The following is a 57671-nucleotide window of genomic DNA, read 5'->3' as shown; positions in this document are numbered from 1 at the left end:
AAAATGCAATCTAAGATTTGCCCATTTGTTTTCAGTGGAGATTTTTGAAATTTCCAAAGCGCACAGATTGCTGCTCCGCAGAAATAGATAAATTGCCAAGCAAAAAAATCAAAAAAACCGGGATAGGCCCAATGAGGAACGAACTGCAAAAATGTGCTGCGAAGCGGACCTTGTGCAAAAATCCAAATCAAAAAAGAAATGGCCCAGACCTGTTTTAAACGCCCTCTAGCAATTTGCGGAAGGGCAAAAAAGCCGATGGCCAGCAGAATAACGTAGAGCGGAAGAACGTCCAGCCATTCAGGCGTATAAATGAGAGTAGCCGCTAGCGTGGATCCGCCCAAAGGATGCTCGTACAGCCCGCTAAAAAAATGCCGAATTTTCGGGAAAAAGAAAAATGCCGCGAGTGCCAGTGCCAATACAGAAAGAATATGGTATATCCAAATGCGGGAAGCGCGTCGCAACATCCAACAGGAATTTTCTCCACGGGAAGTTTTGCTGATAACGGCCAGCATTCCGACAAAGCCGGAAAGAAAAAAGAATCCCTCTGCCGCCGAGAAAAATCCAAAACATTGATAAAGATAATGGGAAATGGGTCCGGAAAAATGATCCAGAACCATCTGCAATAAAAGAATCCCCCGAATAGAGTCGAGGGATTGGATGCGTTTGGAATGGGCCACGGTTAAAATTCGACGTGGCCGCTCATGCCCATCGAAATATGATTTGCTCCTGTGCCACAGATGTTATAGCCAGCCCAGAAGATGATTTCCGCTTCTACAGTCGGGTAGAGATAAAAAGACGGTCCCAAAAAATGGCGACTGTCTCCGTCGATTTCTTTGCTGGGGTCATGAAATTCATAAGCGAATCCCATGGAAAATTTTTTATGCAAATCCAAGGACGGTTCTATGTAGAACATCCGTTCGTCTTCGGAAAAAGTCTGATCTACCACAGAGGAATCCTTGTCGGCGAGAAGCGCTTGGTAATAGCTTGCCGCCAAATTGAAAAATCTGTAGCTAAAAGACGGTTCTACAAGAAATGTGTGGACGCCGTGTCCCTTGTAAGGGTGGGTTCCCCAAGTGGCGGTGATGCCGTAGTTGAAAACATTTGTGCTTTTGGCGTATTGCACTTCGGTTCCCAACGCATAAGTGTAAGAGCGGCTGATTTCTTTGCCGAAAACCCAGTCGAAGCTCGGGGTAATCGTCAAGCGTTCTTCGGTTTTGGATATCAGGTCGAAGCTGTAAGTGAGGAATGTGGCCAAAGAATGGGAATTGTTTTCGGTTGCGCCGATATACGCCTTGCCGTTTTCCACTTCAAATCCCACACCGCGGATATTCTGGTCGCGAAGAATAACGGCGTAGTCTTCGGTATTTCGCCAAAAGTAATAGGAGAATGCTCCTGCATTGTAAGTGAGGTCTCCAAAGACGACTCTGGCGAGCGGAGTCAATTGCCAAGCGAGCTGAATGCCGTCAAAATTGAATGCTGTCCAGCGATTCTCATCGTCGCCCATTGTCGTTGCCCGATTTTCATGCCGCACCATCGACGTTTCCGTTTCTCCGTCTGCACCGATATAATTACTGTGCGATCTGCCAAAAATGCTGACGGAAACATTTTCATCCAAAAAGATTTTGCCTTCCAGTTTAATGTCCTGGTTGGCGGCGTTGGTCGGGCTGAAGTCCTTGTCAAAATAAGAGGCGAAATCGGCGTCGATATCGCCGTGAACTTCTACATCGACAGCGAAGGCGGCAACTGCGGCGGCAAGAACAAAAAGGCTAAAATGCTTGATCATAGATTCCTTTGCGTAAAAACACATTTGGGCTTCAAAATAGAAATATACGGGAAAAGAGTCCATTTCAAGAATGGGCTTTTTTGTAAATTAAGCCGTATTATGGGACTTTTTCAAAAATTTTTTTCTGTTCTTTGCGTCGTTTTGTCTGTGAATGCTTTTGCCGGCCCCGCAGATTCCGTGATGGCTCTTTCCAAAAAATGGTTTGATTCTGGAAAAGCGTGGTCTCTCAATTTTCGAGCGAGAGTGAATTATGCCGGTTCTCCGGAATCTGGATTTCAGAGCGGTGATTTGCTGGTCACGTCCGGAGATATGTTCCGCTTGCGCATGGCGGGCATGGCGATTTATTCGGATGGCAAAAATTTTTGGCAGTGGAATAAAGAGCAAAAGCAAGTCCTGTTGAAATTGCTGGAAGATATGGAAAGCAACGTGCATCCTTCCGAATTATTGTTTAAGTATTTGCAATGCAAACCGCTTTCTATGAAACAGCAGGAATGGAATGGGCAGAAGACAAATGTGATTGTGTTGGACGCATCTCAATACGATAAGGAGTTTCAAGGGATGGAGGTCTGGCTTTCGGCAAAGGACGCGTCCCCTGTGCGTTTAGTGACAGAAGATCGGTTGGGCAATGTTTCGACTTATGAAATTTTGAATTTAAAGCGGCAGAACAAAGTAAACAAAGATGACTTTGTACTCAAACCGGAAAAAGGTATTGACGTTATTGATATGCGTTAGGAGGTGAAATGAATTCTTTTGAAAAATCTGTTTTATGGTTGGCTTTTTTGGTTTCACTCCTCTTTTCAAAAGACGAAAGCTTCGTCAGCAATTTTACTTATGCGGCGGGTCCTGCGTCATCGACGGGAAGCGTATGGGTTGTGAGCCGGGGAACTGCGGGTAGCGGAATCACTCTGGTCAATTTGACGGCTTCAGCTTCGTCCATTTCGCATTCCATCGTCTTTACGGAAATTTTGCCCGATTCCCTGACTCCGGTGCAGGACGGTTTATTTACCGACGTTACGGCGGAACATCGGCGGACGCCGTTTACCTTAGCTGGGAAACTGGGTTTTGTCGTTCCTTTGATTGCGGAAAGCGATTCGGGCTTTTGGGATCCGCAGGGATATTTTAGCGCTCGCGCCGCGAATGCGGTTTCCATTCGGGACTTGCCTAATCCAAAAGGTCAATTCCCAGAGTTGCCGACCATGTCTCATGCGATTTCCTCGTTTTTATACGACTCGATTTCGAGTGTACTATGGACGGCTCGTGGCATTTACGGAATTTCAAAAGAGGATATTAGCACGGGAATCCATTCTTCCAAGCGGACGCATTTCGTTTTGAATAAAAAGGAGCAGCGGTTGGATTCGCTTAAGGCGGCGACCGTTGTCGATTCGGTGAAATATCCTGCGGTTTATGGAATTGCCAAAACGAAGGAGGGAATGTTTTATTTGGCAACGGGTGGCGGACTTTTTATATGGGACGAAGCGAAAAACAAATTGTCTGCTTCTGGGGTTCGTGCGTTGGACACGGCTCGGGTAACGGGCGTTTGGATTGGCGGCACTCCGGAGCAAATTATTGTAGAAACCAGCAAACGTTATAAATCCAGTACAGAAGATAAACTGTGGCGTTCGTATGGCGGCAAGGCATTTGCGGAAGTCGTCTTTCGGGATACGGCGGGAAAGGTGCAGAAAAATATCTATGACAAAAATGATTTCACCACAAGTCATGTTGCATTTATTGGTGACAAGGCATTTTTGTCTGTGCAAGCGGTAGAAGGCAGTTCCAGTGGACTTTTAAAATTGGATAGCATCGGGGCGATTCCTTTTGACGATGATGATCAATGGTTGTATGGATTGAATGCCGGCGTTGTGGATCGCAGCGTGGAAATTACTTCGGTTGCAGCGTTCCCGCTCACGTCCAAAATAATGGGGCTTGTCGCTTGCACAAATGGCGCAGGCATTTCGGTTTCCGCCGATACGGGAAAAAGTTGGACGCACATCATGAATCAGGCCGCGGTTAAAAATGATTTGGGATCGATTCGTATGATTCCGTCGGTTATAGGCGCAGATAATCAGTCGCTGGTTTCGTATAAAGTAAGCAAACCGTCGAAAATTACCATTGAAGTGTTCAGCTATGATATGCGTAAAGTTCGCACTATCGTGAAAAATGCAGAAAGGCCTGCAAGTACCACACGAAGCTCGCTTGCCACAGAAGATTTTTGGAATGGCCGCGATGATGCCGGACGCGCCGTTGCGATGGGAATCTATTACATTCGGGTAAAGGACAATCACGGCCATGTCGGTTGGGGAAAGGCGATTACTCTGGGAGGAAAGTAAAATGAAACGAGTGATAATTCTTTTGCTTTCGTTATTTTGTGCGTATTCTTTTGGCGAAAAAAAAGCCAATTTGGGTGGTATGGATGGATTTGTGGAACGTATGGGAACTGGCGGTCGTGAACTCGGACGAGGAAACATCGGAGCCGCTGATACTTCGTCTATGCCGGCGGCATATTTCAACCCGGCTTTGCTTGGATTTCGGAACGGCGTTGGTTATTCTCTTGCAGCAGAAAAAAGGGATTTGGATCGCGCAGGCGGAGCGCTGGGCATAGAAACTAAAGTCGGAAATCGCATGGGAATTGGTGCTGCAGCACTTTATCGAACTGACTTGGACTTTGATGTCATCAACAGCGATGATGAAACCGTTGGCAATGCGCAGCCCTATTTTATTACGGCGTATCTCGGTGTCGGCTATCGCTTGACCAGAAAAGATGGCATCGGTTTTTCTTTAGCTTTGAGCTATGATAATCTGGACATTGCCGGAGATTATGAAGAAGCTGATCTTGTCGATTCTTACCAAAGCCCTGTTGTGCTGAATCTCGGCTGGCTGCGGGAATGGAACGAACACTGGTCCACTGCGGTGGTGATCCGGAATCTCAGCTTCAGCAAAAATTTGTCGGCCAAATGGACTCGCAATGCATCAAACGATAATTCTGTGGAGCAAAGCGAAGGTGTGCGCCCCAAAGTTTTACAAATTGCCGTCGGCTATCACACCAAATTGTTGAATCGGCCCATTTCTGTATGGATGGAAGCACTCGATTATCAAGTTGCCGACACTCTTCTTGTCTTTGACCCGGACTATCATATTTGGACGGGACGTTTTGGCATGGAATGGGAAGCGTTGGAGGGGGCTTTAGTACGGCTGGGATTTGATGATAGAAATTACACTTTCGGCTTGGGTTACAATTTCAGTTTGCGCTTCGGCAAACGTCGTTATCAGTTCCAAATCGATTATGCTCTGGTCTATGAATCCGAAGCGGAATTATGGAACCCGCTCAGCTTTGGATTCCGCGGCTGGATATAGTGCAATAAAAAACTATATTGTTTCATTATGGTAGAATCTATGGAAAATCCTGAAATCAAAGGCCCGCGTTGGCAAAGAAAAAAAGACGACCGCCCTCAAGAAATTTTAGATGCAGCCATTGAGCTTTTTGTTGCTCAAGGTTTTTCTGCTACCAAAGTGAGCCAAATAGCCCGTAAAGCCGGTGTAACTCCGGGAACTCTGTACGTTTATTACAAAAATAAGGAAGCGATTCTTCAGGAAGTGGTGATGAAAACTTTAAATCCCATTTTCTCGGCTAGCGACGCTATTCTAGAAACGTATGAAGGCAGTGCGGAAGGGTTGATGAATATTTTAATCGACAAGTGGTGGGAAGCTGTCGGAGGGAGCAGCAAAATTTCTGGTATTCCGAAACTCGCCGTTGCCGAAGTGTCTAACTTTCCGGAATTGGCGGACTTTTATGTTAAGAACATCTTGAATCCCGGGTATTCCTACATTTGTCAGGTTTTGGAATATGGCGTTAAAAAAGGGGATTTTCAAATCAAGGACGTTAATTCGACGGCGTATCTGATTTTTTCCATTTTTCATGGAGCAGTAATCGATGCGCATTCCTTTAAAATCGCCAGCAGGAAAGATGTTCCGCTGGATCATTTAAAACAACGCATTCAGGATCTGGTTCTTCACGGCATTTTAAAAACGCGATAGTATTTTATGATACGTTCGCTTTTCCTTTCGTCTTTGCGAAATTTACACGAAGGCCGTTGGGAATTCGGCGATGGAATTACTGTTATCGCTGGGAAAAATGGAACGGGGAAAACGACGCTTTTGGAAGCCATTCATTTGCTGTGTGAAGGATTTTCTTTTCGGACACATTCCCTTTCGGATCTGCTTTCTTGGAATGAACCGGAAATGATTTTACGGGGGGAATTGGCGGAGTCGAAAGAATCGGATCGCGTGTTCGCACGAGCTTTGCTTTTGAATCGAAATACGGGAACTGTCGTTAAAAAGGATGGAATCCTTTGTAAAAGTCCGGCTTCTTTTTTTGGAGAAATACCGGCTGTAATTATGCAGCCTGCGGATTTGGAAATAGTGCGTGGCGCGCCGGAAAATCGACGGCGATATTTGGATGAACTTCTCTGTTTTAAAAATGTGCGCAATGCGGATCTTTTGCGACGCTATCGTCGAATTCTTGCGGAACGCAACCAGTGGCTAAAACTGAATAAAATCGGCAAAGCCGTTGGCGGAGAAGAACTGCATTCTGTGCTGACTCAGCAACTGATGGATTTGGGCGTAAAAATTTGGATGGAGCGAATGGCGCTTGTTCAGGAAATCTCGCCGCTCATCGTTCGGTATTATGAAATGCTCGCCGGTATTGGCGATGAAGTGGCGGTCTCTTACAAAAGTGCCGTATTTGATTTTTTAAGGGAAAAGGAGCTATCGGAAGAAATTTTGCGCGATGCTTTTGCGCATAAACTAGAAGTGCTGGACTTTTCGGAACGTATGCAGGGATTGACGCTTTCAGGTCCGCATAAAGATGATTTGCTGCTGTCTTTGCACGGACATGAAATGCGAAGTTCCGGTTCTCAGGGACAATGCCGCAGTGCTGCAATCGCTTTGCGCTTGTCGGCTTCGGATTTGGCGAGTCGGCATTTAATAAAACCGGTTTTATTATTGGATGATATTTTTGCGGAATTGGACAAAAATCGTCGCGCTGCCGTCGCCGGAGTCATTCGTGAAAAAAAATGCCAAGTTTTTGTCGCTACCCCGCGTATTGAGGATTTGCCGTTTAGTGCTGATGAAAAAATTGAAATGGGCGATTAGCAAATCCGTATAACATCTTGCGGGCGCGAAGCCTTCAGCCTTTTGTAAAAAGGATAAAGAAAGCTGTTGTCGGCAATTTGTCCAAAGACAATTGCTTGGGAGTGCGCGACGGCAAAATCGTTTGCACAATGTGCGGTCGCTTTTTTGAAGCGCTCTCGTTTGACAAGAGAAAAAATCAACAGGCGATTTTCGTCCAGAGCTTTGCTCTCGTCTCTGCTTAAAAATTCGGGAATGGACTTGCCAAGAATCCAAATGGCGGATTTGCCCGCTCTTAAAATATGGCGAAACACGGCTTGTTCTGCTGGAGAATGAAAGGAACCGATAAAGCAGACGTCTTTAGGAATTTCTTGAATCCAAAGAATCGCTTTTTTAGTGAATTTAAAATTGGCTTTGCGAGATGCAAAAAAAGCAATCTTCGGTTGTTTCCAAAGTTCTTGGTTGCCCAAATAAATCATGTTTCCTCCAAAAAAAAGAACGCCACTGGGATTTAGTGACGTTCAAAGTTTCTTGTAATATAATAATTTTTGTCGAAGTCCGTCAAGGAGTTTAATTTTTCCGAATCAATTAGGGAAAAATTCTTCATTCAACAAAAAAGAACGACTCTAGTAATACTAGGCCGCTCTTAATGTTTTCACAACGGAATAATCCTTATTGTGAATTGCTTTCAGATTTTCTAGTTTTACTTTAGCGTTTACAACTTATGCTTACAGCAAAGGTACGGTGGATGGCGATAGCCTTGTGGGACTTGTCATCGGTTACAACTACAATACAACTATGGCGGATTTCTATTATTTGGAACAAAGAAATTTGGAACCTTTCGGACTTAACAATAGTGGCGGAAATGCGACTTCTCGATTTGCTGAAGAAATGCAAACCGCTGATTTTGCCGAATTGCTGGGCGAAGATTTTGTTTATGATTACAAGCAAAACGACTCCTTTCCCATTCTTGCTTGGGAATAATTGGAACATTTCAGAATTATATTTATTTCTATGAAACGATTCTTTTTATTTCTTCTTTTGTTGTCGGCGATTGTCGGGGCGTCCACTTGGACAGAGGATCCTTTTTTGGGAGCACCCTTCAGAATTTTTTCTTATCGTGCTGGAAATCAGAATTCATTTCAGGCAACTTTAGTGCGCTATGCGGATTCGTCTGTTTGTCGGGAAATTCAAAAGCCGAGGGCGGCGATTCTCTATGTCCATGGATTTAACGATTATTTTTTTCAGCGGGAATTGGCGCAAAAAATGAATGCGGCGGGCTATGCTTTTTATGCGGTGGATTTGCACCATTACGGTCGCTCTTATCGTGAAGGCGAAGTGATGGGGGAATTGCGAGATATTTCAGAATATTATGCAGAACTGGATTCGGCGTTATCGATAATTCGCCGTGAAGAAGGGACTTCTATTCCGTTGGTGCTTTTGGGGCATAGTACGGGAGGGCTCATTTCTAGTCTTTACGCTTCCGATCGCAATAACGGAGCGGATTTTGCGGCCATTGTGTTGAATAGTCCTTTTTTAGCAATGAATTTTTCGTGGGCTGCTCGACGGATAGCTTTGCCGATTCTTTCGGCGTTAGGAGGAGTTTTTCCGAATTTGGGAGTCCCTCAAAGCGAAAGCGATTGCTATGATCGATCTATCCATCAGCTCAAAGGAGGTGAATGGAATTATGATACGACTTATAAAAAACTTGGTGAATTGCCGGTAGATTTAGGTTGGGTTAGAGCCATTCATCAGGGGCATGTGCGATTGCAGCAAGGACTTCGTTTGGAACCTCCAGTTCTTGTGATGCACAGCGGATGCAGTTATGACAAAGCCGAATGGAGTGAAGAGTGCAATCATTGCGATGCGGTGTTGAATGTGACTCATATCCGTAAATATGGCGCGAATCTTGGGCATAGCGTGGAACTTGAGGAAATTGAAGGTGGCTTGCACGATTTGTATCTTTCACCTGCACCCGTCCGGCAAAAAGCTTATGACGTTACGATTGAATTTCTCAATAGCAAAATCAAGTCGTCTGTAGAATAGCGATTTGGCGTTTTTAAATAGTCGTCCCTTAAAATCCCGCCCAGCTCGCATAACTGTTGGGAAAAATTGATTTCTACCCTGTGAAAATATTGCAAGGTTTTCTAAAATATGACTGAAAACCTTGCATTTTTTTTCATGTACAGACCGCCAAAATCCCACGCACAGACAAGCCTTTTCTGTTCCCTTGAGGAACAGTTGAACCACAAGCATTCCCTCTACGTTCTTGCGAACAAGATTGACTGGAACAAGTTCGAGACCGAGCAATGCAAAGCTTGCAGTAGCGACGTTCAACTTCAAGAGGGCCATGAGGCGTTTTTTTGTTCTGTTGGAATGGCTATACTGTTTTTGCCTTCTGTGGAACGGAATGAATAGAAAATGCGAACGTCCTTATCTTGCGTTCGCAAAGTGACCTTTTTAAGGGACGACTATGTAGCAGAAGAAGATCGTCCGATTCCATTTAAAAGGATGATTTATTTTGGTGATGGAGAAACGGATATTCCCTGCATGAAAATGGTTAAGCAAAATGGCGGATATTCAATAGCGGTTTATAATCCGAGTAAAAAAGGGAAAAAGGATATTGCAAAAAAATTGATTTCAGAAGACCGCGTGAATTTCGTTTGTTCTGCTGATTATAAGAAGTCATCTGATATATATGAAGTAGTAACTACAATTTTGCAAAAAATAAAAAGAGACTATGATTTTGATACATTATTGCAAAAACACAAAAATTTGGCGAAATAAAAAATCAAAAAAAGATTGATTCTAGAAAAAGAATGTTTATCCATGTGTGTAATTGCACAAACTGGCACTGCTGGTCTTGCCTACAAAATGTGATTTGAGTATATTTATATAACCATCAAGGAGTTTCCATGCCAGATATTAAAGAATGTGGATGGGGTAAAGCCGTAATTCGAAGCGTCGCGAATAAAGTTCGCGAGGTGTCTGGTTTTAATCCTAAAGAAACTGTTGATTTCAAAGGCATTGTTGAAATTTTTGGTGGAAAAGTCTCTGAAGATAAAGATGTCTTTTTTGGTGATACAATTGATGTTCGTGGAAAACTTGATTTTACCATCAAATTGCACCCATTAGCAACGACCGAACGACAGAGATTTACCCTTGCTCATGAATTAGGTCATTATTTTTTGCATTCTCGACAGGGCGACAAGCCTTTGCAGGCATTTCGTTTAGGAACTAGTATGGCTGAACAGGAAGCAAATTATTTTGCTGCTGAACTTTTGATGCCAGAAAGTATGTTTAGAGAAGATTTTAATTCGTTGTCTAATGATCTCGATCAAGATGGCAAAATATCTAGAATGGCGCAGATGTATCATGTGTCATTTACTGCGGCCAGTGTGCGTCTTTCTTCTTTGGGATTGCTCTAATTTATGCCTGAATATAATCCTAAAGAGCCACAGGTGTATATTTTCTTCAGTGCGGACCTTATTGGCAGTACCCAAAAGAAACAGTTTGCGCAAAGACAAGATGGCAGAAACGGCTTGTGTATAAGTTCGTGGGTTTCAAATGTTGTAGAATTTTACTCATCTTTCGAAGAAGCCTTTGCAAAAGATGGTGTAGAACTATGGAAATATAATGGAGATGAAATCCTTTTCTATGCAAGAATTTCTAATTGGGATGAAGCCTTAAATCATGTAAAAAGATTTAGGGATGCAATAGAAAAGAATAATTCCCCTGAAAATAAGTATCCTGTAAAGGGAGCTGTGTGGACTGCGGGATTTCCAATAAGAAATTTTATCTTGCGTAAGCCTGCTATAAACAATGACTGTATAGATTTTATTGGTCCAGATATAGATTTGGGTTTTCGAGTCGCTGCACTTGCTAATCGCGATCGAATCGCAGTTTCTCCAGAGCTGGCTCTAGGTTTGATAGGAGCTTCTAGAGAAAGTCGTGAAATGAAATGGCATTTCTACGGCCGAAAAAATTTAAAAGGGATTGTTGAAGAAGGCGGTGTTCCTGTAGTGTTTCTTTCATCTACCAAAGATAAGATAAGCCTCCAGGATAAAGAAGAAGAAGTTCTTGGCGAACGGATGACACCTGCTGTACTTGAAGAGTTTTTGGAATTATATTTTGAGCAATCGCCCAAATGGCGGATAAGAGAGTTTTTCTCTAGTTCAGAAGAAATGAAACGCAATTCCTACTATGCCGATGCTTACGAAGAAGCATGTTCGGTAATTGATAAAATTTGCCAGGATGACGCAATTGAGGAATCCTCAACTGCAGATACCGCAAATTTGGCAACTATTTTGAATGAAATCGAAATAAAAAAAGACTCGAAAGACTAAAAAGCATCAAAGAAGTCTACACCCTTCCAACGCAAACGGTTTCGGTCTACATATTCATTTTCGAAAAATTATAGTTTTTTCAATATAAAATCTGGCCAAAATTATAGATATTTCAACATGCGGCGCGATTTTTGCCGAAAAATGGCGAAATTTTGCTAAAATCGCCATTTTCCCTCCCAAAACTTAAATATCTTGATAAAAATGTATTTAAATTACACTTTTATCAAGATATTTTTGTTGTTTGACGCTTTTTTTGTATATATTTACTGTAAAACGGCAAAAAAGAGGCATTATGGAAAGATTTGCGATGCAACAGCTGGCTCAGTGGAAAGTGCGTAAGGACCGCAAGCCGCTGATAGTCCGTGGAGCTCGACAGACTGGAAAGACCTGGCTTTTGAAGGAGTTCGGCAAGACCTCCTTTGCCGAAACCGTTTATATCAATTTTGAAAACGAGCGCCGCCTCCGTGACTTGTTCTCTGAAAATTTTGACATCAAGAGGATTGTTTCCACGATTGAGCTCAATTACGGGAAAAAGATAGACCCCGAAAACACCCTGATTATCTTCGATGAAATCCAGGCGGCAGAGGGCGGCCTGACCTCGCTCAAGTATTTTTGCGAAGACTCGCCTCAATACGCCGTAGTCGCAGCTGGCTCGCTGCTTGGCATTGCGCTGCACTCCGGCCTTTCGTTCCCGGTGGGTAAGGTCTCTTTCTTGGACCTTGGTCCGCTCTCGTTTTTTGAATTCCTGTACGCCGCAAAAAAAGAAATGCTTTGCGAAGCCATCCGTAACGGGCAATGGAATGCATTGGAACCATTTCACGACGAACTGCTCGGTTTGTTGAGGAGTTACTTGTTTGTGGGTGGAATGCCCGAAGTAGTGCAGAAATGGATTGATACCGGCGACTACTTCGAGGCCCGCGAAATCCAGCGCGAAATACTCCGCTCGTATGCGGCGGATTTTTCGAAGCATGCACCTGGCGAGCAGATTCCGCGCCTGAACATGGTGTGGGACAGCCTCCCCGCACAGCTCAGCAAAGAAAACAAGAAATTCGTGTACGGGATTATCCGCGAGGGCGCACGCGCCAAGGATTTTGAAATTGCCATAGAATGGCTCCGCGATTGCGGGCTGGTGCTGGAATCCCACCGGGTCAAGGAACCCCGTATGCCGCTAAAGGCCTACCAGGATACCCATGTGTTCAAGCTTTTTATGTTGGATGTGGGCCTGCTTGGTGCATCCGCTGGTTTGGACGCAAAAACGTTAATCGACGGAAACAAAATTTTCACGGAGTTCAAGGGCGCCATGGCCGAACAGTTCGTGATGCAGGAGCTCTCTTCTCTGGAACCCGACTACCTCGGATATTGGACAAACGAACGCAGCACCTCTGAAGTGGACTTCATTCTGCAAAAGGATGGATTGATTATCCCTATCGAGGTAAAGTCCGGCGAGAACCTGCGCTCACGCAGTTTTACGTTGTTCTGTGACCAGTTTGCACCCGATTTGGCGGTAAAAACATCGATGCTCCCCTTCCGAGACAACGAAAAGATGCTGAATGTGCCGTTGTACGGAATCGCTACGATAAAAAATTTGAAAACAGCAAAGGTATCCCATGGAAAAGATGAAGTTTGAAACTCCCGATATGGCGCAGATGAACGTCGAGAAGATTGCCGCGTTGTTCCCGAATTGCGTGACCGAAAGCAAGGCTAAGGATGGCAAGCTCAAGAAGGCGGTGAATTTCGATGCGCTCAAGCAGATGCTCGGCGAGAGCGTCGCGGAAGGCGACGAGTCTTACGAATTTACCTGGGTCGGCAAGCGCGACGCCATGGTAGAAGCCGCGAAACCCATCCGCAAGACGCTGCGCCCCTGCGTGGAAGAATCCAAGAACTTCGACACCACCGAGAACCTCTACATCGAAGGCGACAACCTCGAAGCCCTGAAACTCTTGCAAGAAGGCTATCTGGGCAAGGTCAAGATGATATACATCGACCCGCCCTACAACACCGGAAACGACTTTATCTACAAGGACGACTTCCGCATGGATAGCGCCAAGTACGCCGAAGAAAGCGGCGCGGTAGATGACGAAGGAAATCGCATGGTGCAGAATTCCGACAGCAACGGCCGTTTCCATTCCGACTGGTGTTCCATGATTTACAGCCGCCTGCTGCTCGCCCGCAACCTGCTCACCGACGATGGCGTGATATTTATCAGCATCGACGATAACGAACAAGCTAATTTGAAAAAGATTTGCGATGAGGTGTTTGGTGGAAGTAATTTTTACGCACAAATTGTTTGGCAAAAAAGAACTTCTCCAGATGCTAGATTTAATTTAGGGGCAGCTCATGATTACATAACAGTAATAGCAAAGAATTTTAATGTGCTTAAAGAAACATTGAAGAAGTTACCCTTATCAGAAGAACGCTGCTCTCAATATAAGAATCCAGACAACGATCCAAGAGGTCCTTGGGCATCGGTGGATATTACTGGTCAAACAGGTCATGCAACGGGAAGTCAATTCTATAAAATCGTAACTCCAGGTGGTACAGAAATGTATCCACCCGCAGGAAGGTGCTGGGCTTTAGCGCAATCTACATTTGAGTCTCTTTGTAAAGACAATAGAATTTGGTTTGGTGATGATGGAAATTCAAGACCAAGGCAAAAGAAGTTTTTGTCAGAAGGTGATGGTGGAAATGTATGGACTTGGTGGACTAATAATGAAATAGGGCATAATCAAGAGGGTGCTAAAGATGTGAAATCTTTATTGGGTACGGGAGATTTGTTTAGTAATCCAAAACCAATAAGGCTGATTCATAGAATTTTGCAGTTGGCATCAAATGATAATTCTTTGATTTTAGACTTCTTCTCTGGTTCCGCGACAACGGCTCATGCCGTTATGCAATTGAATGCCGAAGACAGCGGCCATCGCAAATTCATTTTGGTTCAGCTTCCAGAAAAATGCGATGAAAATTCTGAAGCAGCAAAGGCTGGCTACAAAAACATCTGCGAAATCGGCAAGGAACGCATCCGCCGCGCAGGCGAACAGATCTTAGAGCTTAGTTTACAGAACTTAGAAAAAGAAGGAATTGTCGAAAAGTATGCAAGAGAATTACCAGAAATTAGAAGTTTGGAAGAAGTCTATGGATCTAGTGGAATTGGTCTATGCCTTGGTGAAGAAGTTGCCGAAGGAGGAAACATACGCTCTGTCGGATCAAATTCGCAGGGCTGTGGTGTCGATTCCGTCGAACATAGCGGAGGGGCAATCTCGGGGGAGCAAGGAGTTTGTCCAGTTTTTGAAAATAGCAAGGGGATCACGAGCGGAACTGGAAACACAATTGTTGATTTGCGAACGCTTAAAATACTTAACGAAAACGGATATCGAATCAAGCTTGAAGCTCTTGGAAGAAATCAGCAAAATGATCTCTTCGCTGATAAAGCATTTGACATCAAAGGTCTAAGTTCTAAGCTCTCAGTTCTAAACTCTGACCGCGGTTTCCGCGTCCTGAAAATTGACGACTCCAACATGAAGGACGTCTATTACTCCGCCGGCGAAATCTCCCAGCAAGACCTCGTCGAGCAAATCAGCAACATCAAGGACGGCCGCACCGACATGGATCTCCTCTTCGGCTGCCTCGTCGATTGGGGCGTGCCGCTTTCGCTCCCCATCAAAACCGAAACCATCGAAAATCTCCAAGTCTATAACGTCAACGACGGCGACCTAGTCGCCTGCTTCGCAAACGACATCCCCGAAGCCGCCATCCGCCAAATCGCAGCCGCCAAGCCTCTCCGCGCCGTCTTCCGCGACTCCAGCTTCAAAAGCGACTCCGCCAAAATCAACGTCACCGAAATCTTCAAAACAATCAGCCCAAATACTACGGTAAAGGTGGTGTAAGTTATGTATCAAAATTTAAATGATATCCATAAAGCAATATTTGGAGTAAATCAATCTAGAGAAGGCGAGGCTTTAGAAAAAATTTCGAATTTGGTTTTTTCCATTTTAAAAAAAGAGCATTCTAAATGGGATGTTAGTGTTCCTGGAGAGTATTCTGAACAATCCTATCAGGTTGATGGTGTTTTGGAAAAAAGCGGAGAATCAATTGAATGTAAAGATTATTCTAAACGAGGTGATAAAGTTGGAAGACCCGATGTCCAATCTTATGAAGGGGCGTTGATCGATCAACCATTCAAAAAAGGAAATTTTGTTTCAAGTACGGGATATTCTAATCGTGTTCCAAAATATGAACAGGGTTTAATAAAAAATCCTAGAGCAATTCCAATTGAATGTTATGAAATACGAAATGCGATTGAAAAAGATTTAGAGGGAAGAATTCAAAAAATTATTGTCAATATTTGTGCGGAATATCCTAATTTTGAGGAATGGAGTGCGCTCCCTATATTTACAAATGCGGGTGAAAAAAAATTAATTGCAGAATTACAGGATGGGTCGTGTGTTTCGAGAATAGATAAAATTTGTGATGAACAAGGAAATACTATATCAACTATATTGAAAATAACTGAGGAATGCAATAAATACGTATATCCCGAACTAGATGAGATCTACTTTACTTACAAACCATTAACAAAAGGTTATGTAGAAATAAAAAATATTTGGATTGAACTAAAAGGAATTGAAGTTAAGATTCCAATATTGCGTATTACTGATGTTATAGAAATAGAAACGGCTGATGAAGCAGCTCTTTATGTAAAGAATTCATCAGGCTCGGTAGATAAGATTTACTCCATTGAAACATTAAAAGAACAATATGCTCAAATGGGTGGACTTATATCGCTGCGTGCAAAAGGGAAAAAAGATGAGTGAAAGAAACGTAATAAACTATCAAGAATTAAATAAAGATATAGAAAATTTTGCAAAAGAATACGTTTCACTAGATGCTAATCTTTGCGAAAGCGATTCCTTTGGTTGCCGCAATGGAATCTCATATTCTCTTGTCAATAATGGTAAAAAAAAATTATTAGAGATTTCAAGAAAACATTCCATAAGAACTGTTTTGCAAGAACAGATGGAAGAATTCATTCTTGATGCCGCCATTTCTATAAAAAATAGCAATATCTCTACAGAAGAAGTGCTAAAATCTCTAAACGAGACCATAAAGGAGTCTGTAAAAAATAATACAGTTATTTTGCCGATTTCTGGAATTGAATTGGCAAAGCCTTTTAAAATAGGGACTTTTGATATTTATCCAAAGAATTTGATTTTTGCGATTACCAAGTTTCCGAATGATAGAGCAAAAATGATATTTGAAAAAAATTTTGAAAATGTATCATCGCTAGCTGTAGGAACTTTTGAGTGTCATCCAAAATCAGCAAAAAAAATTGCTCGAAGTCAACTCGTATTCGAATTGTCGAGGTTAAAAGCATTTATTCCTCTGTTTGCTAATTCTGTTAAATACTGGATATTTCCTCTAAAAACGGACATGCCGTTATCTGATTGTTCATACGTTTATAACGATCAAAATTGTATTTCTGATAATTCTATTGTATCAAATATAATGCCATTAGAATTAGACAATAAAAGATATGGACGGGAGTCTGTCAGAGATTTTTTGGAAAATAAAGTAAGATTCAATCAAATTATTTCTGGAAATTCTGACCTTTGGAACCGAGTTCATATAGCATTTGAATGGTTAGGCAAACAATACGATGAAGAAAATGATGAAAATAAGATGATTTATTCAATATTTGCTTTAGAATGTTTGCTAAATTCAAATACAGAAAATTTTTCTTCTATTACTGCAGCTGTAGCAGAAAAGTGTGCTTACTTGTTAGGCGCCAACAAGGAAGAACGGGTCGCTATATTTAACGATGCGAAAAGTTTGTATAAAATTAGGTCTGCTTTAGTGCACTCTTCTAATAAAGATGGCGTAAATGGAGAATTAGTTAATAAATCTTATACAATGGCGATAGGTGTTTTATTTAAGGTTGTAGACTTAATTTTAAATGAACGTATTGATTCTTTGAAGAAATTAGATGATTTTATAATAAATATAAAATTCAAGGATTGAACAAGTGTTTAATTATATTCAAAAGAATCTATTTTATATAAAACAAGAAACGATAAAACTTGTTGGCTCAACATATACTTTTTATGGGTTTATCTTTTTTTTGCAACCTGCAGAAAATATTTTGCCTCCAGAATTAAGTGTTTTACATAGAATAGGGTTGGGTGTATTATATCTTCTAATAACTATAATTGTATCTTTTGCAATCAAGGTTATTTCTTTATATAGAAGCAATTGCTATCTCTATCTCAAAATAAAAGACACTCATTATATTTATGTCCATTATGGAGATGTTTTTGATGCCAATATAATAAAAAATTCGATTACTAAGAATTCTGACGCAGAAAATGGAAGAAATATAATTATTCCTACCAACTGTTGTTTTGATACTAAAGTTGATGATGTACAAATTGCTAAAGGATCTTTGCAAGGAATAGCAATAAACAAAATGATAGTGTCCCGCCCAAGTTGAACTTGGAAAATTTTAACAAAGCTAATAAGGGATTCCGTCAGGTCGGTTGGTTAGCCCAATAGTCCTCACGTTCTCTTGTCGCATTATACAATTTTGTTCTTCGTTCTGCAAGTCGTTCCTCCATCTTTCCTGCGAAAACCTCGTCAGGAGTCAGGAATCCGATTGCGGAATGTAGCCGTTCCGAGTTGTAGTAATTGATCCAGTCCGACATTTTCCTCTTTGCATCGGAATAGTCCTGGTAAGCGTCACGACGGACTTCCTCCGCCTTGAGGGTCTTGTGAAAACGTTCCACTTTCCCGTTGCTTTGCGGATGGAAGGGAGATGTAGAGGTCTCCCTGAGTTCAAGTTTCGAAACCAGATCGAGGAAATCCTTCGAGGCGAACTGCTTCCCGTTATCGTGGATTATGCGGGCATGCGCATCGGGATGGAGTTCCTTCGCCCTGGTCACGAGAATTTCAACGTTCAAGCCTTCCATCGTGGAGAAAAGGTCCCAGACGAGAACCTTGCGGCTGAACCCGTCCAGGACGCAGGCGAAGTAGAAGAACACTCCGCAAACTCTGACGTAGGAATAATCCGTATGCCACTGTTCATTCGGACGTGTCGGCTGGTCGAACCCCTTTTTCCGCGCTTCCGCAGGAAAAGCCCATTTGCCGAAAAGGTTGTTCCTCTTCAGTATGTTGTAAACCGTCGATGGACGGGCGTATGCGATATCCCTGTCTACCATAAGCCAGGCCAGGTAGCGGTATCCATGCAGATGGTCCTTGTACTGTTTGCAGAAGTCGACGATGGCGCGAGTCTCTTCCGGGGTCATCCAGTTGGACTTCGGCGTATCGTGGTTATGCCGCGTTTCCGCCTTCCTCCGCGAAACCCAGTTGTTCCATGTACTTTGCGGGATTCCCAAAAAGGATACCAGCCTGGACGGGGCGATTCCCGTCCTTGCGTAAATGGCGTCGATTTCCGCAATGATGGCGGTCCGTTCGGAGAGGCTCATTTTCTTCTTTCCTAGGGACGGCCAGTTAATTTTTTTTTGAGGGCCAGGTTCTCCTGAGCGATGTCGGCGATGACGGCATCCTTGTCGGCCAGGGTTTTCTCGAGAGCGTCTATTTTACGCTGTTGCGCCTTTTCGGTTATGTCGGGGCGTTTCTGCTCGAAAATCCCCGTAGCGGATTCGAAAAGTACCTTCCTCCATTCGAGAATTTTGTTCGGATGTATCTTGTACTCGTCCGCAAGTTCAGATAAGCCCCTGCCCTTGAGGAGAATTTCGCTCAGGATTTTGACTTTGTCCTCCGCACTCAGGCGGCGACGTTTCTGTTTTTCAGGTTTATTTTCTTCTGCCATAAGGTGGCTCCTTGGTTGGAAATATACACCTTATTAGCTTCCTCAATTTTTTCCAAGTTGCGGTTAAGCGCTACAATAGCGCATGGGATATCGGAGACTGAAATATCACAAAGAATAAAGCAAAATTTGACTTCACAAAAAATAGATTATGAAACTTTGGATAAAAAAGAAAAGCCTAAGGGAAATTTGAATAGATATCCTGTAGGGACCATTGCTACCATAAATGGTTTTGACAATATTCGGTTTATGTTTTTGGCTCTTGTTAAATTTGATAAGGATTTGCATTCTATACGTCCATCGCCAGGAAATTTTCATCTTGCATTAGGCCGCATGATAAAAAATATGTCAAGAAATTCAGAGCAATATCCGATTATTTTGCCTATTATTGGTTCAGGTTTATCCAATAGTCGCCATTCTGAGCAAAATCTTTTAGAATATATTCTTAAATTACTGAAGTTGCACCAAAACGAATTTAATTGTGACATCCATGTTGTTGTTTATAAAGACAAGAAAAAGGACATATCTATAACATCTGCCATATAAGGAAAAATAATATGATTAATAGAACCGGAAATTATGTGGCATTTTATGTAGATGAGCCTTTTTATGAAGGAAATCTGGGCGCATATGCAGCTTACGATTTCTGCTATTATCAGATGATTAAAACATGGAAAGCAACTGATTCTGATTTTCATTTCGTAAACTCCCATGATAAAACTTATAATGTCAGAGATGGAAGCTCATGGGAATATACTTTAAAGCCAAGATTGCATGACCGTTTGTTGCGGTCAAAAAATATTATTTTGATTTTAAGCAGCCATACTAAATATAGCCGAGCTCTACGAGAAGAAATAGATTATGGCGTAAATACATGTGGCCTGCCTGTAATTGTGATATATCCAGATTTTTCTAAAAATACTGACATTGTTGATTCAAGAGGAGATTTCTTGCCACAAATTACAAATTTGTGGAATAAACTCCCTATATTTAGGGATAGCATGGATGAGGTCGCGACAGTTCATATTCCATTTCAGAAGCAATTGCTGAAAAAGGTTTTAAGTGATCCAAAATTTACCGTTCAGCATATGGGTGATGGACAATATATCTTTTCTGTATGAAATTTTTATTAATTATCTTTGAACAAAAATATTACGTATTAAAAGCAGTGAGGACCCTACAATGAACTAGAAGAAACTTTTAAATGAAAGTTTTGCAAAGTTAGGCAAAATGCTCCCGCCAAATATGAAACAGGAGAAGGAAAAAAAGGAGGAGAAAAAACAAAAGGAAAATGAAAATCTGAAACGAACCAGCATCCAAAAGGATAAAAATGAAAAAAGATAACTGGAAAATAAAGCTTCTTGAAATATCACGTCAAGATGGTGCTTTGCAATCTAGTGAATCTAAAGTTGAAGATGGAAAGTATGATGAAAAGGATCTTGCATTTTATACGCAAGCACTTTCAGCATGGTACCAAACAAATTTAGAATGTGATAAATCTAAATTAGCTATATCCTCGGCAACAATAGCTTTCTTGATTGCTATTTTTTGCGCATTTTGCTCGGAAAGTGTAACATGGTCCTCGTTTTTATGTTTGATGACAGCCTTAGTGTGTCACTTAGTGGCCATAGTCATATCTATAGTAATTTTTCAAAAAAATGCTAGGTTAATTGAAGAAACTGTCAATAATAAGGACGCTCATTCGATTGGATCTTTTGACGTTATTTCATGGGTGTTTTTGAGCCTAGGTCTATTTTTCTCAATAGCCTTTGTTGCGATTGTTGGGTGGACTAAATTACCTTCAATTTGTGGATAATTTATGAAAGATGAACTTGAATTAAAGAATAAAATATTGTTCAAGGAAATTGATCAATTGGAAAACGCTACTACAGAATTTTCCAATTCAACAAGATGGATGAAAAAAGCCTGTTTCTCGATAATTACGGTAGTTCTGCCTCTTTTGATAAAGGGAAATATATCTTTATCAGGCCTTGAAATTTCATCTATTATTTTCTCAATTACTTTTATATTTTGGATAGTAGATTCATATTGCTATTATTATCAAGTTAAATTAAGATGGATGATGGGAATGAAATTCCGAGAACTAGATTCCAATTGGCCTTATAGTAACTGTAAAACACCTCGGAAACCATCACGGTTACAAGCCTTATTCAACAATTCGCATGTGTTATACTATATTCTTTTGATACCTTTATTTATTCCTACAATTTTGGAGATAGTTAACATTGCCTGCGCCAGTTGTAAAACGAAATAAGCTTTTCTTCAGTTATACATTGCGTGATGGGGTGGTGAGTAATTCTTTGCTGTCGGAGATTTACACCATTCTGGTAAAAACATATGACATTTTTATTGATTTACTTCATAATGACTCCATAGATAAACAAGCTAGAGTTCTAAATGAATTAAAATCATCACAATATGTATTTGTGCTTAAAACACCTATGCTTGAGGAATCTAGTTGGGTTGATATTGAGATTGCTGAAACAAGAAAAATGGGTATTCCTCTTTTTTTTATTGATTTAAAAGAGGGGTGTAGCAATGATGAGAAAATAAAAAAAATTACATCTTTTGTACAATCTACAATTAAGGAGAAAAAATGACAGAGAAAAGGATTTCACATCAAGACAGCTTTGATAAATTGTCCCAAATGCAACCTAATCAGGAACGGGGGAGTAACAAAGCAAGTTTTGAAGGTTTGGGGAACATGAAGCCTTCAAATTCTAGTACAAATAATAAGAAATAACTCTAATCTAAGATTCCCCCAATGCTCACTCCCAAACTGAAAAAAGCTGCCGAGAATAACGCCGAACTGATTGCAATGCGGCCTCTCCCGAAGGAAACGCTCAAGTCCTTGCGGGCGTTTTATCGCGTTGGGCTGACATATTCAAGCAATGCGATTGAAGGCAACAGCCTTACCGAGACAGAGACGAAGGTGGTCATTGAAGATGGACTCACCGTTGGAGGAAAGCCGCTCCGTGATGTCTATGAGGCGTTGGGACATGCCAAGGCGTACGACAAGATTCACTCCCTCGCCAAGCACAAGGCTCTGGAAGAACCTGATATCCAGAATTTGCATAAGCTGTTCTATCAGTTGATTGACAAGGGAAATGCCGGTAAATACAGGACGGTTCCGGTTTTTATAAGCGGTAGCCATTATGCATTGACCCCTCCGCAAAAGATACCGGCAGAAATGAAAAAATTCGTTGAGTGGTTCAACAAGAACGAGCCGAAGATGAATCCGGTGGAATTTGCCGCTAAGGCTCATCAGAAGTTCGTCTTTATCCATCCCTTTGTTGATGGCAACGGAAGGGTGGCTCGGCTCATCATGAACTTGGCTCTTCTTCGTGGTGAATATACCGTGGCGATTATCCCGGCCATTAGACGGATGGAGTATGTCGCTGCGTTGGAAACCGCGCACAAGGATAGCGCCCCGTTTGTCGATTTTATCGCGGATTGTGTAGTCTCTACGCAAGAAGATTTGCTTCGCCTCTTAAAAAACAGTGGCGGTGTAAAATCGCAAAATGGCGGTGTAAATAAGAAATTAAGTGGCGGTGTAAATTTTCAGGAAAAAGTCCTGCAAGAAATCAAGAAAAATGGCGGTTTGAATGCACCGTCGTTGGCCTCTAGGCTTTCACTTTCTTTAAGATCGGCTCAGCGTTATTTGAAACAGCTGACCGAACAGGGAAAAATCGAATTTCGTGGTGCTCCGAAGAACGGCGGATATTACTCACTTTGAGAAAAAAAGTATTTTTGTGTTATACGGAGGCATTATGATTCAGGATTCATTCGAATTTGTCGTGTATATGATTCACGCTTGCGCGAACAAGTGGAATCAGCTGCCGTCCGCCGTATATAAAAAACTTAGGGATTCTGGTTGTATTCAAAAGTTTCTTGTCCCCAATTACGAAATAATGCACACGCAGGGGACTGATTTTGTCGTGAGCGATATTGAGGAATATTTGAAAGTCCGCAAGGTAGCCATATGATTGTTTACCACGGTTCAATACAGGTCGTGCAAAAACCTGATATCAATCATTCCTATAGGCCCCTTGATTTCGGGATGGGATTCTATGTGACTACCGTTCGCGAGCAGGCCGTTCGTTGGGCCGAAAGAAAGTCAAAAATTTATGACGGTGCAAGTCCTGTTCTGAACATCTACGAGATGTCGGATTTTACAAGCGATTTATCGGTGAAGACTTTTCCGGAAGATTTGACCGAATGGATAAATTTTGTCTGCAAGTGCCGCGATGGGGCTTTGGATTACAAGGATTACGATGTTATCGTAGGCAAGGTCGCGAACGACAAGGTTTTCCGTGTGGTAGATATGTATCATTCGGGAATCTGGGACTTAGACCGTGCCTTGAGAGAAATCAAGGTGTATCCGCATTACGACCAGATTGCCTTCATTACGCAGAAAGCGATTGATTCGTTGCTGACGTTTGTTTCTAGCGAAGAGGTTTAGCTTATGGATGGCGAAGTTCTAGAGAAGGTTTATCAGGAACGCCTGGAAGAACGGATTATAGCGCATTTGGCGCAGGTGCGTAAGTGTTCGCTGGAAGAAGCTATGGATCTTTATTACCAGAGCAAGCTTGCCGATAAAATCCATGAGGGCGTTGAAGGCATCCAGTATCTTGATTACAAAGTCCTTGTGCAGATACTTGAAGAAACAGAACTTTCTGCAAAACATTCTTAATTTTACACTATGAAAATCCAGTTCAAGTACCAGCAGTTCCAGGCGGATGCCGCGAAGGCCGTTTGCGATGTTTTCGCGGGGCAACCCTACTTGGAATCGAGCTACTTGATGGATTCGGGTACGACCAAGCTCTTTGGCGGCAGTGTGCCCGCGCAAAGGGGTGTGACCGGTTTTTGCAATCAGCGTCTGGTGCCCGAGTTGAGCGATTCCAAGGTGCTTGCGAACTTGCAGGCGGTGCAGTCGGCGAATCTTTTGCCGCAGTCCGACAAGCTGGAAGGCCGCTACAACCTGACCATCGAAATGGAAACAGGTACGGGCAAGACTTACACCTACATCAAGACGATGTACGAGCTGAACCGTGCCTACGGCTGGACCAAGTTTATTGTGGTGGTGCCGAGCATCGCCATTCGCGAGGGTGTCTATAAGTCGTTCCAGATTATGCAGGAACATTTTCTGGAAGAATACGGCAAGTCCATCCGGTTCTTTATCTACAATTCGCAGAACTTGACCGAGATTGACCACTTTGCGTCGGACAGCCACATCAACGTGATGATTATTAACTCGCAGGCGTTCAACGCTACGGGCAAGGACGCGCGCCGTATCCGCATGAAGCTGGACGAGTTCCGCAGTCGCCGCCCGATAGATGTTATTGCGAGCACGAACCCGATTCTGATTATCGACGAGCCGCAGAGTGTCGAGGGCAAGAAGACGAAAGAGGGCCTTGCGGAATTCCAGCCGCTGTTGACTTTGCGCTATTCGGCGACGCACCGCAAGGACGCCATCTACAACATGGTTTACCGCCTCGATGCGATGGATGCCTACAACAAGCACCTGGTCAAGAAGATTAGTGTCAAGGGCATTACGGTGAGCGGTTCTACGGCGACCGAGGGCTACTTGTACTTGGAAGGCGTTCAGGTGTTTACGGACAAGGCTCCTGTCGCGACTCTTGAATTTGATTGCAAGGGCAAGGGTGGCCTGCTCAAGAAAAAGGCCCATGTCACGAAGGGTTTTAATCTTTACGAACAGTCGAGCGGTCTCGAAGAATACAAGGACGGCTATACTGTTACCGACGTGAACGGCAATGATTCTTCTGTGACTTTCACGAACGGCAAGAAGATTTATGCCGGAGACTGCGTGGGTGTGGTGAACGAGGAACAGTTGCGTCGGATTCAGATTCGCGAAACGATTATTTCGCATTTCGAGCGCGAACGTGCACTTTTCGGCAAGGGCATCAAGGTGCTTTCGCTGTTCTTCATTGACGAGGTCAAGAAGTATCGTGATTACGACGCTCCGGACGAGATGGGCATTTACGCCAGAATGTTCGAAGAAGAATACGATTCCATCCGCAAGTCGATGCAGCAGGATTTGCTGGAGAGCCCGGAGTATTTTGAATTTCTGGAAAAGACGGATGCCCACAAGGCACATGCGGGGTATTTCTCCATCGACAAGAGCAAGAAGGGCGGCGGTCGCTTTGTGGATAGCAAGGTTGCCCGCGGGTCATCGGATTCCGACGATATCGACGCCTATGACTTGATCATGAAGGACAAGGAACGCCTGCTTTCGCGCGAAGAACCGGTGCGGTTTATCTTTAGCCATTCTGCCCTGAAAGAAGGTTGGGATAACCAGAACGTGTTCCAGATTTGCACGCTCAAGAGCAGCGCTTCTGAAGTTCGCAAGCGGCAAGAAGTGGGCCGCGGCTTGCGTTTATGCGTGAACCAGAACGGCGAACGCATGGACGAGAGCGTCTTGGGCGGCGATGTGCATTCGGTGAACGTGCTCACGGTTATCGCGAACGAAAGTTATGAGGATTTCGCGAAGGCGTTGCAGACCGAAATGGCGGCAACGATTGGCAGCCGCCCGGTCAAGGTGACGATAGACCTGTTCAAGGGAAAGTCGTTTACTTCGGAATCTGGTGAAAAACTTTTTGTGACGGATGACTTTGCGCAGACGGTTTACGATGCTTTGCTAGAATGCGGCTATGTGAAGAAGGGTGCATTGACGGATAAGTATCGCACGGATAAGGCTGCCGGTGCGCTGACCCTTTGCGAAGAAGTCGCTCCTTATTGCGCAAGCATCTGTGGTGTTCTCGATACGCTTTACGATGCCGATGCGATTAAGCCCGAAGATGCCCGTAAGAACAATGTGGAACTGCGCCTGAACAAGAGCAAGTACAATTCCAAGGAGTTCAAGGAACTCTGGCAGAAGATTAACGCGAAGTCCGCTTACGTGGTAGATTTTGAGACGGATGAACTTGTCCGTAAATCGGTTGATGCGCTGAATGCGAACTTGCGCGTGACGAAGATTTTCTTCAGAGTGTCGCAGGGCTCTCTGGACAAAATCAAGTCCAAGGAACAGCTGGAAGCGGGCAATGCCTTCAAGATGGAATCTACGGAATCTAGGGCTGCCGTCGCTACTGCAAATTCCAGCGTCAAGTACGACTTGATTGGAAAGATTGTCGAAGATACGGGACTTACCCGCAAAACGGTTGGCGAAATTCTTGGCAAAATCCAGAAGCCCGTCTTTGAGCAGTTCCAGGAAAACCCTGAAGAGTTTATCATCAAGGCGAGCCGCCTAATCAACGAGCAGAAGGCAACCGTCATCATTGAGCATATCACGTATAACAAGCTGGAATCCAGTTACGAGACGAGCATCTTTACCGACAACACGATGAAGGGCCGCCTCGGCATGAATGCCTGCGAAACACACCAGCATTTATACGACCACCTGATTTACGATTCCAGTAACGAACGCGACTTCGCACAGAAACTGGAAACGAGCAAGGAAGTATCGCTTTACATCAAACTGCCCAAGGGATTTTTTATCAATACGCCCGTTGGCAAGTACAATCCCGACTGGGCAATCGCATTCCACGAGGGCGAAGTCAAGCATGTTTATTTTGTCGCCGAAACCAAGGGCTCCATGAGCACTATGGAACTTCGCGAAATCGAATCCGCTAAAATCAAGTGCGCCCGCAAACATTTTGCCGCCATCTCCAGCGACTCCGTCACCTACGACGTGGTGGATTCCTACGAACGATTGCTGGATTTGGTGAAGTAATCGTTGGTTGTAAAATTTCCTTACGCCCCTTGCCAGTTTTCTGAATAATATGAGGATGCTTACAAAATGGGTAGCAGACAGATGAATCGCGGGGAAACCTTACCTAATCTTGAAACAAGAGTCTTGACAATCCCGCTCCAGGAATATATGTTTAGTGCACAAGTGAGTAGAAAATAGTAGGGAAAGTATGACTTTGGTGTTGTGGATAAGTCCGTGGCTTAGAATGGCGATTTTGACCATCATAAAGGACTTGCGTTTAAAATCTTAAACATTACTGGGGGCTTCAACACCAAAGTTCTACATCGCCATTTTGAAAATCGCCCTCATTGGCGAAAATGAGGCGACTTAAGGGGCTGATGCCGGTATAAATGAGCAAAAAAGTTATATTTTGCACCATGGCCAAAAAAAATGAAGGCGGGCGAGCTCCCAAGAAACTATCATTAGGACAAATTTCGGATATCTGGCAAAACGCCTCTGCCACGACAGAAAATTTTAGGGCGAACATCCCGCTTGAAGATACTGTATTCAATTTAGGTATTGACGAAAGCGGGCGTGCCTATTTCTTTTTTTCGAACGACAAGGGCGCTTTGATTGCTCTCGAAGACGTTGTATGCGGCGGTTCTCCGCTGGACCTTGCCATAGACCGTGTCAAACAACAACGGCTTAATACGGTTTCGTGGGGAGATGGGCCGAACGGAGTGGTTTATCTTGACCAGAGTGCGGAATTTGCCTACCAGCTTTTCAAGGGTGAGCGAAATTTCCGTTTTGGAAAAAGCATCGTGACCAACGCCGAAAAGACAGAACGGACGGCGGTTCTTTTGCGTATCGACCCTTCAGAAGAATTGAAGGAGGATTTTTCCGGCGTAGATTTCAAGCTTTCGCTTGTCCTAAACACCGAAACGGAAACGCTTGAAAATCCAATTCCGCTTTGCCCTACCTATGCACTTTGCGGAAAGAAGATTTACAGGACGCGGGACCTGGGGATTAACTACAACAAGCTCTCGGATATCGAAGGCGTTTTGAACGGGAAGGAAATTGAAAAGTTCCTCTCGCTGTTTGCTTCCATTTTCCCTTCCATCAAAATCGAGATGACGCAATTTAGCGAAACGCCCATGCCTAAAACTCCCGCCGAACCCGCGCTCCACTTTGCGGGGCTGGACGAATCGGGAAACCTTTCGATTCGACAGATGTGGTGCTTCGATCCGTTCCCAGTTGACTTTGTTTCGGAAAACAAGCCTTCGACCCTTGTGCGCCTGCATGTATCAAGCCGCACCATTTCGAGGATTCCTGTAACATACGGTGGCACCGAGAGCTGGAAAAAGATGGATTCCCTCTTGAGGGGCTGTATCAGCCGACACCCGGAATGCAAGGAGGAGGGCGCCAGGGCCTACGACATTGAAGGCGACGAATTGTATATCACATCGGCGCTTGCGCTTCCGTTCCTTTCTGAAAATTTGAGTGACCTTGCACAGAATTACCGGCTCTTCGGGACCGAGGCGTTGAGCAAATTCAGGTTCAAGAAGGTGACGCCGCAGACACATCTTTCGGTGGGGAATGGTATCGACTATTTCGACACGAAATGTACTGTCGAAATTGACGGCGAAATAATGTCACCACGAAAGATTGTCGAGCTTTACGAAGAAAATAATTTTATTCCGCTTTCCGACGGTTCCCGTGCCATTATCGACAAGAGTTTCTTTACGCGGCTCAAGCGGTTACTGGGGCGCGAACAGAAGGATGGTACGTATAAAATATCCTTCTTTGATATGCCTCTTGTCGATAGTCTTATTAATGCCAAAATCGAAAACGCGAAAGAATCAGAACTTCCGTGGCAAAAATTTTATTTCGGGTTCGATACCATTCCCGAAAGAAAGACGGCGAAGTTGCCTGTCGTAAAGAAACTTCGCGATTACCAGAAATACGGTTTGCAGTGGCTTGGCTATGTAACCGAAAACAATCTGGGGGCCTGCCTTGCCGACGACATGGGGCTCGGGAAGACAATCCAGACCATTTCGCTCCTTGCAAGCGCTTATGCAAAAAAGTCCAAGGGAAGTTCGCTTGTGGTCGTGCCCAAGAGCCTTATCGAGAACTGGAAAAACGAACTTTCAAAGTTCGCGCCTGAACTGAGTGTCTACGCCTATTACGGCACTGAACGCAGTATCGATAAGGCCAGGCGACACTCCGTTATCCTCACCACGTATGCGGTTGTCCGAATCGACATCAAGATTTTGCAAGGTGAAGAGTTTGAATATGTCGTGCTCGACGAAGTGCAACAAATCAAGAATACGGCAAGCCAGGCGAGCAAGGCGGTGATGCTCCTTTCTGCTAGACACCGCATTGCCTTGAGCGGAACCCCCATGGAAAACAACCTGGGAGAGCTTTATTCCATTTTCCGGTTCCTGAATCCACCGATGTTCGGGACCGAAGGGGAATTCAATTGCCGTTACGGAAACCCCATCCAGAAAGAAAATGATGAAGAGGCCGCCCGCGAACTTTCCGCAAAAATCCGTCCGTTCATTCTGAGGCGATTAAAGCAGGAGGTAGCGAAGGAACTTCCGGAACGGACCGAACAGGTGATGTATGTGGACATGTCTCCCGAGCAGGCGGCACTTTACGAGCAGCAGCGCATATTCTACCAGAAATTGATTAAGGGCGAAATTGCGAAAAACGGATTCGAGAAATCCCAGTTCTGCATTTTGCAGGCTCTGACCGAGCTGCGCCAGATCGCTACTGTTCCTGAAAGCAAGACCGAGAGCGTTGTCGAAGGAGCCAAGTGGGAAAGGCTGGTGGATGCCATTGCGGAACTTGTCGAAAGCGGGCACCGTTGCCTCGTGTTCTCGAATTTCTTGGCATCGATAGATGCGATGGCGGAGCGGCTCGAAAAATCGGAAATAGCGCACCTTGTCATGACGGGAGCTACCACGAATCGCGCGGAACTGGTGAAAAAGTTCCAGCAGGACGGAAAATACAAGGTATTCCTGATGACGCTCAAGACGGGCGGCGTGGGGCTGAACCTGACCGGTGCCGACTACGTGTTCATTCTGGATCCGTGGTGGAACAGGAGTGCCGAGCAGCAGGCTATCGACCGTACGCACCGCATTGGCCAGACACGCTCCGTATTCTGCTACAGGCTGATTTCCCGCGGAACCATCGAGGAAAAAATCATGGAACTCCAGCAAAAGAAGGCGGACCTGTTCAGTGCCATCATTTCTTCGGACGGGCAGCAAATCAAGAAACTTACCGAAGAAGACATCAACTACCTCTTGAACGTGTAGGTTTTTATGCCGAAGAATAAGAAATTGACTCAATTGCAGAAAAAACTGGAGGAGTGGTCTCCCGGCGCTTCAAAAATTATCGATATAAAAAAGCTGAAAAAGGCGAATGACGTAGCATTACAGCGCGTAGTCGCAAGCAAGCTCGCTTCGTCGGTACCCAATGTGTCGCTGGCGTCGGACATGGTGAAAACGGGCACTGTCCCGGAATCGCTGCTAGATAAAATCACCCATGAAATACGGTTATCCCGCACTACCGCAAGTGATATAAAGAATTACGGTAGCCGGCTGCTAAAACCAGGAAACATGAACGTAGCAACATACTGCAGGGCACTTGCAGAAGCGTTTTGCGACAGGGAGGCTTTCGAAGCCTACTATAGTCGTCCCTTAAAATCCCGCCCAGCCCGCATAACTATTGGGAAAAATTGATTTCTACCCTGTGAAAATATTGCAAGGTTTTCTAAAATATGACTGAAAACCTTGCAATTTTTCCCATGTACAGACCGCCAAAATCCTCCGCCCAGACAAGCCTTTTCTGTTCCCTTGAGGAGCAGTTGAACCACAAGCATCCCCTTTACGTTCTTGCGAACAAGATTGACTGGAACAAGTTCGAGACCGAGTTTTCGAAACTGTTTGACGACAAAATGGGTGCGCCGAACAAGCCGATCCGTCTCATGACCGGGCTCATCATCCTGAAGCACATCCGCAACGTATCGGACGAGTCCGTCGTGGAGCAGTTCCAGGAAAACGCCTATTACCAGTACTTTTGCGGAGAACGGTTCTTCTCGACGGAGCAACCCTGCGACCCGAGCGAACTTGTCCACTTCCGGCATAAGATCGGCGAGGAAGGCTTGGACATGATCCTCAAGGAAAGTATCCTCGTCAACGATGACCACGATAAACAAGGACCGACAGGATGCGGCACGGTCTTTCTTGACACGACCGTGCAGGAAAAGAACATCACGTTCCCTACAGACGCCAAACTTGCGAACAAGATAATAGAGCAGGTGCAGAAAATCGTGGAAGAACACGGCCTTCCGCAGAGACAGTCCTACAAGAGAACCTTGAAGAAGATTCATCGTGACCAGCGTTTCCGCAATCACCCGAAAAACGCCAAAAAGGCTCACAAGGCGGATCGCAGGTTGAAAACCATCGCGGGACGGCTCGTCCGCGAAATGGAACGGAATCTTTCGAAGAAAAATCTGTCGGGTACGTACAAAGGAAAAATTGAACTTTTCTACAAAGTTCTGGCACAGAAGAAATGCGACAAGGACAAAATCTATTCGCTACACGAACCCGAAGTGAAATGCATCGGCAAGGGCAAGGAACACAAGAAATACGAGTTCGGCAACAAGGTGTCAATTGCCCGGAGCTACAACGGCATCATCGTCGGCGCAGTCGCGTTCAGGGACGAGTATGACGGACATACGATAGACGATACGCTTGACCATGTTGAACAAATGCTTGGATTCAGGCCGAGCCAGGCCGCATGCGACCGAGGCTACCGCGGACAAAAGGAATCCGGAACGACAAAGATCGTGATACCCGACGTCCCGAAGAAAAACGCGACTTACTACCAGAAGAAAAAGGCACACAATCTTTTTTGCAAGAGGGCTGGCATCGAGCCTATCAACGGCCATCTGAAAAGCGATCACCGTATGGGCAGAAATTTCTACAAGGGAATCTTTGGCGATATGCTCAATGCAAAGCTTGCAGCAGCGGCGTTCAACTTCAAGAGGGCCATGAGGCGCTTTTTTGTCCTGTTGGAATGGCTATACTTTTTTTGCCTTCTGTGGAACGGAATGAACAAAAAATGCGAACGTCCTTATCTTGCGTTCGCAAAGTGACCTTTTTAAGGGACGACTACTATAACAGCTTTGGCAACCATGTCAAGAAAAGTTTCTTGCATCTCGCATTTGACCCGTATGTTTTTACGAATCAGATTGAGGAACTTGTCGAACGAGATAAGCCAAAATCTTATTTTAACGATTACGAGTACCCGCTTTCCTTTGCGATTCAATATGGTTACAGGGAAATTTTCTTTGTCCCGCCATACACAAAAAAGCGTTTGCAGGAATACTTCGCCTCTTATCAAAAACCGAGGGTGAGGTTGTCGCCTGAAGATTTTTTCAATTCCAATGAACTTTTTACAGAGGAAGCCGGGCAAGAACTTGTTGCCAACTTGCCACAAATTTATCTGACCCTTTCGAATATGGATTTCTTTGGGCGCGAAATGGGCTCCCCGTTACTGAAAGTACTTCTGCAGCGGGTCGATCAAGTTGCCAAACTCTCGGAATTTGCGAATGGGGCGGATTTTTCCGTGGAAACACTCAAAAACGACGCCGGATATCCTTCGCCCCTTCTCTCTTATCCGGATAAAAATGTAAAGCGGATGCAAAACGCCCGCACCATGCTTGCGTTCTACTTCATTTCCTTATTCGTTCACCAGGGAATGGAGGCGGGAATGGACAAGCGGGAATTTTCGAAACTCTTGGCAACCCCGCAAGATTTGATAAAGCGGGCCGTGAGGATTTTTTTCGGAAAGGAGGACTTGAAGATTTATTACAGGAGCGGGCAAATGAAAGGATACGCCATTCAATTTGACAAGAAGCTCCTGTATCCGCATGCGACGGTATATGACTATTACGACAGTCTGACATCGGAAAAACGGAATGAAAATTTCAAAAGGCTGTTCAAGCTGATAAAGGAATACCCGCCGCTAGAACCCGTGAATTTTAAGGACTATATCGAAAATCTTGAGACAAAGGGGCTGCCTGAGTTGACTCCTGTTGGCTGCGATTTGGATGTGGCCTGCTTCTATAAACTACCAGACAGGTTCTGCAGTCCTGTCCAGTGCAAGGAAAATATCAGGATCCGTGATCGACAGCGGTACGAGGCACTTGTGCATGAACCGGCTTATACAAACTTGTTCCTTGCGCTCGCATCTATAGGCCTGTTCGAAATTACGTGGAACCCGTGTAATGCGCCGGAAGATATACCGGATAACGGAGCCCGCTGGCTGAACAACCTGAATTTTTTCTGTTTCGGAAAAATCGGGCATATCCGCATGACGGAACTGGGTAAATACGTTTTCGATTTAAAAGACTCTCTTGAACTAAAGAATGTCAAGAAGCGTTTGCCGGTAAAATTGGACGAGCGCAATTTGACAATTCATGTCGACAAGGACGACAAGCCTTCGCAAATTTTCCTTGCTTCGTATTGTACGGTGCTATCGCATACGCTATTCAGGATTGACCGGATTAAATTCAGAAATACCTGCGATACAAAAACGAAGGTGAACGATTTTTTTGAAAACATGGAAACGCTGACAGAGGGGGAATTACCCCAAATCTGGAAAGATTTCAGGGATAAACTTCTAGAAGGTTTTGTCATGCTAGAAGAAGAGAGAAACTGGCTGGTCTTTTCGCTCGAAAATATGAACGCCGCCCTTGTCCGCGAAATCGGGAAACTTTCACTTCAGGGTTTATGTGTCAAGATGGAGGGTAAGCGCATTGCCGTGAGGGAGTCGGAGTTCCCGCGGTTCAAGGCGAGTTTGGAATTGGCCGGATTCAAGGTGCTTTGATATCCCTTGTCGCTCCGCCGTCATTCCATTATTATATATTTCCGACATGCCTAGGACAAAATCGTCTTCCGCGCAGTCTGCGCCCGCAAAAAAGAAATCCGTCCCCGAAAAGTCTGTAGAAGCGTCCCTCTGGGAGTCTGCGAACAAGTTGCGCGGCAGCGTGGAACCCGCCGAATACAAGCACGTGGTGCTTTCGCTTATCTTCTTGAAGTTTGCAAGCGACAAGTTCGAGGAACAGCGCGAAAAGCTCATCGCCGCCGGCCGCCAGAAATACGTGGAAATGCCCGAGTTCTACAACAAGGACAACGTCTTTTATCTGGAAGAAACTTCCCGCTGGAGCTTTATCATTGAGCACGCCCGCCAAAGTGATATTGCGCTCCTGATCGATACCGCGCTTGCGAACATCGAAAAGAAGAACAAGGCGTTGCGCGGGGCGCTCCCCGACAACTATTTCTCGCGCCTGCAACTCGACACCGCAAAACTCGCGGCGCTCATCAGCGACATCGACGGCATCGACACCATCAAAGACAAGGAACAGGATGTCGTTGGCCGCGTCTATGAATATTTCCTCGGCAAGTTCGCCATCGCCGAAGGCAAGGGCAAGGGCGAATTCTATACACCCAAGACAATTGTCGGTCTCATCGCCGAAATGATTGAACCCTACCGCGGCAAGATTTACGACCCCTGCTGCGGTTCGGGCGGCATGTTCGTGCAAAGCATGAAGTTTATCGAGGCGCATCACGGCAACAAGCGCGAAGTCTCCGTATATGGCCAGGAATACACCGGCACCACGTATAAACTTGCGAAGATGAATCTCGCCATCCGCGGCATCTCCGGAAACCTGGGCGACAAACCCGCCGACACCTTTGCCGAAGACCAGCACAAGGATTTGAAGGCCGACTTTATCATGGCGAACCCGCCGTTCAACCAAAAATCGTGGCGTGCCGAAAACGAACTCCTCGACGACCCGCGCTGGAAAGGCTACACCGTGCCGCCCACGAGCAACGCGAACTACGGCTGGATTCTGAACATCCTCTCGAAACTCTCCGAAAACGGCGTGGCAGGCTTTTTGCTTAGTAACGGCGCGCTCAGCGGCGAAGGCGACGAACAGCAAATCCGCAAGGAACTTTTGCAGAACGACAAGGTCGAGGCAATCCTCATTCTGCCCCGCAACATGTTCTATTCCACCGACATCAGCGTGACGCTCTGGATTCTGAACAACAACAAGACCGCCCGCGAAGTCAAGGTCGGCGATTCCATGCGCAAGTACCGTAACCGCAAAGGCGAAGTGCTCTTTATGGACCTGCGCCAGATGGGCGAACCCTTTGAAAAGAAGTACACCCAGTTCAGCGCCGAGGACATTGCAAAAATCAGCGGCACTTACCACAAGTGGCAAACAAAGAAAATCAAGGACGAACCCGAATACTGCGCCACCGCCACCCTCAAGGAAATCGAGGCGAAAAACTGGTCGCTCGTGCCGAGCAAATATATTGAATTCAAGAACCGCGACGAACAGGTGAACTTTGACGAAAAAATGCGCGAACTCCAGACGGAAATGCGTGGCCTCTTGAAAAAGGAAAAGGAATCCGAAAAGGAACTCGCCAAAGTCTTTAAGAACTTGGGATTTGAACTGTAAATGTCATGTTGTCTCAAAATTTGCGATTACCACAAGAGTGTCATCCTGAGCGCAACGAAGTGAAGGCAACCACTAAAAATAGCATAGAACGCCGTCATTCCGGCATTTTAATGTCGATTTATTCGTAATTTAGCCGTTTGATGGGCCTTTTCGGCTCCGGTTCCCGGGCGTTTCCGCCCGGAGTATGCCCCGGAGGGCGCCCGCTATGCGGGCTGGGCGCACTTCTCCCGTGGTCGTTTCGGCCCCTTTACGAGGGTGGCGAATCTCGATATGTTGTACACGAACACGCTCCCCATGATTGTAGCCTTCGCCCTGGCCATGCCGATAGTCCGTATGAACAGTCCCATGCTTCCGAATATGAACCCGTAAACATGCTCGACCCGGGCGCGGATGTGCGACTTCTTCCGGTTGTTCCTCTTCTGTTCATCGGTGAGCGGATGGTTGCGGTAGCCCTTCTCGCAGACGACCTCCTCGTAAGTCTGCGGCAAGGCGTCCTTGCTGTTCAGATAACCGCTGTCCGCATGGACTCGCTTCACGTCGTTCTTGTCGCCCTTGGTAAGCTTGCCGTACACGTTGCTGTCGTGCACGCTGGCGTCGGTGACCATCGCCTTCCTCACGAACTTGTGCTTCACGTCCACCAGCGTGTGGAGCTTGTAGCCGAAGTAGTTCTGCCCACGTTTCTGCACCCAGCGGGCGTCGGTATCCTTCTGCCTCAGTTTGTTCGGGACCTTTTCCCATTCCTCGGGGATATTCCCCTCCTTGATTGTCCTGTTTTCTTCGGGGGTATTGCGCTGGCGCGGGGCCTCCACGATGGAGGCGTCAACGATGGAGCCTTCCTGGGCCTTGTAGCCGGCCTTCTCCAGTATCTTGTCGAACGTCCTTATCAACTTGTCCCAGGCGCCGGTTTCCTTGTATTGCTCGAAATAGTTGCGTACGGTGTTCTCGTCGGGTACGGTACCGTTCAGGCCCACGCCGACAAAGCGCATGAAGGAAAGTCTGTCCTTCAGCTGGTATTCCACCTGTTCGAAGGAAAGGTTGTAGAGATGCTTGAGTACCAGCACCTTGAGCATCGTGCGCGAACCGAAGCTCTTGCGCCCGGCGTTGCTGTGGCACTCGCGTGCCTCGCGGCCTTTTTTCTTCACGTAGGCGAGAATGTCGTCAAATTCTTTCCAGTCGATAACCTCGTCAAGTCTCTCCAACGGATCGCCCTTCTTTGAAAGCTGCGAATAACGGTCCGTAAGGTCAAAGAAGCTGAGCTGGTTATCCATAAGGGCATCCTCTTGGTTATGCCCTCAATATAGAAAAAGTTAGTTTGTTTGTAAATACGGAAAATTAGGAATTTTTAGTGATTGCCTGAAGTCGAAGGATCTGATAGATGTCTGAAAATAATATGAAACGGCTTGGAGACTACATACGGCCCGTAGATGTGCGGAACAGGGACTTGAAAGTGACGCGGTTGATGGGCATAAATATTGAAAAGCGATTTATGCCGTCGGTTGCAAATGTTGTCGGCACGGATTTGTCGAATTATAAGGTTGTTTCGAAAGGGCAATTTGCCTGCAACTTGATGCACGTTGGTCGCGACGAAAAAATTCCAGTCGCTTTGCAAAAGGATGACGAGCCGATAATTGTCTCGCCAGCCTATGTCGTTTTTGAAGTTGTTGATACGAATGTATTGTTGACCGAATATCTGATGATGTGGTTCTCTCGTTCAGAATTTGATCGCAATGCATGGTTCTATACTGACGGCGATGTCCGCGGAGGTATGGATAGGGAAGCTCTGTTTGATATGCAAATCCCCGTCCCCGCGATTGAAAAACAGCGTGAAATCGTCGCCGAATACAACACCCTCGCCACCCGCATTGAAACCAACAAGAAACTCATCGCCACCCTCGAACAAACCGCTTGCGCAATTTATCGCAAAATGTTTCAAGAAGATAGTTCTATTGTTAAGGGAAAATTGGGAGATTTATGCAGTTGTTTTACTGGTTTTCCATTTGATGGTGAACGATATTCAGACAAAGATGGGACTGTCGCTTTACGTGGAGAAAATGTTACCGAGCAAAGTCTTCGTTGGGATACGGTAAAAAAATATAATGACGAAATTACTGAGCGAATAGCCAAATGCTATTTGCAAGAATGGGATGTCGTCATTGGCATGGACGGTTCAAAAGTAGGAAAGAATTGGTCTTTAGTAACAGAATACGATTTGCCTCTACTTCTTGCACAGCGAGTAGCTCGACTAAGAACGAATGCTATTGAAAAGCAGCATTATATCTATATGTCTTTGAAAATGGAAAAGTTTTCTGATTATGTATCTCGTGTGAATACAGGCTCTACAATTTTGCACATTAGTGGTCCGCAAATTGAAGATTTTCCAATAGTAATTCCGTCGGAAGAGCAATTTAAAGCAATAAAACAAGAATATATACCGATATTTACCAAAATTAAATTGCACAACAGAGAAAACCAAACTCTAACACAAATGCAAACCCTTCTCCTCTCCAAAATGGGAGCATCGTAATTTTGAGGACTCCTATAAGTTTGCGATAACGGTAAGTGAAATTAAATAAATTCAGGATGTAAGCTAATCATGGAAAGCGAAAAGAAATCTGAAAAAAAATTCCATACCAAAAATCAACATTATGTTCCTCAATTCTATTTTCGAAAATTTTCGATTGACGGAAAGAATGTTGGCTTGTACAATATTTCAAGTAAAAAGATTGTCCCAAATGCACCAATCAAGCATCAGTGTTCTGAAGACTATTTTTATGGGGAAAATGGAGTTGTGGAAACAGCATTGAGTGCTTTGGAAGGAAGGTTTTCAAATTTATTTAATAAGTTGGAGCTGGTAAATGCTAGCGAATCCTTGCCAAAATCAATGCGAAAAAATAATACATTAGAAAAAATTTTCACTAAAGAGGATTTTTCAGATCTTGTTTTATTTATTCTGATTCAATATACTCGTACAAAAACAGTTCAAAAAGTTACTGATGAATTTCTTCATGAAACGTTAAGAGTCATTTTAAAAAAAGAGGGGAAACCATATTCTGAGTCAGAATTGGTCAAACTTTCATTAAAAGATTCTGTTATTCATGCAATACAGCAGGCTATTATTCTTCGTCCGTTATTACACGATTTAAAGTATGCAGTACTTGTAAATGAAAGTGGAACAGATTTTTTATTTGTCGCGAATTTTCACCGTCAATGCGACTGATATAGGTTGAATCGGGAAGAAAAAAAGTTCCCTAGGGCTAGCCCCTGGGGAACCTGGCCGAAACTTTTCTACCTTGCCGATTCTACCAAAAAAGGACATGGCGGTGAGTCTCAACCAAGCACAAAGATACGAAATACGAGCGCTCAATGCGGCAAAGATCCCCCGAAAAACATAGCCTTGCAGCTGAAGGTCCACAAATCCACAATCTACAGGGAACTAAACAGGGGCGGCGGCCGCCAGCATTACGACCCGGTCAAGTCGCAGGAACGGGCAGACCTCCTTGCCGCGACAAGTCACCTGCATTACGACTACGACGAGGACGACTGGAAAATCGTGGACGGGAAAATCAAGGAAGACTACTCTCCCGAACAGGTGAACGGACGCGCGAAACTCGATGGGATGGGTGTCCCTAGCGTCGCCACGATATACAGGCATGTGAACAAGGACGAGGACCTGAAGAAGCACTTGCGGCACGGCAAGAAACCATACCGTAAGCGCGGGGAGAAGAAGGACAAGAGAGGCCAGATTGTAGGCCGCGTGCCCATCGAGGAACGTCCGGCAATCGTGGACGAGAAATCACGCGTAGGCGACATCGAGATAGACCTGATAAACAGCGCGGACCATGACGCGAACCTGCTCACGATCAACGACAGGATGACGAATTACAGCCTGATAAGGTATCTTCCGACGAAGAACGCGAAAGACCTGAAGAGAACGCTTGTGAGGGCGCTGAAGGACTTTGAGAAAACGTTCGAAGTCAAGATTCTCACAATCACTTCGGACAACGGGAAGGAGTTCGCCTGTCACGCAGAAATAGCGAAAGCTATGAAGGCGGATTACTACTTTGCGAACCCGTACCACTCCTGGGAGCGCGGTGCCAACGAGAACATGAACGGTCTAATACGCCAATATCTTCCCAAGAAGGAGTCGTTCAAGGGAATCTCTCCCCGGAAAGTTCGCTGGATACAGGATAAACTGAACAACAGGCCTCGAAAAAGGCTTGACTTTATGACCCCTTTAGAGTATATTTATACGCAAGTTAAACTACAAACCTAAGTCGCGTTAGCGACGAAAATCCGCCAGTGATGAACCGGTAGTTTTTCAAAATCCATTGATGGAGAAGTATAGCAAATCAGCTTGTGTCGGGGTGGCTTCTCATGGTTTGCAGATTTATTTTCCAATAAGTCCAACGAGAATGGTTTGTTTTTATGATTCTTCGGTTTATACTTTTAAAAAACAAATCATGAGCGTAAGGTCTCCTAAAGATGTTGACGCATTAAATATTTTACAAATAATGTCTTGTTTATCAAATGTCTATTATAAGCAAGGCGGAGTATCAAAGGAATATATAGAAAGTCTTCTACCCCAAATAGTGGGTAAGACTACTGAACTTGTGCATTCAGGACCTTTGATTGGTACACAAAATGTTGTTGTTCATGTTCAGGCAAAACCTATACATATTTCTTTAAAATTAGAATGCTTTACAATAAAAAACGCAGCGTTAAAAGAAATGTTTAAGGCATTCCAAGAAAACGATATACAAAAATTAAATGGATACCACAGGGATGAGTATTTGCTACATCTTCTAGAGAATTTTTCAAAAAAAATTGAAGAAAAACAATATAAGCCAACGGAATGGAGTAAATTTTTAGATGATGTTGAAAAAGAAACTTAAATTATGTCCAAAAATGTTTATGGCCTGTTTGGGGAAATGTTGTCATCTCTTTGAACAAAATTAAGAATTTTACTGGCTGATGTAAGTGAAATAGCCGTTTCAAAAGGAAAAAAGAAATGAATGTGTATAATGATATCGTACAATGGTCGTTCTCGAAACCAATGTTTGTAAGAGATGCTCTTAGACGACTATTTTGTAATCGACAACTTACAGAACAAGATATTAGTGAACTTAAAGAGATAATAAAAAAAGACCATGGTCTTAGTGAAATCGATATCAATGCAAAGGCGGTTTGTGAAGAAGATATCCCATCGGAGTCTTGTGACGTTACACAAATAAGAATAAAGCAAATATCTTCTCCGCATAATATTGCGGCTCTTTTCGGAGAAAAGCCATTGAATTTTTCACCGAAGGGATTGTCGATTGTTTATGGGAAAAATGGATCCGGTAAATCTAGCTACTCAAAGATTTTGAAAAAATTATGCTGGAGCCGCGATAAAGATGTTGTGTTAAAGAAAAATGTATATACAAATGATTTGTCCGCACAATCAGTTGCCATTTCTTTTTTTGAAGGAGAGAAAGAAAATACTTTTGTATGGCAGGAAGGAAAATCAACAGATAAAAGACTAAATTCTATTTATGTTTTTGACAGTAAATGCGCTGATATTTATTTGAATAAAGAAAATCCGGCTGAATATAAGCCTGTTGGTATAGATGTTTTAGAACGACTGGTAGAATTATACGCTTCGTTATCTGCTTCATTTGATAGCGATATACAATCCTTGCAAAAGAAAAAACCTCAATTGGCGGAAAAGTATAAGGATACATCTATTTTTTCTTGGTATGATAAACTAAAAGAATCACAACGAAAAGACATAGAAGAAAAAATATCTTTTACCAGCACGCAAAATAAGCGGTATGAAATATTGGATAAGGCGTTGAAGGATTCAAATGTATTGCAAACAAATAATATTTTAAAACTAAAAAAAGAAAGATATCATGCTTTGCAGAAAAAATTGTCTCCGATAGAAAAATTATTTGAAAAGGACTCCTTAAATGACGTTAAACGTTTAAAAGAAGATTTTAAGTCAAAGGAACAAGCAAATAAAGTTGCCATTGAATCGTACAAAACGGACAACGAGTTCGATATTGGAGGAACGGCTTGGAAAGAATTGTGGAATGCAGCTCGAAAGTATGCTGAAGAATTACAAAAGGATTATCCAGTTACATCAAATGCTCATGGAAGTTTTTGTATTTTATGCCATCAGCCTTTATCGGATAAGGCAAAAGAAAGAGTTCTAAAGTTTGATTCATATGTCCAAGACGCAACAAGCAAAAGTTTAAATCAGGCAAAAATAAAAAAAGATCAAAAATTAACGGAATACATCAGCATTCCTCACATCTTAATTTCCGATGAGTTGAGGAAAGAGCTGATAGAAGATGGTGTTGAAGCAGAAAAAATAGAAGCATATTGTTCTTGTAGCGCTTAACCGCAACTTGGAAAAAATTGAGGAAGCTAATAAGGTGTATATTTCCAACCAAGGAGCCACCTTATGGCAGAAGAAAATAAACCTGAAAAACAGAAACGTCGCCGCCTGAGTGCGGAGGACAAAGTCAAAATCCTGAGCGAAATTCTCCTCAAGGGCAGGGGCTTATCTGAACTTGCGGACGAGTACAAGATACATCCGAACAAAATTCTCGAATGGAGGAAGGTACTTTTCGAATCCGCTACGGGGATTTTCGAGCAGAAACGCCCCGACATAACCGAAAAGGCGCAACAGCGTAAAATAGACGCTCTCGAGAAAACCCTGGCCGACAAGGATGCCGTCATCGCCGACATCGCTCAGGAGAACCTGGCCCTCAAAAAAAAATTAACTGGCCGTCCCTAGGAAAGAAGAAAATGAGCCTCTCCGAACGGACCGCCATCATTGCGGAAATCGACGCCATTTACGCAAGGACGGGAATCGCCCCGTCCAGGCTGGTATCCTTTTTGGGAATCCCGCAAAGTACATGGAACAACTGGGTTTCGCGGAGGAAGGCGGAAACGCGGCATAACCACGATACGCCGAAGTCCAACTGGATGACCCCGGAAGAGACTCGCGCCATCGTCGACTTCTGCAAACAGTACAAGGACCATCTGCATGGATACCGCTACCTGGCCTGGCTTATGGTAGACAGGGATATCGCATACGCCCGTCCATCGACGGTTTACAACATACTGAAGAGGAACAACCTTTTCGGCAAATGGGCTTTTCCTGCGGAAGCGCGGAAAAAGGGGTTCGACCAGCCGACACGTCCGAATGAACAGTGGCATACGGATTATTCCTACGTCAGAGTTTGCGGAGTGTTCTTCTACTTCGCCTGCGTCCTGGACGGGTTCAGCCGCAAGGTTCTCGTCTGGGACCTTTTCTCCACGATGGAAGGCTTGAACGTTGAAATTCTCGTGACCAGGGCGAAGGAACTCCATCCCGATGCGCATGCCCGCATAATCCACGATAACGGGAAGCAGTTCGCCTCGAAGGATTTCCTCGATCTGGTTTCGAAACTTGAACTCAGGGAGACCTCTACATCTCCCTTCCATCCGCAAAGCAACGGGAAAGTGGAACGTTTTCACAAGACCCTCAAGGCGGAGGAAGTCCGTCGTGACGCTTACCAGGACTATTCCGATGCAAAGAGGAAAATGTCGGACTGGATCAATTACTACAACTCGGAACGGCTACATTCCGCAATCGGATTCCTGACTCCTGACGAGGTTTTCGCAGGAAAGATGGAGGAACGACTTGCAGAACGAAGAACAAAATTGTATAATGCGACAAGAGAACGTGAGGACTATTGGGCTAACCAACCGACCTGACGGAATCCCTTATTAGCTTTGTTAAAATTTTCCAAGTTCAACTTGGGCGGGACATTCTCAAATATTAAAAGCCAAAGAAGTTGTTGCTAATTATATTCAAGATGTTGTTGCCGAGATATGCCCCTTATTCATCAATTCTATTTCAGATTTACTTACTGATGAAATAAAAAAGATAGATGAGAAGATAAAGATAAATGAAGATATATTGACAAAAAGAGAGCTTTTAGAAAAAGAGTTTTTGGAACTGGATGCATTAAAATCTTTGAATGAAAGAAAAGAAGATATTTTAGCATATTATGATGAAACATTAAAAAAGGCAAAATTACAAGAATGTAAGAATGTAATTAACTCACGATCGGTTTCAAATAAGGTGGGAGAATTACTTGAGTCAAAAGCTATTTCGAAACAACAAAGTCTTTTTTTAGAGTACCTTAATAAATTGAATAATGGTATTGCTAAAAAAATGACTTTGAAAAAGACCAGGACAACAACTGGGGTGACTTATCAGAAGTGTGGCTTTAATTCAATAAAAGATTCTGTTACTGATATTTTAAGTGAAGGCGAACAGAAAATGGTTGCTATTGCAAATTTCTTATCTGAATGCGCTATTAGTGACACACACAATGCAATAATTTTTGATGACCCAATAACTTCTTTGGATGTTGATTACAGAGAATCTGTTGCTAAAATTATTGTAGAGATGTCTGCAGATAGACAGATTATTGTTATGACGCATGATTTGTATTTCCTGCGACTTTTAAAAGATATTTATAACAAGATTAATTCAACAGATTGTTATGTAACATGCTTAAATTCAGTGAATAATCAGAGTGGAATTGTTTCAGATGAAATTCCATTTTTATCAAAAAATATTCAAGAAAGAATAGATACAATTACAAAAGGGATTGAAAATGTAAAAAAAATAGACCTTACACAGCTAGACACCAAAAGAATTCATTTAAATGATTTGAAAGATAAAATGCGGCAACTTTTGGAAAGAACTGTGGAAGATGTTCTTATAAATAAAGCGGTTATTCGTTTTGGAAAAAATGTTAATTTCAAAAAGTCGATTCTAGCAAGTTTAATTGTTATTAAAAAAGAAGATATAGATTTTCTTACATCTTTATATGGAAAATATTCAGAAGTGATTCATGATGGGTCTGTAGAAACTGTTCCCAATACAATCACAGAAATGGATATAAGTACAGATATAAGAAGTTATAAAGATTGGAAGGATGAGTTTGTTCAAAGAGTAAAAGATTGGAAAAAAGACAACAGATACGAATGAGAAATTATCCTTGTTAATTCCCCATATCCCGAGGTGTCTCAATTTGTTTCTAGAAAGTGGGCTTTTCGCTTAGAAAGAATTTTCTGAAATGGGATAGCGATTTTTAGAATGCCTTTATTTTCCAACTTGGAACATGGATTTTAAAAGTGAGTTTTTATGATTGAAATAGAAAAAAATATAGAAATTCAAGTATATGAGTTAATTTCATCGTGTTTAAGCGATGGCGAAGAAGTTCATCAGGCGGGAGATAGACTCGCTTGCGATTTTTATATAGAAAAAGGAGTAAAAAAACTAAATTGGTCGTCCAAAACATATATTGATATTAGATACAAACTTTCATATTCTGCATATGCTGAAATTGCAAAAATATATGACCGTATAAAGTGTGAAAATTATATCGTTATCTATGTAGATGACTCATTATCATTTTGGTATGGTGAAAGAGATGGAGAAAAACGTAATCTTCATTTTATGTCGTTTAATGAACTAAAAAATAAAGCAAGTGTTGTCAAAAGGCAGAAAATAAGTGAAGGTGTGCGAAAAAGGTTGTATTATTACGTAGAGCAAAATAAAAAAGAAAAGATAAAAAATATATTAAAAAAGACAAAATAAGTTTATTCCTTGGCGCAGGCGTAAGTAAAGATGCAGGTATTGTTGAATGGACGAAATTGCTAGAAAGGTTGCGAGAGAAAAGAAATGTTCCTAATTTTCCTGGTGACTACAATGATCTTATAAAGGGGCGATATATTGTTAACACTTATAAAAAAGAATCCGCAGAAAACGATTGCGAAGACATTTTTGATGAAGAAACATTTATTAATGATATGAAAGAAATTTTATATGAAAATATAAAAGAATCTAACTTGATAAAAGCAATTGCGAATATTGCCCAAAAAGCAAATTGTGAAAGTGTTATAACGTACAACTACGATGACCTAATAGAAAAAGAATTAGGCGAAAAGTGTCAAAGCATAACCCAAAAAACAAGATGTATAGATAAGAATGTATTACCGGTTTATCATGTACACGGATTTATCTCAAAAGATGGTGATAGTTCTCCAATTGTTTTAGGCGAAAAAGAATATCACAAAATTTATCAAGAGCCCTATAATTGGGGGAATATAGAACAACTTCATGCTTTAAATAGAAATGTATGTTTCTTTATAGGTCTTTCAATGAACGATCCGAATTTAAGACGCTTAATCGATGGATCAAATGAAGATGGTGGAGGAAAAACAGTCCACTATGTTTTTTTGCGCGAAAAAAACAAAAATAAAGAAATGACAGAAAAAATAATGGAAAGTATGGGGGTGAATTGTGTGTGGTATAAAGAACATGAGGATTTGCCCGAAATGTTAAACGACCTTATGAATTACGATGATGATGAAATATGTGATTTCGATATGGATGAATTAATACTCTAATTAAAAGGTAAAAGAATGATAACTTTTTACGAATGTGGTCAAGGTGATGCTTCTTATATTAATGAGACTCTATCCATAAAACTGTGTCATTCACCACCAAGCATCATTTGAAAAATGATGTAAATTGAGGAACTATGATGACACACGAAGAATATAAAGAGATGATCAAAAAAGCAGCATCTCAGTTCAAAACAGGAAAGCCAATTTTTGGCAAAGACGGAGCATTTCACCAAGTATTGGAAGATTTTTTGAATGCTGCATTAGAAGCGGAAATGGATGTTCATTTGGAAAAAACAAAGCCCGAAAATCGAGAAAATCGGCGCAATGGGAAAATGCCGAAAGAGATAAAAACGGCATACGGAGCAGTCCAAATAAACACGCCTAGAGACCGCGAAGGAAGCTTTAATCCTGAGATTGTGAAGAAACGTCAAACCGTGCTTGCCGAAGGTCTTGCAGACCGAATTATCGGCCTTTACGGACTCGGACAAAGTATGCGCGATATTCAAAAATATTTGGAAGATGATTTTGGCGAATACATTTCAGCCGATACCATTAGCAACATCACAGAACGCGTGTGGCCAGAGATTAACGAATGGAGAACGAGACGTTTAGAAACGGTTTATCCCATCGTTTGGATGGACGCAATTCATTACAAAGTAAAAGATGAATCAGGCATCGTAACAACGCGAGCAATTTACAATGTCATCGGTGTTGATTCAAATGGTTACAAAGATTTGCTAGGCATGTATGTGTCGCAAAGCGAGGGTGCAAAATTCTGGATGCAAGTCCTTTCCGATTTGAAAAATCGCGGAGTGGAAGACATTCTCATCGCTTGTGTAGACGGACTTTCAGGCTTTCCGGACGCAATAGAATCCGTGTTTCCAAAGACCAATGTTCAGTTGTGTGTAGTGCATCAAATTCGAAATTCACTCAAGTACATTAACGCAAAATCACAAAAAGAATTTTTGAAAGAACTGAAGTTAGTTTATGCGGCATCGACCAAAACGGAAGCCGAAATTGCACTAAAAAAATTAGAAGAAAATTGGGCAAAAAAATATCCAATCGTCATTCAATCTTGGAAAGAAAAATGGGATAAACTTTCGTGTTATTTTGATTATCCAAGTGAAATTCGTCGCATTATTTATACGACAAATACTGTCGAAGGTTATCATCGCCAAATTCGAAAAGTGACAAAAACAAAAGGTCTGTTTCCAAATGATGACTCGCTTGTAAAACTCGTGTACTTGGCGTATCGAAATATCAAAAAGAAGTGGAAAAAGCCATTGCAAAACTGGACAACTTGCGTACAAAAATTATCGATTCTTTTTGGTCAAAGATTTAATCCACTCAACTTAAATCAAATTCCAAAATGAATTTTCTCCGCCCCCAAACGGAAACACAAAAACTTTAATTGGATGATTTTTTTTCAAACAAGGAATGATAATTTTATCATTTCTTGTTATATTTGAATTGCTTCAAAAGGAGAAATTTGAAGTTGTCGCAAAGACAAAATCGAGTTGAAAAAACATCGCTTTGATTTTGCTTTTCGCTTCTTCAATTTTGAAATTTCAAAGCTCTTTTTTTAGCTAACAAAAACTAAATGACACAGTTTATTTGACAGAACCATTAATGAAAATGGAATTGATTTGTTCATTGATTTAGGTACATCGCAATTTAAAAGGACAATACCTTCAAATATTGATTTAATGATTTCTCATTCACATGCGGATCATATGGATGGAGGGATTGTTGGTGCTAATGCAGGAATAAACATGCTTTATGTTCCGGCTTATTTTCCTGAATATTCGGCAATTATTAATCGACTTTTAAGTAGACCGAACTTTCCTTTTCCCGGTAATGTCAAATTTGTATATGATGGCATGTCGTTATATTCAGGTTTGATTCAAATTATGAATCCTCCGTTAGATCCGTGGAATTATTGGCCAGACATTGAAGACGACGCATCTTCAATAGATAATTTTTTGCGAAGTATAGAAAATCCAATTAGGGGAAAGGATGTCTTTGTTAATTCAATTTATGACGATATTCGAAATGTAACTCGGGACCAAATATCTAAAGAAAATTCACTCCTTTTTATTGAACGAATGCTGGCTAGATTGGCTTGGTTGTATGTTAATGGAGGGAATAATTTAATATACGCAATCAATAGTTTTCGTAATTATGATGCAAATGTATTGTCAATTATTTTTTCATACAAGAGAGATGATGGAAAAGTTTTTTTGTTTACGGGAGACGCCAATAAAAAGCAATTTTACAGAATTATGCAAAACTCGACGAATGCATTAAAATGTAATTTATTGAAAGTCCCTCATCATGGAAGCAAAAAAAGCTCGCGAATTTTCACCGTCAATGCGACTGATATAGGTTGAATCGGGAAGAAAAAAAGTTCCCTAGGGCTAGCCCCTGGGGAACCTGGCCGAAACTTTTCTACCTTGCCGATTCTACCAAAAAAGGACATGGCGGTGAGTCTCAACCAAGCACAAAGATACGAAATACGAGCGCTCAATGCGGCAAAGATCCCCCCGAAAAACATAGCCTTGCAGCTGAAGGTCCACAAATCCACAATCTACAGGGAACTAAACAGGGGCGGCGGCCGCCAGCATTACGACCCGGTCAAGTCGCAGGAACGGGCAGACCTCCTTGCCGCGACAAGTCACCTGCATTACGACTACGACGAGGACGACTGGAAAATCGTGGACGGGAAAATCAAGGAAGACTACTCTCCCGAACAGGTGAACGGACGCGCGAAACTCGATGGGATGGGTGTCCCTAGCGTCGCCACGATATACAGGCATGTGAACAAGGACGAGGACCTGAAGAAGCACTTGCGGCACGGCAAGAAACCATACCGTAAGCGCGGGGAGAAGAAGGACAAGAGAGGCCAGATTGTAGGCCGCGTGCCCATCGAGGAACGTCCGGCAATCGTGGACGAGAAATCACGCGTAGGCGACATCGAGATAGACCTGATAAACAGCGCGGACCATGACGCGAACCTGCTCACGATCAACGACAGGATGACGAATTACAGCCTGATAAGGTATCTTCCGACGAAGAACGCGAAAGACCTGAAGAGAACGCTTGTGAGGGCGCTGAAGGACTTTGAGAAAACGTTCGAAGTCAAGATTCTCACAATCACTTCGGACAACGGGAAGGAGTTCGCCTGTCACGCAGAAATAGCGAAAGCTATGAAGGCGGATTACTACTTTGCGAACCCGTACCACTCCTGGGAGCGCGGTGCCAACGAGAACATGAACGGTCTAATACGCCAATATCTTCCCAAGAAGGAGTCGTTCAAGGGAATCTCTCCCCGGAAAGTTCGCTGGATACAGGATAAACTGAACAACAGGCCTCGAAAAAGGCTTGACTTTATGACCCCTTTAGAGTATATTTATACGCAAGTTAAACTACAAACCTAAGTCGCGTTAGCGACGAAAATCCGCCGCTTAAATAAGAAAATTTTGGGCGCAATGACACCTGATGCTGCCGTTATATCTCATAATAATGGCTTATTTGGTAGGGCGAAAGACCCTCATCCCAATACTCAAGTTTTAAACATCTTAAATGGTGCTAATGTAGCCATTTATCCTACAAATGATGTAGTAAAAAAAGGATCTCTTGTTATGTCAAAATATAGAGGACATATTCCAAGTTTTTCGAATGTTCAAATTATATAGTAGGCTTTTATGCCCCCCAAATCCTTCTCCAAAATCTTCTGGAAGCAGTATCTTCTGCTTGAAAAGGACTTCCTCGAAACGGATGAGTTCGTGACGATTGACAAGAACAACTTCAAGACGTTCTCCAGTCGTTACACTTATCTGCTGCTCAATATCTGTAGCGAGATAGATTCCATTGCCGAGGAATATTGCAAGGTTTTGGGGCGTAAGCCGAAGAACATTGTGGCGAAGGTCTGTGCGATTGTCACGAAGACTCCCCGCATAAAGAACGAGCGCGCTATTACGAAGTGTCCATACGAGGTGATAAAGCCTGCGCCGTTCCAGGCGTTCGACGACAAGGTGGCTGCGGAGTGGTGGCGCAATTACAACCTAGTCAAGCACGCGCGAGCGGAAGAACCGTCCGATAGCATTCCGAACAGCCAACTGGCGAATTTGAAAAGTGTCCTGTGGGCTCTCGCCGCCCTCTACATCCTCTGCCAGAATCTCTACAAACTCCTTGGCGAATCCGACCTGCAACTCGAACCGTCAAGGCTGTTTGAATCTTAAAAAATGCTGAAATTTGCAAAAAAAAAGAGAAAAACACTGGAAAGTGCGTTTTTTTGCTGTTATCTCTTGCTTAAATATAGCATATATGCTATATTTATTTCATGGAGTTCATTTTCTTTCCAGATCCGCAATCTTATAATCCCCAAAGAGGGGAGTTTAAGGATCAAGCTGGAGATGTCGGAAAGGAAATAAAGGATTTATCGAAGCACCATCGTGATTTGTATTTGCGTGTTAAAACTTTTTTAGAAGCCCTGCGAAAGGTCAACGACATATCGCCTTATTTACGAATTGAGCAGATTTACAAATTTCCAAAGGATCATGAGGGTCTCTACGAAATGCGAATTCCTAAACAGGCGCGAGGCGGCGTTTTTCGAATTTATTTTTGTATGTCTTTGTGTAAATTGAACACGCTTATTTTGCTATGCGCAGAACTGAAACATAAAACCAAGCCAATGAAGCTTGGAATAGCAATGGAAAATCTGAAACTCTACAAGGAACTTGTCGAACAAGGAGTCATGTCATGAAAAAGGATCAAGTTTTAGACTACATGGATTCGCTTGAAAAAGAAGACGAAAGCCTGGATTTGTATGTAAACATGTACGAGGCATTGTCTTCTTTCTTGACGGATTTTGAATTCATGAAGGACTCCTTGGGCATGACACAAAAAGATGTGGCTGACAAGATGGGAACAACACAGAGCGCCATATCCCGCATTGCATCGCTGAAGACGAATCCTTCTTACAAGCAGTTGCAGAAAATGGCGGAAGCTGTTGGCGGAGATTTGTACATCACTCCAATGAAGGACATGACTGTCCAAGTTCCATACGATTTGCAGAAAACTGTTCGAAAATTGGCCAAAGGTGAAAAAAAGACGACTAATGAATACCTTGATGAAGTGATTCGCGATGCCGTTGAATCAGAATATGAATCCTTCACAAAGATGTTTTCGAATAAGACGTGTGACAGCTTCTCCATTTATAAATGCGATTCTGTGACATGCTGTGGTGGCTCTGATTTGTCGACTTTGGATTTTGGAGAATTCGAACCAATATCACAGAACTCTGAAACGCAGAAAATAGCTGTATAGAATAAGGTGAAGTATGCAAGAAAAATTTCAAGAACTCATAAAACTTCTTCAGTTATTTGATATTAGATTCATGGATTCTCATGAATCCGTCTTGTGTTTGCCAGACAACATGACTTTAGGAAAAGAAATAGAAATTGAATCAGGACAGGCTTTTGCTAAAGAAGACCCTGTGGTTAATGAAGATTCGATACTTTTCCGTGTGAAGTATGTATTTAAGTTTTCTTGTGAAAAGAAAGAATATTTTAGGACAGAGTATGTCGTTATGTTTTCTTTCAAATCGGCCGATGTGCAAAAAGCAGCAGAGCTGTTGAAAATCGAAAAATTGAAGAAAATTTTTGTTGAAAAGCAACTGAGCAGAACCATTTGGACAATCCTGCGTGGGACGGTTATGGATGCCTTCAATCGGCATTCTTTGCCCCCTGTTCAATTGCCTTGGATTATTTAAAAAAAGAAAAAGGGCAGGCATAGCCTGCCTTTTGTGTAAAACAGGCCTTTTTGCCCCAAAATCGGCATTTTGCCTATTGCGCAGAAAAATAATGAATTTATTTTTACTGTATGGCGTTTAAGGAAGCCGATTTAGAGAAAGTGTTTATTGACCTCTTGCTTCAGGAGGGTTTTGAGTATATGCCGGGAAATGCGATTAATCGCGTTGAAGGCGAGGCTTTGATTGAACAGGATCTTTGTGATTACTTGCATCGTCGTTACGATTCCGAGGGCATTACCGAGAACGAGATCCGTTCGATTGTCTTGCAGTTGCGTTCGCTTTCGGCGAGTGCGCTCTACGAGAGTGAGTATTCCGGAGTGAATTACACCATGAAACCGGAGTAATGGAAACCGGCGTACCGGTCAAACGGAAACCGCGATTCCGGAGACAAGGAAACCTGTCTAATTTTGGCCTGCACAATTCCGTGCGAACAAAATAGACAGGAGGTCTAATGACCAAATACCGCGAAATCCTCAGGCTGCGAAGCCTGGGATTAAGCCAGAACGACATTGCGGCAAGCTGCCAGGTGTCAAAAAAGACCGTAAACAAGGTCCTGAAACTGGCCAACGAGTACAATCTCCGCTGGCCCCTGGAAGAACGTCTCACCGACAGGGAAATCGACAAGATCATACACCCGAACGGTAAAGAGACCAGGAAAATCACCGACAGGAAGTTGCCCGATTTCGACCACGTTAAGAACGAACTGCTGCGCAACGGCGTGAACAAGAAGCTCCTCTGGGCGGAATATCTTGAAGAATGCAGGCTCGAGAATACCAAGCCGCTGATGTACTCGCAGTTCTGCCACTACATCCTGCAGGACGAACGCGTCCGCAGGGCTACAATGCACATCAACCGCAAACCCGGCGAGCAGATCGAAGTCGACTGGGCCGGAGACCCCGCATACATCATCGACCCCGAAACGGGGGAACAGAAAAAGGCTTACGTGTTCGTAGGCGTTCTCAACTACAGCATGTATGCCTACGCGGAGGCCTTCCCGGACGAAAAACAGAAGTCATGGAACGACGCACACATCCACATGTTCGAGTTTTTCGGCGGAGTCTCGAAGATGCTCGTGCCCGACAACTGCAAGACCGCAGTGACGCACAACAGGAAATACGCGGACGAACTGAATTCGAGCTACCAGGAACTTGCCGAACATTACGGCACCGCGATCATTCCCGCCAGGGTTCGGGCCCCGAAGGACAAGGCCAGCGCAGAGGGGACCGTCGGCAACGTGTCCACATGGATCATCGCTGCGTTGAGGAACGAGGAGTTCTTCGGCATCGGGGAACTCAACCGTGCCATCCGCAGGAAGCTGGAGGAATACAACGAAAGGCCGTTCCAAAAGAAGGAGGGCAGCAGAAAAGGGTTGTTCGACCTGGAAGAAAGAACGTTCCTCTTGCCGCTGCCCCGGACACGCTACGAGAACGCCACATGGCGCAGTCTTACGGTCCAATTCAACTACCATGTCTGCGTCGAGGGCAACTTCTATTCGGTCCCGTTCGGCTTCATCGGCAAGAAGGTGGATGTCCGTGAAACCGATTCCATCGTCGAGATATTCGATGACGGGAACAGGATAGCGTCGCACGCAAAAATGCTCGGCTGCAAGGGAAAATATAGCACATTGGCCGTCCACATGCCGGAAAAGCACCAGAAGTTCCTTGAATGGGATGGCGACCGTTTCCGCAACTGGGCGCGCAAAATCGGCTACAGCACGCTGACGGTAATCGAACGCGTGCTGGCCAGCAAACCCATTGAACAGCAGACGTACAAGGCCTGCATGGCGATCCTGTCGCTGGCGAAGGACTACTCCGATGTCTCGCTGGAAGCCGCCTGCGAACGGATGATTTCTTTCGGGGTTACCCCGACTTTCAAGAGCGTCCAGAACCTGCTTGCGGCAAACGGCGACAGGACCAAGAAACCTGCGGAAAGGCCGCGGGGGATAACCCGTGGGGCCGAATACTACAGGAGGGACAATGACTAACGAAGCGACACGGAACAAACTCATCGAGATGCGCCTCAGCGCCATGGCGAACGCCTTCGATGCGCAACGGGACGATCCGAACATGTCAAGCATTTCGTTCGACGACCGTTTCGGCCTGCTTGTGGATATCGAATATTGCCAGCGCAAGAACAACGCCCTGCACCGGCTCGTGAAACGTGCCGGGCTTGAGCAGAAAGGAGCCAATATCAACGAAATCGACTACTCGTCGGGCAGGAAACTGAACCGGGATTTGATTGCCAGGCTCGCTTCCTGCGAGTTCGTTCGCGAAGGCCGCAACGTCTTCATCACCGGGGCCACGGGCAGCGGCAAGACCTTCATGGCCTGCGCTTTCGGTTACGAGGCGTGTCGCCAGTTCTACAGCACGAAATTCGTACGTTTGCCGGATTTGTTGATAGAACTGGAGATGGCCCGCGAAAACAGGACCTTCACGAAGTCGATGCTGAAGTACACGAAACCGGCGTTGCTGATTATCGACGAATGGCTGCTGCTGAAACCCAGCGAAAGCGAACAGAAGGCCATCTTCGAAATCCTGCATCGGCGTAGCGGGAAATCGTCCACGATTTTCTGCTCGCAGTACCCTTCCTCGGAATGGTACGAGCAGTTGGGCGGTCTTGCGAACCCGTTGACGGATTCCATACTTGACAGGATAATCCACAACGCCTATACGATAGACATCCGCAGTTCCGACCCGCACAAAGACATCTCCATGCGGGAAATCTACGGACTGGATAAAAAGTTAAGCCGCTAGAGCGGTTTCCTGTATTCCGGTCTGGCGGTTTCCGCCATTCCGGAATGCCGGTTTATTTTCGCCGGAATATTCAGAGAGCAACAAGAAGTTCTGTTCCTGGCTTTCGGACGGCTTTATGCTCAAGCGCGAGAACCCGAAGGACAAGGACATCCTCATCGAGCTTGCAGATTTTAGGCCGCTGGGTGAACAGAGAAAGTCGGGTTTCGGTGTCGATGATGATGAAGAGGCGATGCCGCTGGCGGCCGATGTGGCGGCGAAATACTGCGCCGACTGCAATATCGTCAAAATTGTAAACCAGTTTGAAATTGTCGGCTCCGAAAAGCGGATTCCCGATGCAATCCTTTTTGTGAATGGGCTCCCGCTTGTGGTATTCGAGTTCAAGAGCGCCGTGCGCGAAGAGGCGACGGTTTTCAACGCCTACGAGCAGTTGACGGTTCGGTACCGCCGCGATATCCCGCAGCTGTTTGTCTATAACGCCTTCTGCGTGATTAGCGATGGCGTGAACAACCGGGCGGGCAGTTTCTTTGCCAAGTACGATTATTTTTATGCGTGGCGACGCGTGGAATTTGGCGACAAGCGAATCGAGGCCGAGGGCATCGAGAGCCTTTACTCCATGATTCAGGGGATGTTCAATCGCAAACGCCTGTTGGATATTTTCAAGAACTTCCAGTATTTCCCGGACAGTAGCAAAAAAGAGCAGAAGGTTCTGTGCCGTTATCCGCAATATTATGCGGCGCGGTCTTTGTACGAAAACATTTGCAAGGCCCGCAAGCCTTATGGCGACGGCAGGGGCGGCACGTATTTTGGTGCGACGGGTTGCGGCAAGAGCTTTACGATGCTCTTCTTGACGCGGTTGCTCATGAAGTCGCTAGAATTCAAGACGCCGACGATTGTGCTGATTACCGACCGCACCGATTTGGACGATCAGCTTTCGGGGCTGTTTACGGCTTCCAAGAAGTATATCGGCGACGAGCGTGTTGAAAGTGTGGAGAGCCGTGCCGACCTGCGCGAAAAGTTGCAGGGCCGCAAGAGTGGCGGTGTGTTCCTCACGACCATCCAGAAGTTCAGCGAAGATATTGAGCTGCTGACCGCCCGCGATAATGTTGTCTGCATTTCGGACGAAGCACACCGCACGCAGACGAACCTGGACCAGAAAATTACCGTGACCGATAAGGGCGTCAAGACGAGTTTCGGTTTTGCGCGTTACTTGCACAATTCCCTGCCCAATGCGACTTACGTGGGCTTTACGGGAACGCCGATAGATGCGACGCTGGATGTATTCGGCCCCGAGGTCGATATTTACACCATGACCGAATCGGTGAAGGACGGCATTACGGTGCCCATCGTTTACGAGGGCCGTGCCGCCAAGGTGGTGTTGAACAATTCTGTTCTCGAAGAGATTGAGAAGTATTACGAAGAAGCTGCAGAATCGGGTGCCAACGAATACCAGATTGACCAGAGCAAGCAGGATGTGGCGCAGATGGGCGTGATTCTCGGCGACCCCGACCGGTTGAAGGCCGTGGCGAGGGATTTCGTGGCACATTACGAGGCCCGCGTCCAGGAAAAATCGACGGTTCGCGGCAAGGCGATGTTCGTTTGTTATAATCGCAAGATTGCGTATGCATTGTATAAGAATATTTTGGAACTGCGCCCGGAATGGGGCGTGGCGAAAATCTGCAACGATGCGGAATTTGCGGGCGAGGCGACCGAACTTACCGACAAGGAAAAGCGGGAACTGAAGCCGGTTGAAAAAATCAAAATGGTCATGACCCGCAGCAAGGACGACGAGAAGGATCTTTATGACTTGCTCGGCGACAAGGACGCCCGCAAGGAACTGGACCGCCTTTTCAAACAGGAACGCTCCAACTTCAAGGTTGCGATAGTCGTGGATATGTGGCTCACGGGTTTTGACGTTCCGTGCCTCGATGCCATTTATATTGACAAGCCGATACAGCAGCATTCCCTGATTCAGACGATTTCCCGCGTGAACAGGACATTTGCTGGCAAGGACAAGGGAATTGTCGTCGATTACATCGGCATCAAGCGCAAGATGAACTTGGCACTAAAGCAGTACGGAGCCGGTTCCGAGCAGAACGTGGAAGACATTACCGCCGCGATTACGGAGTTCCGCAATCATCTGGATTTGCTCGACAAACTGATGTACAAGTTCGATGCGTCGGCGTATTTTAAGAGCACGGGCGACGGTGCGGAGTTGAAAAAGCTGGAATGCCTCAAGCAGGCACAGGAATTCGTGCAGACCACGAAGGAAAAGGAAGCCCGCTTTATGGGCCTCGCGAAACGCCTGAAGGCCGCATACGACATTTGCGTCGGCAACGAGGGAATTACGCAGGCCGAGCACGACCGTGCGCATTTCTACTTCGCAATTCGCTCCATTTTGCATAAGCTCACCAAGGGCAATGCTCCCGATACCGCGCAGATGAACGCCCGCGTCCGCGAGATGATTGCTTCGGCGCTCCAGAGCGAAGGCGTGGAAGACGTTCTGCAGTTGAGCGATGCCGAAGCCGACCAGGCAAAACAGAACATCTTTGACGACGAATACTTGCAGCACATCAACCGCATCAAACTGCCGAATACCAAAATTAAGTTGCTGCAAATGCTCCTGCAAAAAGCCATCGGGCAAATCCGCAAGGTGAACAAGGTCAAGGGAGTCAACTTCACGCAGAAAATGCAACAGCTCGTGGAGCAGTACAACAATCGCACCGAGCAAGACATCTTGAAGAGCGAAGTCTACGAAGAAATGGCCGAAACCTTGACCGACATGATTGTCCAAGTCCGCAAGGCGTTTACCGAAGGCGAAGAAAAAGGCCTCAGCTTCGAAGAAACCGCGTTCTATGATATTCTAAAATCGCTCTGCGTCAAGTACCACTTTACCTATCCCGAAGACAAACTAATTGCACTCTCGAAACGCGTCAAGATTCTTGTTGACGAACAAGCCGCATACCCCGACTGGGACAAGCGCGACGACATTAAATCCGCACTGAAAGTGGACTTGATAATCCTTCTCGATGAATTCGGCTACCCGCCCGTCGAACGCGACGAAGTCTATGGGGAGATATTTGAACAGGCTGAGAATTTTAAGAAGAATTTGTAAATAAGATTGATGAGGAAATATGGAACAGAAAGAAAAAACGGGCTTTATTTATGTCCTTACCAATGAAAGTTTCCACAAGGCAAACTGGATAAAGATTGGATACGCTGAGGATGTCGACAAACGAGTCAAAGACCTTTCCGGCACATCTGTTCCTCTTCCTTATAAGGTGTATTGCACCTACGAGATTCCAAGAATAAATGGC

56 protein-coding genes and 4 pseudogenes (2 of these 60 running past the window's edge) are annotated in these 57671 nt (G+C 44.2%); 54 read left to right on the top strand and 6 right to left on the bottom strand.

Translation table 11 applies throughout. The features are described 5' to 3' along the window. Both opgC and BGX14_RS05720 read right to left on the bottom strand, forming a co-directional pair. A protein-coding gene (gene opgC / locus BGX14_RS05725) for an OpgC domain-containing protein (RefSeq protein ID WP_095879341.1) crosses the window boundary here: on the bottom strand, positions 1 to 677 show its 5' portion. 409 nt of this gene lie to the left of the window's left edge; only the first 677 of its 1086 coding nucleotides appear in the window; it begins with the start codon at positions 675 to 677; its stop codon lies off the left edge, out of view. Positions 678 to 679: 2 nt separating this feature from the next. Then, entirely contained in the window at positions 680 to 1807 is a 1128-nt protein-coding gene (locus BGX14_RS05720) for a hypothetical protein (RefSeq protein ID WP_143394155.1), read from the bottom strand. Positions 1808 to 1930: 123 nt separating this feature from the next. Here BGX14_RS05720 and BGX14_RS05715 point away from each other — a divergent pair, with 123 nt between their 5' ends. Genes BGX14_RS05715 through BGX14_RS05695 form a run of 5 tightly spaced genes read left to right on the top strand, consistent with a single transcriptional unit; the run spans position 1931 to position 6931 of the window. After that, positions 1931 to 2515, top strand: coding sequence for an outer membrane lipoprotein carrier protein LolA (locus tag BGX14_RS05715; protein WP_233126493.1), 585 nt, complete (start codon positions 1931 to 1933; stop codon positions 2513 to 2515). Positions 2516 to 2523: 8 nt separating this feature from the next. Further along, entirely contained in the window at positions 2524 to 4110 is a 1587-nt protein-coding gene (locus BGX14_RS05710; protein ID WP_095879338.1) for a hypothetical protein, read from the top strand. 1 nt (position 4111) lies between these two features. After that, entirely contained in the window at positions 4112 to 5134 is a 1023-nt protein-coding gene (locus BGX14_RS05705) for a hypothetical protein (RefSeq protein ID WP_095879337.1), read from the top strand. Positions 5135 to 5161: 27 nt separating this feature from the next. Then, positions 5162 to 5815, top strand: a complete 654-nt coding sequence (locus BGX14_RS05700; RefSeq protein ID WP_095879336.1) for a TetR/AcrR family transcriptional regulator — start codon at positions 5162 to 5164, stop codon at positions 5813 to 5815. Between the two features lie 6 nt (positions 5816 to 5821). Further along, entirely contained in the window at positions 5822 to 6931 is a 1110-nt protein-coding gene (locus BGX14_RS05695; RefSeq protein WP_073305776.1) for a DNA replication/repair protein RecF, read from the top strand. Here the strand turns inward: BGX14_RS05695 and BGX14_RS05690 are convergent. Further along, positions 6928 to 7386, bottom strand: a complete 459-nt coding sequence (locus tag BGX14_RS05690; protein WP_095879335.1) for a hypothetical protein — start codon at positions 7384 to 7386, stop codon at positions 6928 to 6930. The two genes, BGX14_RS05695 and BGX14_RS05690, sit on opposite strands and share 4 nt — an antisense overlap. Before the next feature lie 265 nt (positions 7387 to 7651). On the opposite strand from BGX14_RS05690, the gene BGX14_RS05685 reads away from it, so the two are divergent. The 12 genes and pseudogenes from BGX14_RS05685 to BGX14_RS05625 all read left to right on the top strand — a co-directional run bounded on the left by BGX14_RS05685 (position 7652) and on the right by BGX14_RS05625 (position 17737). Beyond that, on the top strand, positions 7652 to 7891 hold the full coding sequence (locus tag BGX14_RS05685; RefSeq protein ID WP_095879334.1) for a hypothetical protein: 240 nt from the start codon (positions 7652 to 7654) through the stop codon (positions 7889 to 7891). Between the two features lie 30 nt (positions 7892 to 7921). Then, positions 7922 to 8953 carry an alpha/beta hydrolase gene (locus BGX14_RS05680; protein WP_083545879.1) on the top strand — a complete coding sequence of 344 codons (1032 nt, stop codon included), beginning with the start codon at positions 7922 to 7924 and terminating at the stop codon, positions 8951 to 8953. 135 nt (positions 8954 to 9088) lie between these two features. Next, positions 9089 to 9325: a hypothetical protein gene (locus BGX14_RS05675; protein WP_143394154.1), complete on the top strand. Its 237-nt coding sequence runs from the start codon at positions 9089 to 9091 to the stop codon at positions 9323 to 9325. A gap of 3 nt (positions 9326 to 9328) precedes the next feature. After that, positions 9329 to 9694, top strand: a complete 366-nt coding sequence (locus BGX14_RS05670; RefSeq protein WP_095879332.1) for a hypothetical protein — start codon at positions 9329 to 9331, stop codon at positions 9692 to 9694. 128 nt (positions 9695 to 9822) lie between these two features. Beyond that, positions 9823 to 10335 (top strand): ImmA/IrrE family metallo-endopeptidase, encoded by a 513-nt coding sequence (locus tag BGX14_RS05665; RefSeq protein ID WP_073306499.1) that lies wholly within the window; start codon positions 9823 to 9825, stop codon positions 10333 to 10335. A 3-nt stretch (positions 10336 to 10338) separates the two neighbouring features. Next, positions 10339 to 11253, top strand: coding sequence for a hypothetical protein (locus tag BGX14_RS05660; protein WP_095879331.1), 915 nt, complete (start codon positions 10339 to 10341; stop codon positions 11251 to 11253). Between the two features lie 292 nt (positions 11254 to 11545). Further along, positions 11546 to 12880: an ATP-binding protein gene (locus BGX14_RS05655; protein ID WP_095879330.1), complete on the top strand. Its 1335-nt coding sequence runs from the start codon at positions 11546 to 11548 to the stop codon at positions 12878 to 12880. Continuing rightward, positions 12861 to 14147 (top strand): annotated as a pseudogene (locus BGX14_RS16040) (site-specific DNA-methyltransferase); the annotation flags it as partial. The gene BGX14_RS05655 and the pseudogene BGX14_RS16040, both read left to right, overlap by 20 nt. Before the next feature lie 196 nt (positions 14148 to 14343). Then, positions 14344 to 14703 carry a four helix bundle protein gene (locus BGX14_RS05645; RefSeq protein ID WP_073306059.1) on the top strand — a complete coding sequence of 120 codons (360 nt, stop codon included), beginning with the start codon at positions 14344 to 14346 and terminating at the stop codon, positions 14701 to 14703. Between the two features lie 437 nt (positions 14704 to 15140). Continuing rightward, positions 15141 to 16064: a restriction endonuclease gene (locus tag BGX14_RS05635; protein WP_095879329.1), complete on the top strand. Its 924-nt coding sequence runs from the start codon at positions 15141 to 15143 to the stop codon at positions 16062 to 16064. Continuing rightward, positions 16009 to 17268 carry a HEPN domain-containing protein gene (locus BGX14_RS05630; protein ID WP_095879328.1) on the top strand — a complete coding sequence of 420 codons (1260 nt, stop codon included), beginning with the start codon at positions 16009 to 16011 and terminating at the stop codon, positions 17266 to 17268. The genes BGX14_RS05635 and BGX14_RS05630 overlap by 56 nt, the downstream gene beginning before the upstream one ends. A gap of 4 nt (positions 17269 to 17272) precedes the next feature. After that, complete coding sequence (locus tag BGX14_RS05625; protein ID WP_095879327.1) at positions 17273 to 17737, top strand: macro domain-containing protein; 465 nt, start codon at positions 17273 to 17275, stop codon at positions 17735 to 17737. A 37-nt stretch (positions 17738 to 17774) separates the two neighbouring features. Here the strand turns inward: BGX14_RS05625 and BGX14_RS05620 are convergent, their stop codons facing one another. Beyond that, positions 17775 to 18728, bottom strand: a complete 954-nt coding sequence (locus tag BGX14_RS05620; RefSeq protein WP_095878958.1) for a DDE-type integrase/transposase/recombinase — start codon at positions 18726 to 18728, stop codon at positions 17775 to 17777. An 11-nt stretch (positions 18729 to 18739) separates the two neighbouring features. Further along, on the bottom strand, positions 18740 to 19075 hold the full coding sequence (locus BGX14_RS05615) for a transposase (RefSeq protein ID WP_095878959.1): 336 nt from the start codon (positions 19073 to 19075) through the stop codon (positions 18740 to 18742). A gap of 3 nt (positions 19076 to 19078) precedes the next feature. Between BGX14_RS05615 and BGX14_RS05610 the strand changes: the two genes are divergently transcribed. From BGX14_RS05610 to BGX14_RS05545, 14 genes are all read left to right on the top strand, one after another. Then, complete coding sequence (locus BGX14_RS05610; RefSeq protein WP_143394152.1) at positions 19079 to 19618, top strand: macro domain-containing protein; 540 nt, start codon at positions 19079 to 19081, stop codon at positions 19616 to 19618. 11 nt (positions 19619 to 19629) lie between these two features. After that, on the top strand, positions 19630 to 20193 hold the full coding sequence (locus BGX14_RS05605) for a hypothetical protein (RefSeq protein WP_095879325.1): 564 nt from the start codon (positions 19630 to 19632) through the stop codon (positions 20191 to 20193). Positions 20194 to 20402: 209 nt separating this feature from the next. Further along, positions 20403 to 20888: a hypothetical protein gene (locus BGX14_RS05600; protein WP_095879324.1), complete on the top strand. Its 486-nt coding sequence runs from the start codon at positions 20403 to 20405 to the stop codon at positions 20886 to 20888. Between the two features lie 430 nt (positions 20889 to 21318). Then, entirely contained in the window at positions 21319 to 21693 is a 375-nt protein-coding gene (locus BGX14_RS05595; protein ID WP_095879323.1) for a TIR domain-containing protein, read from the top strand. A 164-nt stretch (positions 21694 to 21857) separates the two neighbouring features. Next, positions 21858 to 22829, top strand: a complete 972-nt coding sequence (locus BGX14_RS05590; RefSeq protein WP_095879322.1) for a Fic family protein — start codon at positions 21858 to 21860, stop codon at positions 22827 to 22829. Positions 22830 to 22863: 34 nt separating this feature from the next. Beyond that, positions 22864 to 23079, top strand: coding sequence for a DUF3791 domain-containing protein (locus tag BGX14_RS05585; protein ID WP_095879321.1), 216 nt, complete (start codon positions 22864 to 22866; stop codon positions 23077 to 23079). Further along, positions 23076 to 23555 (top strand): DUF3990 domain-containing protein, encoded by a 480-nt coding sequence (locus BGX14_RS05580; protein ID WP_095879320.1) that lies wholly within the window; start codon positions 23076 to 23078, stop codon positions 23553 to 23555. Before BGX14_RS05585 ends, BGX14_RS05580 begins: the two co-directional genes overlap by 4 nt. A gap of 3 nt (positions 23556 to 23558) precedes the next feature. Continuing rightward, positions 23559 to 23786, top strand: coding sequence for a hypothetical protein (locus BGX14_RS05575; protein WP_073306048.1), 228 nt, complete (start codon positions 23559 to 23561; stop codon positions 23784 to 23786). Positions 23787 to 23795: 9 nt separating this feature from the next. Further along, positions 23796 to 26843, top strand: coding sequence for a type III restriction-modification system endonuclease (locus BGX14_RS05570; RefSeq protein WP_095879319.1), 3048 nt, complete (start codon positions 23796 to 23798; stop codon positions 26841 to 26843). Positions 26844 to 27238: 395 nt separating this feature from the next. After that, the gene (locus BGX14_RS05565; RefSeq protein WP_158223240.1) at positions 27239 to 30118 is read left to right on the top strand and encodes a DEAD/DEAH box helicase; all 2880 of its coding nucleotides are present in this window, start codon (positions 27239 to 27241) and stop codon (positions 30116 to 30118) included. A 6-nt stretch (positions 30119 to 30124) separates the two neighbouring features. After that, positions 30125 to 30544, top strand: a complete 420-nt coding sequence (locus BGX14_RS05560) for a hypothetical protein (RefSeq protein ID WP_095879317.1) — start codon at positions 30125 to 30127, stop codon at positions 30542 to 30544. 65 nt (positions 30545 to 30609) lie between these two features. Next, positions 30610 to 31962, top strand: a complete 1353-nt coding sequence (locus BGX14_RS05555; protein WP_198951137.1) for an IS5 family transposase — start codon at positions 30610 to 30612, stop codon at positions 31960 to 31962. Next, the gene (locus BGX14_RS05550) at positions 31884 to 33698 is read left to right on the top strand and encodes a hypothetical protein (RefSeq protein WP_158223239.1); all 1815 of its coding nucleotides are present in this window, start codon (positions 31884 to 31886) and stop codon (positions 33696 to 33698) included. Before BGX14_RS05555 ends, BGX14_RS05550 begins: the two co-directional genes overlap by 79 nt. Before the next feature lie 46 nt (positions 33699 to 33744). Further along, entirely contained in the window at positions 33745 to 35334 is a 1590-nt protein-coding gene (locus tag BGX14_RS05545) for a class I SAM-dependent DNA methyltransferase (protein ID WP_095879315.1), read from the top strand. A 203-nt stretch (positions 35335 to 35537) separates the two neighbouring features. On the opposite strand, the gene BGX14_RS05540 is transcribed toward BGX14_RS05545, so the two are convergent. Next, complete coding sequence (locus BGX14_RS05540; protein ID WP_095879174.1) at positions 35538 to 36602, bottom strand: IS5 family transposase; 1065 nt, start codon at positions 36600 to 36602, stop codon at positions 35538 to 35540. A gap of 107 nt (positions 36603 to 36709) precedes the next feature. Between BGX14_RS05540 and BGX14_RS05535 the strand changes: the two genes are divergently transcribed. The 23 genes and pseudogenes from BGX14_RS05535 to BGX14_RS16035 form a co-directional block, all read left to right on the top strand. Further along, the gene (locus tag BGX14_RS05535) at positions 36710 to 37858 is read left to right on the top strand and encodes a restriction endonuclease subunit S (protein ID WP_095879314.1); all 1149 of its coding nucleotides are present in this window, start codon (positions 36710 to 36712) and stop codon (positions 37856 to 37858) included. A gap of 69 nt (positions 37859 to 37927) precedes the next feature. Then, on the top strand, positions 37928 to 38551 hold the full coding sequence (locus BGX14_RS05530) for a DUF4238 domain-containing protein (RefSeq protein WP_095879313.1): 624 nt from the start codon (positions 37928 to 37930) through the stop codon (positions 38549 to 38551). A 177-nt stretch (positions 38552 to 38728) separates the two neighbouring features. Further along, positions 38729 to 39607, top strand: coding sequence for an IS30 family transposase (locus tag BGX14_RS05525; RefSeq protein WP_095879463.1), 879 nt, complete (start codon positions 38729 to 38731; stop codon positions 39605 to 39607). A gap of 37 nt (positions 39608 to 39644) precedes the next feature. Beyond that, positions 39645 to 40226: pseudogene (locus tag BGX14_RS05520) on the top strand (DUF4238 domain-containing protein); the annotation flags it as partial. Positions 40227 to 40342: 116 nt separating this feature from the next. Next, positions 40343 to 41716, top strand: a complete 1374-nt coding sequence (locus tag BGX14_RS05515) for an ATP-binding protein (RefSeq protein WP_095879311.1) — start codon at positions 40343 to 40345, stop codon at positions 41714 to 41716. A gap of 63 nt (positions 41717 to 41779) precedes the next feature. Further along, positions 41780 to 42115: a transposase gene (locus BGX14_RS05510; protein WP_095878959.1), complete on the top strand. Its 336-nt coding sequence runs from the start codon at positions 41780 to 41782 to the stop codon at positions 42113 to 42115. Positions 42116 to 42126: 11 nt separating this feature from the next. Continuing rightward, complete coding sequence (locus BGX14_RS05505; protein ID WP_095878958.1) at positions 42127 to 43080, top strand: DDE-type integrase/transposase/recombinase; 954 nt, start codon at positions 42127 to 42129, stop codon at positions 43078 to 43080. Between the two features lie 205 nt (positions 43081 to 43285). Further along, positions 43286 to 44368 carry an ABC transporter ATP-binding protein gene (locus tag BGX14_RS05500; RefSeq protein WP_143394150.1) on the top strand — a complete coding sequence of 361 codons (1083 nt, stop codon included), beginning with the start codon at positions 43286 to 43288 and terminating at the stop codon, positions 44366 to 44368. Between the two features lie 156 nt (positions 44369 to 44524). Then, complete coding sequence (locus tag BGX14_RS05495; RefSeq protein ID WP_095879309.1) at positions 44525 to 44980, top strand: hypothetical protein; 456 nt, start codon at positions 44525 to 44527, stop codon at positions 44978 to 44980. A gap of 56 nt (positions 44981 to 45036) precedes the next feature. Further along, positions 45037 to 45792: an SIR2 family protein gene (locus tag BGX14_RS05490; RefSeq protein WP_143394149.1), complete on the top strand. Its 756-nt coding sequence runs from the start codon at positions 45037 to 45039 to the stop codon at positions 45790 to 45792. A gap of 137 nt (positions 45793 to 45929) precedes the next feature. Further along, a complete protein-coding gene (locus BGX14_RS05485; RefSeq protein ID WP_095879753.1) occupies positions 45930 to 47165 on the top strand; it encodes an IS256 family transposase in 1236 nt (411 codons plus the stop codon). A 273-nt stretch (positions 47166 to 47438) separates the two neighbouring features. Further along, positions 47439 to 48182: a hypothetical protein gene (locus BGX14_RS05480; protein ID WP_143394148.1), complete on the top strand. Its 744-nt coding sequence runs from the start codon at positions 47439 to 47441 to the stop codon at positions 48180 to 48182. Positions 48183 to 48269: 87 nt separating this feature from the next. Next, positions 48270 to 49229: an IS30 family transposase gene (locus BGX14_RS05475; protein WP_095878741.1), complete on the top strand. Its 960-nt coding sequence runs from the start codon at positions 48270 to 48272 to the stop codon at positions 49227 to 49229. 51 nt (positions 49230 to 49280) lie between these two features. Beyond that, positions 49281 to 49487 (top strand): hypothetical protein, encoded by a 207-nt coding sequence (locus BGX14_RS05470; RefSeq protein WP_095879306.1) that lies wholly within the window; start codon positions 49281 to 49283, stop codon positions 49485 to 49487. Between the two features lie 9 nt (positions 49488 to 49496). After that, positions 49497 to 50033 (top strand): hypothetical protein, encoded by a 537-nt coding sequence (locus tag BGX14_RS05465; RefSeq protein ID WP_095879305.1) that lies wholly within the window; start codon positions 49497 to 49499, stop codon positions 50031 to 50033. 101 nt (positions 50034 to 50134) lie between these two features. Then, positions 50135 to 50557 (top strand): hypothetical protein, encoded by a 423-nt coding sequence (locus BGX14_RS05460; protein ID WP_095879304.1) that lies wholly within the window; start codon positions 50135 to 50137, stop codon positions 50555 to 50557. Continuing rightward, complete coding sequence (locus BGX14_RS05455) at positions 50554 to 51120, top strand: helix-turn-helix domain-containing protein (RefSeq protein WP_095879303.1); 567 nt, start codon at positions 50554 to 50556, stop codon at positions 51118 to 51120. Before BGX14_RS05460 ends, BGX14_RS05455 begins: the two co-directional genes overlap by 4 nt. Before the next feature lie 13 nt (positions 51121 to 51133). Continuing rightward, positions 51134 to 51565, top strand: coding sequence for a hypothetical protein (locus BGX14_RS05450; protein ID WP_143394147.1), 432 nt, complete (start codon positions 51134 to 51136; stop codon positions 51563 to 51565). A 110-nt stretch (positions 51566 to 51675) separates the two neighbouring features. Next, entirely contained in the window at positions 51676 to 51948 is a 273-nt protein-coding gene (locus BGX14_RS05445; protein ID WP_095879301.1) for a hypothetical protein, read from the top strand. Between the two features lie 107 nt (positions 51949 to 52055). Continuing rightward, positions 52056 to 53588, top strand: coding sequence for an IS21 family transposase (gene istA, locus BGX14_RS05440; RefSeq protein ID WP_095879300.1), 1533 nt, complete (start codon positions 52056 to 52058; stop codon positions 53586 to 53588). Further along, a complete protein-coding gene (istB, locus tag BGX14_RS05435; protein ID WP_095879299.1) occupies positions 53581 to 54357 on the top strand; it encodes an IS21-like element helper ATPase IstB in 777 nt (258 codons plus the stop codon). The genes istA and istB overlap by 8 nt, the downstream gene beginning before the upstream one ends. Positions 54358 to 54430: 73 nt before the next feature. Then, positions 54431 to 57469, top strand: a pseudogene (locus tag BGX14_RS05430) (type I restriction endonuclease subunit R); the annotation flags it as partial. Positions 57470 to 57488: 19 nt separating this feature from the next. Beyond that, positions 57489 to 57671: pseudogene (locus BGX14_RS16035) on the top strand (GIY-YIG nuclease family protein) (its annotated part continues 108 nt past the right edge of the window); the annotation flags it as partial.

This window comes from Fibrobacter sp. UWS1 (assembly GCF_002300445.1).
GTDB classification, from domain to species: domain Bacteria; phylum Fibrobacterota; class Fibrobacteria; order Fibrobacterales; family Fibrobacteraceae; genus Hallerella; species Hallerella intestinalis.
The sequence above is the reverse complement of the archived record's forward strand: the minus strand, read 5'-3'. Positions and strand labels throughout refer to the sequence as shown.

Coding starts and splice junctions, on each gene's coding strand:
- BGX14_RS05720 (WP_143394155.1), bottom strand. CDS start 1,807: ATGTGTTTTTACGCAAAGGAATCTATGATCAAGCATTTTAGCCTTTTT.
- BGX14_RS05710 (WP_095879338.1), top strand. CDS start 2,524: ATGAATTCTTTTGAAAAATCTGTTTTATGGTTGGCTTTTTTGGTTTCA.
- BGX14_RS05705 (WP_095879337.1), top strand. CDS start 4,112: ATGAAACGAGTGATAATTCTTTTGCTTTCGTTATTTTGTGCGTATTCT.
- BGX14_RS05700 (WP_095879336.1), top strand. CDS start 5,162: ATGGTAGAATCTATGGAAAATCCTGAAATCAAAGGCCCGCGTTGGCAA.
- BGX14_RS05695 (WP_073305776.1), top strand. CDS start 5,822: ATGATACGTTCGCTTTTCCTTTCGTCTTTGCGAAATTTACACGAAGGC.
- BGX14_RS05690 (WP_095879335.1), bottom strand. CDS start 7,386: ATGATTTATTTGGGCAACCAAGAACTTTGGAAACAACCGAAGATTGCT.
- BGX14_RS05680 (WP_083545879.1), top strand. CDS start 7,922: ATGAAACGATTCTTTTTATTTCTTCTTTTGTTGTCGGCGATTGTCGGG.
- BGX14_RS05675 (WP_143394154.1), top strand. CDS start 9,089: ATGTACAGACCGCCAAAATCCCACGCACAGACAAGCCTTTTCTGTTCC.
- BGX14_RS05670 (WP_095879332.1), top strand. CDS start 9,329: ATGCGAACGTCCTTATCTTGCGTTCGCAAAGTGACCTTTTTAAGGGAC.
- BGX14_RS05665 (WP_073306499.1), top strand. CDS start 9,823: ATGCCAGATATTAAAGAATGTGGATGGGGTAAAGCCGTAATTCGAAGC.
- BGX14_RS05660 (WP_095879331.1), top strand. CDS start 10,339: ATGCCTGAATATAATCCTAAAGAGCCACAGGTGTATATTTTCTTCAGT.
- BGX14_RS05655 (WP_095879330.1), top strand. CDS start 11,546: ATGGAAAGATTTGCGATGCAACAGCTGGCTCAGTGGAAAGTGCGTAAG.
- BGX14_RS05645 (WP_073306059.1), top strand. CDS start 14,344: ATGCAAGAGAATTACCAGAAATTAGAAGTTTGGAAGAAGTCTATGGAT.
- BGX14_RS05635 (WP_095879329.1), top strand. CDS start 15,141: ATGTATCAAAATTTAAATGATATCCATAAAGCAATATTTGGAGTAAAT.
- BGX14_RS05630 (WP_095879328.1), top strand. CDS start 16,009: ATGCTCAAATGGGTGGACTTATATCGCTGCGTGCAAAAGGGAAAAAAG.
- BGX14_RS05620 (WP_095878958.1), bottom strand. CDS start 18,728: ATGAGCCTCTCCGAACGGACCGCCATCATTGCGGAAATCGACGCCATT.
- BGX14_RS05615 (WP_095878959.1), bottom strand. CDS start 19,075: ATGGCAGAAGAAAATAAACCTGAAAAACAGAAACGTCGCCGCCTGAGT.
- BGX14_RS05605 (WP_095879325.1), top strand. CDS start 19,630: ATGATTAATAGAACCGGAAATTATGTGGCATTTTATGTAGATGAGCCT.
- BGX14_RS05600 (WP_095879324.1), top strand. CDS start 20,403: ATGAAAAAAGATAACTGGAAAATAAAGCTTCTTGAAATATCACGTCAA.
- BGX14_RS05590 (WP_095879322.1), top strand. CDS start 21,858: ATGCTCACTCCCAAACTGAAAAAAGCTGCCGAGAATAACGCCGAACTG.
- BGX14_RS05585 (WP_095879321.1), top strand. CDS start 22,864: ATGATTCAGGATTCATTCGAATTTGTCGTGTATATGATTCACGCTTGC.
- BGX14_RS05580 (WP_095879320.1), top strand. CDS start 23,076: ATGATTGTTTACCACGGTTCAATACAGGTCGTGCAAAAACCTGATATC.
- BGX14_RS05575 (WP_073306048.1), top strand. CDS start 23,559: ATGGATGGCGAAGTTCTAGAGAAGGTTTATCAGGAACGCCTGGAAGAA.
- BGX14_RS05570 (WP_095879319.1), top strand. CDS start 23,796: ATGAAAATCCAGTTCAAGTACCAGCAGTTCCAGGCGGATGCCGCGAAG.
- BGX14_RS05565 (WP_158223240.1), top strand. CDS start 27,239: ATGGCCAAAAAAAATGAAGGCGGGCGAGCTCCCAAGAAACTATCATTA.
- BGX14_RS05560 (WP_095879317.1), top strand. CDS start 30,125: ATGCCGAAGAATAAGAAATTGACTCAATTGCAGAAAAAACTGGAGGAG.
- BGX14_RS05555 (WP_198951137.1), top strand. CDS start 30,610: ATGTACAGACCGCCAAAATCCTCCGCCCAGACAAGCCTTTTCTGTTCC.
- BGX14_RS05550 (WP_158223239.1), top strand. CDS start 31,884: ATGGCTATACTTTTTTTGCCTTCTGTGGAACGGAATGAACAAAAAATG.
- BGX14_RS05545 (WP_095879315.1), top strand. CDS start 33,745: ATGCCTAGGACAAAATCGTCTTCCGCGCAGTCTGCGCCCGCAAAAAAG.
- BGX14_RS05540 (WP_095879174.1), bottom strand. CDS start 36,602: ATGGATAACCAGCTCAGCTTCTTTGACCTTACGGACCGTTATTCGCAG.
- BGX14_RS05535 (WP_095879314.1), top strand. CDS start 36,710: ATGTCTGAAAATAATATGAAACGGCTTGGAGACTACATACGGCCCGTA.
- BGX14_RS05530 (WP_095879313.1), top strand. CDS start 37,928: ATGGAAAGCGAAAAGAAATCTGAAAAAAAATTCCATACCAAAAATCAA.
- BGX14_RS05515 (WP_095879311.1), top strand. CDS start 40,343: ATGAATGTGTATAATGATATCGTACAATGGTCGTTCTCGAAACCAATG.
- BGX14_RS05510 (WP_095878959.1), top strand. CDS start 41,780: ATGGCAGAAGAAAATAAACCTGAAAAACAGAAACGTCGCCGCCTGAGT.
- BGX14_RS05505 (WP_095878958.1), top strand. CDS start 42,127: ATGAGCCTCTCCGAACGGACCGCCATCATTGCGGAAATCGACGCCATT.
- BGX14_RS05495 (WP_095879309.1), top strand. CDS start 44,525: ATGATTGAAATAGAAAAAAATATAGAAATTCAAGTATATGAGTTAATT.
- BGX14_RS05485 (WP_095879753.1), top strand. CDS start 45,930: ATGACACACGAAGAATATAAAGAGATGATCAAAAAAGCAGCATCTCAG.
- BGX14_RS05475 (WP_095878741.1), top strand. CDS start 48,270: ATGGCGGTGAGTCTCAACCAAGCACAAAGATACGAAATACGAGCGCTC.
- BGX14_RS05470 (WP_095879306.1), top strand. CDS start 49,281: ATGACACCTGATGCTGCCGTTATATCTCATAATAATGGCTTATTTGGT.
- BGX14_RS05465 (WP_095879305.1), top strand. CDS start 49,497: ATGCCCCCCAAATCCTTCTCCAAAATCTTCTGGAAGCAGTATCTTCTG.
- BGX14_RS05460 (WP_095879304.1), top strand. CDS start 50,135: ATGGAGTTCATTTTCTTTCCAGATCCGCAATCTTATAATCCCCAAAGA.
- BGX14_RS05455 (WP_095879303.1), top strand. CDS start 50,554: ATGAAAAAGGATCAAGTTTTAGACTACATGGATTCGCTTGAAAAAGAA.
- BGX14_RS05450 (WP_143394147.1), top strand. CDS start 51,134: ATGCAAGAAAAATTTCAAGAACTCATAAAACTTCTTCAGTTATTTGAT.
- BGX14_RS05445 (WP_095879301.1), top strand. CDS start 51,676: ATGGCGTTTAAGGAAGCCGATTTAGAGAAAGTGTTTATTGACCTCTTG.
- istA (WP_095879300.1), top strand. CDS start 52,056: ATGACCAAATACCGCGAAATCCTCAGGCTGCGAAGCCTGGGATTAAGC.
- istB (WP_095879299.1), top strand. CDS start 53,581: ATGACTAACGAAGCGACACGGAACAAACTCATCGAGATGCGCCTCAGC.